This window comes from Methylobacterium sp. Leaf91 (genome assembly GCF_001422815.1).
In the GTDB taxonomy this organism is placed as follows: domain Bacteria; phylum Pseudomonadota; class Alphaproteobacteria; order Rhizobiales; family Beijerinckiaceae; genus Methylobacterium.
Genome location: NZ_LMMP01000006.1, coordinates 1 through 54,391, shown reverse-complemented (window position 1 = coordinate 54,391; position 54,391 = coordinate 1). Strand labels below are relative to the sequence as shown.

58 protein-coding genes and 2 pseudogenes (1 of these 60 cut by a window edge) are annotated in these 54,391 nt (G+C 68.4%); 32 read left to right on the top strand and 28 right to left on the bottom strand.

The features are described 5' to 3' along the window. The 7 genes from ASF32_RS07350 to ASF32_RS07320 all read left to right on the top strand — a co-directional run. Window positions 1–222, top strand: partial view of an ABC transporter permease subunit gene (locus ASF32_RS07350; protein WP_056425918.1) — the end only. 939 nt of this gene lie to the left of the window's left edge; only the last 222 of its 1,161 coding nucleotides appear in the window; its start codon lies off the left edge, out of view; it ends in the stop codon at window positions 220–222. Between the two features lie 2 nt (window positions 223–224). Next, window positions 225–1,358 carry an amino acid ABC transporter permease gene (locus tag ASF32_RS07345; protein ID WP_056425697.1) on the top strand — a complete coding sequence of 378 codons (1,134 nt, stop codon included), beginning with the start codon at window positions 225–227 and terminating at the stop codon, window positions 1,356–1,358. 25 nt (window positions 1,359–1,383) lie between these two features. Next, window positions 1,384–2,124, top strand: a complete 741-nt coding sequence (locus ASF32_RS07340) for an amino acid ABC transporter ATP-binding protein (RefSeq protein WP_056425694.1) — start codon at window positions 1,384–1,386, stop codon at window positions 2,122–2,124. A gap of 134 nt (window positions 2,125–2,258) precedes the next feature. Further along, window positions 2,259–2,654: a hypothetical protein gene (locus ASF32_RS07335; RefSeq protein ID WP_056425689.1), complete on the top strand. Its 396-nt coding sequence runs from the start codon at window positions 2,259–2,261 to the stop codon at window positions 2,652–2,654. A gap of 176 nt (window positions 2,655–2,830) precedes the next feature. After that, complete coding sequence (locus ASF32_RS07330) at window positions 2,831–4,870, top strand: YgiQ family radical SAM protein (protein WP_056425686.1); 2,040 nt, start codon at window positions 2,831–2,833, stop codon at window positions 4,868–4,870. A 280-nt stretch (window positions 4,871–5,150) separates the two neighbouring features. Further along, window positions 5,151–6,056: an EamA family transporter RarD gene (gene rarD, locus ASF32_RS07325; RefSeq protein WP_056425683.1), complete on the top strand. Its 906-nt coding sequence runs from the start codon at window positions 5,151–5,153 to the stop codon at window positions 6,054–6,056. 20 nt (window positions 6,057–6,076) lie between these two features. Then, entirely contained in the window at window positions 6,077–7,069 is a 993-nt protein-coding gene (locus tag ASF32_RS07320) for a P1 family peptidase (protein ID WP_056425680.1), read from the top strand. A gap of 129 nt (window positions 7,070–7,198) precedes the next feature. Here the strand turns inward: ASF32_RS07320 and ASF32_RS07315 are convergent, their stop codons facing one another. Both ASF32_RS07315 and ASF32_RS07310 read right to left on the bottom strand, forming a co-directional pair. Continuing rightward, a complete protein-coding gene (locus ASF32_RS07315; RefSeq protein WP_056425677.1) occupies window positions 7,199–7,474 on the bottom strand; it encodes a hypothetical protein in 276 nt (91 codons plus the stop codon). A gap of 20 nt (window positions 7,475–7,494) precedes the next feature. After that, on the bottom strand, window positions 7,495–7,701 hold the full coding sequence (locus ASF32_RS07310; protein ID WP_056425674.1) for a hypothetical protein: 207 nt from the start codon (window positions 7,699–7,701) through the stop codon (window positions 7,495–7,497). Between the two features lie 268 nt (window positions 7,702–7,969). On the opposite strand from ASF32_RS07310, the gene ASF32_RS07305 reads away from it, so the two are divergent. Both ASF32_RS07305 and ASF32_RS07300 read left to right on the top strand, forming a co-directional pair. Next, a complete protein-coding gene (locus tag ASF32_RS07305; protein ID WP_056425670.1) occupies window positions 7,970–9,508 on the top strand; it encodes an ATP-binding protein in 1,539 nt (512 codons plus the stop codon). Between the two features lie 202 nt (window positions 9,509–9,710). Then, a complete protein-coding gene (locus ASF32_RS07300; protein WP_056425667.1) occupies window positions 9,711–9,950 on the top strand; it encodes a hypothetical protein in 240 nt (79 codons plus the stop codon). A gap of 47 nt (window positions 9,951–9,997) precedes the next feature. On the opposite strand, the gene ASF32_RS07295 is transcribed toward ASF32_RS07300, so the two are convergent. The 6 genes from ASF32_RS07295 to rutA all read right to left on the bottom strand — a co-directional run bounded on the left by ASF32_RS07295 (window position 9,998) and on the right by rutA (window position 15,282). Further along, window positions 9,998–11,329 (bottom strand): solute carrier family 23 protein, encoded by a 1,332-nt coding sequence (locus ASF32_RS07295; protein WP_056425664.1) that lies wholly within the window; start codon window positions 11,327–11,329, stop codon window positions 9,998–10,000. Between the two features lie 74 nt (window positions 11,330–11,403). Then, window positions 11,404–11,934, bottom strand: coding sequence for a flavin reductase (locus ASF32_RS07290; RefSeq protein WP_056425661.1), 531 nt, complete (start codon window positions 11,932–11,934; stop codon window positions 11,404–11,406). Between the two features lie 147 nt (window positions 11,935–12,081). Continuing rightward, window positions 12,082–12,861, bottom strand: coding sequence for a pyrimidine utilization protein D (rutD, locus tag ASF32_RS07285; protein ID WP_056425658.1), 780 nt, complete (start codon window positions 12,859–12,861; stop codon window positions 12,082–12,084). Next, the gene (rutC, locus tag ASF32_RS07280) at window positions 12,858–13,247 is read right to left on the bottom strand and encodes a pyrimidine utilization protein C (RefSeq protein ID WP_056425656.1); all 390 of its coding nucleotides are present in this window, start codon (window positions 13,245–13,247) and stop codon (window positions 12,858–12,860) included. Before rutC ends, rutD begins: the two co-directional genes overlap by 4 nt. Window positions 13,248–13,453: 206 nt before the next feature. After that, on the bottom strand, window positions 13,454–14,182 hold the full coding sequence (gene rutB / locus ASF32_RS07275; RefSeq protein ID WP_056425653.1) for a pyrimidine utilization protein B: 729 nt from the start codon (window positions 14,180–14,182) through the stop codon (window positions 13,454–13,456). Next, the gene (gene rutA, locus ASF32_RS07270; RefSeq protein WP_056425650.1) at window positions 14,182–15,282 is read right to left on the bottom strand and encodes a pyrimidine utilization protein A; all 1,101 of its coding nucleotides are present in this window, start codon (window positions 15,280–15,282) and stop codon (window positions 14,182–14,184) included. Before rutA ends, rutB begins: the two co-directional genes overlap by 1 nt. A 343-nt stretch (window positions 15,283–15,625) precedes the next feature. Here rutA and ASF32_RS07265 point away from each other — a divergent pair, with 343 nt between their 5' ends. Then, window positions 15,626–15,985, top strand: coding sequence for a cytochrome c family protein (locus ASF32_RS07265; protein ID WP_026175908.1), 360 nt, complete (start codon window positions 15,626–15,628; stop codon window positions 15,983–15,985). 70 nt (window positions 15,986–16,055) lie between these two features. On the opposite strand, the gene rutR is transcribed toward ASF32_RS07265, so the two are convergent. Both rutR and puuE read right to left on the bottom strand, forming a co-directional pair. After that, window positions 16,056–16,697 (bottom strand): HTH-type transcriptional regulator RutR, encoded by a 642-nt coding sequence (gene rutR / locus ASF32_RS07260; protein WP_056425648.1) that lies wholly within the window; start codon window positions 16,695–16,697, stop codon window positions 16,056–16,058. A 152-nt stretch (window positions 16,698–16,849) separates the two neighbouring features. Continuing rightward, window positions 16,850–17,728, bottom strand: a pseudogene (gene puuE, locus ASF32_RS07255) (allantoinase PuuE); the annotation flags it as partial. A 351-nt stretch (window positions 17,729–18,079) separates the two neighbouring features. Between puuE and ASF32_RS07250 the strand changes: the two are divergent. The 7 genes from ASF32_RS07250 (at window position 18,080) to chrA (ending at window position 24,319) form a co-directional block, all read left to right on the top strand. Further along, window positions 18,080–18,700: an urease subunit gamma gene (locus ASF32_RS07250; protein WP_056425642.1), complete on the top strand. Its 621-nt coding sequence runs from the start codon at window positions 18,080–18,082 to the stop codon at window positions 18,698–18,700. Then, the gene (locus ASF32_RS07245) at window positions 18,697–19,257 is read left to right on the top strand and encodes an HD domain-containing protein (RefSeq protein WP_056425637.1); all 561 of its coding nucleotides are present in this window, start codon (window positions 18,697–18,699) and stop codon (window positions 19,255–19,257) included. The genes ASF32_RS07250 and ASF32_RS07245 overlap by 4 nt, the downstream gene beginning before the upstream one ends. Beyond that, complete coding sequence (ureC, locus tag ASF32_RS07240; RefSeq protein ID WP_056425635.1) at window positions 19,257–20,984, top strand: urease subunit alpha; 1,728 nt, start codon at window positions 19,257–19,259, stop codon at window positions 20,982–20,984. The genes ASF32_RS07245 and ureC overlap by 1 nt, the downstream gene beginning before the upstream one ends. 8 nt (window positions 20,985–20,992) lie before the next feature. After that, on the top strand, window positions 20,993–21,502 hold the full coding sequence (locus tag ASF32_RS07235; RefSeq protein WP_056425915.1) for an urease accessory protein UreE: 510 nt from the start codon (window positions 20,993–20,995) through the stop codon (window positions 21,500–21,502). A gap of 94 nt (window positions 21,503–21,596) precedes the next feature. Beyond that, a complete protein-coding gene (locus tag ASF32_RS07230; RefSeq protein ID WP_056425626.1) occupies window positions 21,597–22,271 on the top strand; it encodes an urease accessory protein UreF in 675 nt (224 codons plus the stop codon). Window positions 22,272–22,282: 11 nt separating this feature from the next. Next, window positions 22,283–22,912 (top strand): urease accessory protein UreG, encoded by a 630-nt coding sequence (ureG, locus tag ASF32_RS07225; protein ID WP_056256188.1) that lies wholly within the window; start codon window positions 22,283–22,285, stop codon window positions 22,910–22,912. Window positions 22,913–23,083: 171 nt separating this feature from the next. Beyond that, entirely contained in the window at window positions 23,084–24,319 is a 1,236-nt protein-coding gene (chrA, locus tag ASF32_RS07220; RefSeq protein ID WP_056425623.1) for a chromate efflux transporter, read from the top strand. 61 nt (window positions 24,320–24,380) lie between these two features. On the opposite strand, the gene ASF32_RS07215 is transcribed toward chrA, so the two are convergent. Then, window positions 24,381–24,764, bottom strand: coding sequence for a hypothetical protein (locus ASF32_RS07215; protein ID WP_056425620.1), 384 nt, complete (start codon window positions 24,762–24,764; stop codon window positions 24,381–24,383). Further along, window positions 24,761–25,639 carry a hypothetical protein gene (locus ASF32_RS07210; RefSeq protein ID WP_244483605.1) on the bottom strand — a complete coding sequence of 293 codons (879 nt, stop codon included), beginning with the start codon at window positions 25,637–25,639 and terminating at the stop codon, window positions 24,761–24,763. Before ASF32_RS07210 ends, ASF32_RS07215 begins: the two co-directional genes overlap by 4 nt. A gap of 283 nt (window positions 25,640–25,922) precedes the next feature. Here ASF32_RS07210 and ASF32_RS07205 point away from each other — a divergent pair, with 283 nt between their 5' ends. From ASF32_RS07205 to ASF32_RS07195, 3 genes are all read left to right on the top strand, one after another. Next, window positions 25,923–26,510 carry a nitroreductase gene (locus ASF32_RS07205; protein ID WP_056425610.1) on the top strand — a complete coding sequence of 196 codons (588 nt, stop codon included), beginning with the start codon at window positions 25,923–25,925 and terminating at the stop codon, window positions 26,508–26,510. A gap of 8 nt (window positions 26,511–26,518) precedes the next feature. After that, window positions 26,519–27,130: a flavin reductase family protein gene (locus ASF32_RS07200; RefSeq protein ID WP_056425609.1), complete on the top strand. Its 612-nt coding sequence runs from the start codon at window positions 26,519–26,521 to the stop codon at window positions 27,128–27,130. 180 nt (window positions 27,131–27,310) lie between these two features. Beyond that, window positions 27,311–27,769, top strand: coding sequence for a hypothetical protein (locus ASF32_RS07195; RefSeq protein ID WP_056425606.1), 459 nt, complete (start codon window positions 27,311–27,313; stop codon window positions 27,767–27,769). Between the two features lie 48 nt (window positions 27,770–27,817). Here the strand turns inward: ASF32_RS07195 and ASF32_RS07190 are convergent, their stop codons facing one another. Together ASF32_RS07190 and ASF32_RS07185 are read right to left on the bottom strand one after the other, a co-directional pair. Then, on the bottom strand, window positions 27,818–28,498 hold the full coding sequence (locus tag ASF32_RS07190) for an aldolase/citrate lyase family protein (protein ID WP_056425603.1): 681 nt from the start codon (window positions 28,496–28,498) through the stop codon (window positions 27,818–27,820). A gap of 52 nt (window positions 28,499–28,550) precedes the next feature. Further along, on the bottom strand, window positions 28,551–29,468 hold the full coding sequence (locus ASF32_RS07185; protein ID WP_056425599.1) for a LysR family transcriptional regulator: 918 nt from the start codon (window positions 29,466–29,468) through the stop codon (window positions 28,551–28,553). 99 nt (window positions 29,469–29,567) lie between these two features. Between ASF32_RS07185 and ASF32_RS07180 the strand changes: the two genes are divergently transcribed. From ASF32_RS07180 to ASF32_RS07165, 4 genes are all read left to right on the top strand, one after another. Continuing rightward, entirely contained in the window at window positions 29,568–30,737 is a 1,170-nt protein-coding gene (locus tag ASF32_RS07180) for an MFS transporter (protein WP_056425596.1), read from the top strand. Window positions 30,738–30,853: 116 nt separating this feature from the next. Further along, window positions 30,854–31,993 (top strand): lytic transglycosylase, encoded by a 1,140-nt coding sequence (locus ASF32_RS07175; RefSeq protein ID WP_056425593.1) that lies wholly within the window; start codon window positions 30,854–30,856, stop codon window positions 31,991–31,993. Beyond that, a complete protein-coding gene (locus ASF32_RS07170) occupies window positions 31,990–33,600 on the top strand; it encodes a DUF2336 domain-containing protein (RefSeq protein ID WP_056425590.1) in 1,611 nt (536 codons plus the stop codon). The genes ASF32_RS07175 and ASF32_RS07170 overlap by 4 nt, the downstream gene beginning before the upstream one ends. A 67-nt stretch (window positions 33,601–33,667) precedes the next feature. Beyond that, the gene (locus ASF32_RS07165; RefSeq protein ID WP_056425588.1) at window positions 33,668–34,561 is read left to right on the top strand and encodes a DMT family transporter; all 894 of its coding nucleotides are present in this window, start codon (window positions 33,668–33,670) and stop codon (window positions 34,559–34,561) included. A 201-nt stretch (window positions 34,562–34,762) separates the two neighbouring features. Here ASF32_RS07165 and ASF32_RS07160 read toward each other — a convergent pair whose 3' ends face one another. After that, window positions 34,763–35,533, bottom strand: a complete 771-nt coding sequence (locus ASF32_RS07160) for an NAD kinase (protein WP_056425585.1) — start codon at window positions 35,531–35,533, stop codon at window positions 34,763–34,765. Window positions 35,534–35,619: 86 nt separating this feature from the next. Between ASF32_RS07160 and cutA the strand changes: the two genes are divergently transcribed. After that, window positions 35,620–35,940, top strand: a complete 321-nt coding sequence (gene cutA, locus ASF32_RS07155; RefSeq protein ID WP_056425582.1) for a divalent-cation tolerance protein CutA — start codon at window positions 35,620–35,622, stop codon at window positions 35,938–35,940. Between the two features lie 103 nt (window positions 35,941–36,043). On the opposite strand, the gene ASF32_RS25190 is transcribed toward cutA, so the two are convergent. The 12 genes from ASF32_RS25190 to croR all read right to left on the bottom strand — a co-directional run bounded on the left by ASF32_RS25190 (window position 36,044) and on the right by croR (window position 48,207). Then, the gene (locus ASF32_RS25190) at window positions 36,044–36,211 is read right to left on the bottom strand and encodes a hypothetical protein (RefSeq protein WP_156467719.1); all 168 of its coding nucleotides are present in this window, start codon (window positions 36,209–36,211) and stop codon (window positions 36,044–36,046) included. A 222-nt stretch (window positions 36,212–36,433) separates the two neighbouring features. Further along, a complete protein-coding gene (locus tag ASF32_RS07150) occupies window positions 36,434–36,631 on the bottom strand; it encodes a hypothetical protein (RefSeq protein ID WP_056425576.1) in 198 nt (65 codons plus the stop codon). A gap of 210 nt (window positions 36,632–36,841) precedes the next feature. Then, the gene (gene oxlT, locus ASF32_RS07145) at window positions 36,842–38,137 is read right to left on the bottom strand and encodes an oxalate/formate MFS antiporter (RefSeq protein ID WP_056425573.1); all 1,296 of its coding nucleotides are present in this window, start codon (window positions 38,135–38,137) and stop codon (window positions 36,842–36,844) included. Between the two features lie 624 nt (window positions 38,138–38,761). After that, window positions 38,762–39,916, bottom strand: a complete 1,155-nt coding sequence (locus ASF32_RS07140) for a glycosyltransferase family 2 protein (RefSeq protein WP_056425571.1) — start codon at window positions 39,914–39,916, stop codon at window positions 38,762–38,764. After that, window positions 39,913–40,665, bottom strand: a complete 753-nt coding sequence (locus ASF32_RS07135) for a lysophospholipid acyltransferase family protein (RefSeq protein WP_056425568.1) — start codon at window positions 40,663–40,665, stop codon at window positions 39,913–39,915. The genes ASF32_RS07140 and ASF32_RS07135 overlap by 4 nt, the downstream gene beginning before the upstream one ends. 59 nt (window positions 40,666–40,724) lie before the next feature. After that, on the bottom strand, window positions 40,725–42,269 hold the full coding sequence (gene crtI / locus ASF32_RS07130) for a phytoene desaturase family protein (protein WP_056425563.1): 1,545 nt from the start codon (window positions 42,267–42,269) through the stop codon (window positions 40,725–40,727). Between the two features lie 181 nt (window positions 42,270–42,450). Then, on the bottom strand, window positions 42,451–43,656 hold the full coding sequence (locus ASF32_RS07125) for an ABC transporter permease (RefSeq protein ID WP_056425560.1): 1,206 nt from the start codon (window positions 43,654–43,656) through the stop codon (window positions 42,451–42,453). Continuing rightward, window positions 43,653–44,630 carry an ABC transporter ATP-binding protein gene (locus ASF32_RS07120; RefSeq protein WP_056425557.1) on the bottom strand — a complete coding sequence of 326 codons (978 nt, stop codon included), beginning with the start codon at window positions 44,628–44,630 and terminating at the stop codon, window positions 43,653–43,655. The genes ASF32_RS07125 and ASF32_RS07120 overlap by 4 nt, the downstream gene beginning before the upstream one ends. 11 nt (window positions 44,631–44,641) lie before the next feature. After that, window positions 44,642–45,028 carry a DUF2141 domain-containing protein gene (locus ASF32_RS07115; RefSeq protein ID WP_156467725.1) on the bottom strand — a complete coding sequence of 129 codons (387 nt, stop codon included), beginning with the start codon at window positions 45,026–45,028 and terminating at the stop codon, window positions 44,642–44,644. Window positions 45,029–45,066: 38 nt separating this feature from the next. Further along, window positions 45,067–46,674 carry a phytoene desaturase family protein gene (crtI, locus tag ASF32_RS07110; RefSeq protein WP_056425549.1) on the bottom strand — a complete coding sequence of 536 codons (1,608 nt, stop codon included), beginning with the start codon at window positions 46,672–46,674 and terminating at the stop codon, window positions 45,067–45,069. Between the two features lie 143 nt (window positions 46,675–46,817). Further along, entirely contained in the window at window positions 46,818–47,654 is an 837-nt protein-coding gene (locus tag ASF32_RS07105) for an RNA methyltransferase (RefSeq protein ID WP_056425546.1), read from the bottom strand. Between the two features lie 73 nt (window positions 47,655–47,727). Next, window positions 47,728–48,207, bottom strand: coding sequence for a 3-hydroxybutyryl-CoA dehydratase (gene croR / locus ASF32_RS07100; protein ID WP_056425543.1), 480 nt, complete (start codon window positions 48,205–48,207; stop codon window positions 47,728–47,730). A 179-nt stretch (window positions 48,208–48,386) separates the two neighbouring features. On the opposite strand from croR, the gene ASF32_RS07095 reads away from it, so the two are divergent. The 3 genes from ASF32_RS07095 (at window position 48,387) to ASF32_RS07085 (ending at window position 50,253) form a co-directional block, all read left to right on the top strand. Beyond that, window positions 48,387–48,998: a cation transporter gene (locus ASF32_RS07095; protein WP_056425538.1), complete on the top strand. Its 612-nt coding sequence runs from the start codon at window positions 48,387–48,389 to the stop codon at window positions 48,996–48,998. Window positions 48,999–49,062: 64 nt separating this feature from the next. Beyond that, a complete protein-coding gene (locus tag ASF32_RS07090; RefSeq protein WP_056425535.1) occupies window positions 49,063–49,914 on the top strand; it encodes a metallophosphoesterase in 852 nt (283 codons plus the stop codon). Between the two features lie 117 nt (window positions 49,915–50,031). After that, window positions 50,032–50,253: a hypothetical protein gene (locus ASF32_RS07085; RefSeq protein ID WP_056425532.1), complete on the top strand. Its 222-nt coding sequence runs from the start codon at window positions 50,032–50,034 to the stop codon at window positions 50,251–50,253. A 3-nt stretch (window positions 50,254–50,256) separates the two neighbouring features. Here the strand turns inward: ASF32_RS07085 and ASF32_RS07080 are convergent, their stop codons facing one another. Beyond that, a complete protein-coding gene (locus tag ASF32_RS07080; RefSeq protein WP_056425912.1) occupies window positions 50,257–50,634 on the bottom strand; it encodes a 4a-hydroxytetrahydrobiopterin dehydratase in 378 nt (125 codons plus the stop codon). A 315-nt stretch (window positions 50,635–50,949) separates the two neighbouring features. Between ASF32_RS07080 and ASF32_RS07075 the strand changes: the two genes are divergently transcribed. The 4 genes and pseudogenes from ASF32_RS07075 to ASF32_RS07060 all read left to right on the top strand — a co-directional run. Continuing rightward, entirely contained in the window at window positions 50,950–51,930 is a 981-nt protein-coding gene (locus ASF32_RS07075) for an ABC transporter substrate-binding protein (protein WP_056425909.1), read from the top strand. A 58-nt stretch (window positions 51,931–51,988) separates the two neighbouring features. Further along, a complete protein-coding gene (locus ASF32_RS07070; protein ID WP_056425907.1) occupies window positions 51,989–52,726 on the top strand; it encodes an ABC transporter permease subunit in 738 nt (245 codons plus the stop codon). Further along, window positions 52,707–53,456, top strand: coding sequence for an ATP-binding cassette domain-containing protein (locus ASF32_RS07065; RefSeq protein ID WP_056425529.1), 750 nt, complete (start codon window positions 52,707–52,709; stop codon window positions 53,454–53,456). The genes ASF32_RS07070 and ASF32_RS07065 overlap by 20 nt, the downstream gene beginning before the upstream one ends. Window positions 53,457–54,160: 704 nt before the next feature. Then, a pseudogene (locus ASF32_RS07060) lies at window positions 54,161–54,391 on the top strand (PQQ-dependent dehydrogenase, methanol/ethanol family); the annotation flags it as partial.

The window sequence follows — 54,391 nt, the reverse complement described above, 5'->3', positions numbered from 1 at the left end:
CCGCTCACCAGCCAGTATCTCAACGTCACCAAGAACTCGTCGCTGGCGGTGCTGATCGGCTATCCCGACCTCGTCCACGTCTTCATGGGCACCGTGCTCAACCAGACCAACCAGGCGGTGGAGGTGGTGGCGATCACCATGGCGGTCTACCTCACGCTCAGCCTCGCCACGGCCTTCCTGATGAACCTCTACAATCGCCGCGTGACCATGGTGGAGCGCTGAGGATGGAGGGATTCGTCCGCGCCGATCTCGTCGCCTCGCGCCCGCCGCCCGCCACCGTCGGCGGACCGCTGGGCTGGCTGCGCCGGAACCTGTTCTCGAGCTTCGCCAACGGGCTCACCACCCTGGTGATCCTGGGATTGCTCGCCTGGCTGCTGCCCATCGCGATCCGCTTCCTCGTCATCGATGCGGTCTGGACCGGCGCATCGGGCGATGCCTGTCGGCCGGAAGTGGCGGGGCGGCCAGTCGGGGCCTGCTGGGCCTTCATCGCCGACAAGATCAACTACCTCGCCTACGGCTCCTACCCCGCCGCCGAGCGCTGGCGCCCGAACTTCGCCGTCGCGCTGCTGGCCTTCGCCGCCGGATGGATGCTCTGGCTCGGGGCGCCCCGGCGCGATCTCGGCGCGCTCTTCGCCTTCCTGATCTTCCCGGTCCTGGCCTACCTGCTCCTCTCCGGCGTACCGTCCCTCGGGCTGAAGACCGTCGCGACGGGCCTGTGGGGCGGCCTCCTCGTCACCGTGGTGGTGGCGACGGTGGGCATCGTCGTCTCCCTGCCGCTCGGCATCCTGCTGGCGCTGGGGCGGCGCTCGACCATGCCGGTGGTGCGCGTGCTCTCCACCGCCTTCATCGAGTTCTGGCGTGGCGTGCCGCTGATCACGGTGCTGTTCATGGCCAACGTGATGCTGCCGCTGTTCTTGCCCGGCGACATCACCGTGGACCGCTTGCTGCGGCCGCTCGTCGGCATCGCGCTCTTCGCCTCCGCCTACATGGCCGAGGTGGTGCGCGGCGGGCTGCAGACCGTGCCGAAGGGGCAGGCCGAAGCGGCGGCGGCGCTCGGCCTCGGCCGAAGCCAGGCGCTGCGCCTCGTCATCCTGCCCCAGGCGCTGAAGGTGGCTCTGCCCGGCATCGTCAACACGATGATCGGCCTGTTCAAGGACACCACCCTGGTCTCCATCGTCGGCATCAGCGATTTCATCCGCGTGCTGGAAGCCTCCCGCGCCGATCCGCGCTGGTCGGCCGCCACCATCCCGGCCACCGCCTACATCTTCGCCGCCCTCGTCTATTTCGCCGTCTGCTTCGGCATGGCGCGCTATGCCGGATTCATCGAGCGTCGCCTCGCGGCGGGGGACAGGCGATGACGGTGAAAGCCAGGGATGAGACCCGATGACAGAGACCTCCCCCGCCGTCGCGCTCTCCGGCGTCAACAAGTGGTTCGGCGCCCACCACGTCCTGCGCGACGTCGACCTCACGGTGGCGAAGGCCGAGAAGATCGTGATCTGCGGCCCCTCGGGCTCGGGCAAATCGACCCTGATCCGCTGCGTCAACGGCCTCGAGGCGCACCAGCAGGGCACGATCCGGGTGGGCGGCATCGAACTCACCGGGGCGCAGGCCAGCGTGGACGCCGTGCGCCGCGAGGTCGGCATGGTATTCCAGCACTTCAACCTGTTCGCCCATCTCACCGTGCTAGAGAACTGCACCCTGGCCCCCATCCACGTGAAGCGGATGGGCCGGGCGGCGGCCGAGAAACTGGCGATGGGCTATCTCGAACGCGTCCGCATCCCGCAGCTGGCGGGGAAGTTTCCCGGCCAGCTCTCGGGCGGGCAGCAGCAGCGGGTGGCGATCGCCCGCGCTTTGTGCATGAGCCCGAAGGTGATGCTGTTCGACGAGCCGACCTCGGCCCTCGACCCGGAAATGGTGAAGGAGGTCCTCGACACCATGGCCGAGCTGGCGCGCGGCGGCATGACCATGCTCTGCGTCACCCACGAGATGGGCTTCGCCCGCGAGATCGCCGACCGCGTGGTGTTCATGGACGAGGGCCAGATCATCGAGACCGCTCCGCCGGCCGATTTCTTCGACAGGCCCCGGCATTCCCGGACACAAGCCTTCCTCAGCCAGATCCTGTGACCGCCTTCCGCCAGCGACATGAGAAAGGGTCAGAAAATGGCACGGTCCGGCCGCCCGCCGATGCTCGGGTTCGTTAACGGCCTTGGTTTAAAACCGGTGATCAAGGTGTTGAGTATTTGTAGAAAGCGTATCGCGTGCGTATCTTGCGCTTCCTCGTCATCGGCAGCGTCTTTGGGCTGAGCATCCTGGCGATCGGATTCGTCAGCGCCGACCGGCTGGCCCATCTTCCGGCGGCGCCCGCGCCACAGATGGTGCAGGCTCCGATCGTGAGCGAGCCTCAGGATACCGGCTCGATCCCGACCCTGCTCCAGCCGGGCGTCCTCTCCACCACAGGCCCGGTGGCCCCCCGTCCGACGGGCGCGAAGCCCGCCTCGGCGAAGCCCTCCGCCTCCTCGGCGGGCAAGCCCCCGGTGACCAAGACCGCTTCCGCGAAACCCGTCCCGGCCAAGCCGAAGGCCACGGACGGCTTCGACACCGAACGCCTCAACGCCCTCCTGCGCGGCGACCCGATCACCCCGCCACGGCGGTGATCGGGTCGCCGCGCGTTCCTCGGGAGGCGGAGCGAGGTGTGAAGCGGCCGGCAGCAATTCGGGTCGGCCAAGCGGCTCGCCACCCATCTCGAGCCGCCGATGGTTTTTGGAAGGCCTCTTATTCGAATTCGACCTTTCGTTGAGCTTGCGGTCCGGGCGGTCTATGCACGGACCCCATGGACCTTCAAGTTTCCCCGAGTCGATCCGTGGCTCCCCTCGCCTGCAACCTGCAGCCTCTCCGGAAGGCGGCGCCGTTCCTGCCCATGAGCCGCGCCGAGATGGACGCGCTCGGGTGGGATGCCTGCGACATCGTCCTGGTGACGGGGGACGCCTATGTCGATCATCCGAGCTTCGGTATGGCGATCATCGGCCGGCTCCTCGAATCGCAAGGGTTCCGGGTCGGCATCATCGCGCAGCCCGACTGGCAATCGGCGGAGCCGTTCAAGGCGCTCGGCCGGCCGAATGTGTTCTTCGGCGTCACCGGCGGCAATCTCGATTCGATGGTGAACCGCTACACGGCGGACCGTCGCCTGCGAAGCGACGACGCCTACACGGCGGGCGGACAAGGCGGCGCCCGCCCGGACCGCTGCACAATCGTCTACACGCAGCGCTGCCGCGAGGCCTACAAGGATGTGCCGATCGTCCTCGGCGGCATCGAGGCGTCCCTGCGCCGCATCGCCCATTACGATTACTGGTCCGACAAGGTGCGCCGCTCGATCCTGGCGGACGCGAAGGCCGACCTTCTGCTCTACGGCAATGCCGAGCGCGCTGTGGTCGAGGTGGCGAACCGCCTCGCGGCCGGCGCGGCGCCGCACGAGCTCGACTCCGTCCGGGGCGTCGCCCTGTTCCGCCGCGTGCCCGAGCATTACACCGAGCTGCCCGCCGACGATCTCGATTCGGCCGACGAGGCCGCCTCCCGCCGCCCCGGCGAGACCGTGATCCGGCTCCCCGCCTACGACGAGGTCAAGGACGACAAGGAAGCCTATGCCCGCGCCTCGCGGGTGCTGCACCGGGAGGCCAATCCCGGCAACGCCCGCCCCCTCGTCCAGCGCCACGGCGACCGTGACCTGTGGCTGAACCCGCCGCCGATCCCGCTCTCCAGCGAGGAGATGGATGCGGTCTACGACCTGCCCTACGCCCGCGCCCCCCATCCCTCCTACGGCGACGCGAAGATCCCCGCCTGGGACATGATCAAGTTCTCGGTGACGATCATGCGCGGCTGCTTTGGCGGCTGCACCTTCTGCTCCATCACCGAGCACGAGGGCCGCGTCATCCAGAACCGCTCGGAAGACTCGATCCTGCGCGAGATCGAGCTGATCCGCGACAAGACACCGGGCTTCACGGGCGTGATCTCCGACGTTGGTGGCCCCACGGCCAACATGTACCGGATGGCGTGCAAGGACCCGAAGATCGAGGCGGCGTGCCGCCTGCCGTCCTGCGTCTTCCCGGACATCTGCCCGAACCTCAACACCTCGCACGACGACCTGATCCGCCTCTATCGCAAGGTCCGCGAAGTGGAAGGCGTGAAGAAGGTGATGGTCGCTTCCGGCGTGCGCTACGATCTGGCGGTGCGAAGCCCCGAATACGTCGAGGAGCTCGTGACCCATCACGTCGGCGGCCGTCTCAAGATCGCGCCCGAGCACACCGAGCGCGGCCCCCTCGACCTGATGATGAAGCCGGGAATCGGCACCTACGACCGCTTCAAGGAGATGTTCGACGCCGCCGCCAAGAAAGCCGGCAAGAAATACTACCTGATCCCGTATTTCATCGCGGCGCATCCGGGCACGACCGACGAGGACATGATGAACCTCGCCGTCTGGCTCAAGAAGAACGACTATCGTGCCGATCAGGTCCAGACGTTCCTGCCCTCGCCCATGGCGACGGCCACGACCATGTATCACACCGAGATCAACCCGTTGCAGGGCGTGCGGCGCGGCGGCAGCGAGCCCGTCGACGCGATCAAGGGGATGCGGCAGCGCCGGCTGCACAAGGCGTTCCTGCGCTATCACGACCCCGAGAACTGGCCCATCTTGCGCGAGGCGCTGCGGGCCATGGGCCGCGCCGATCTCATCGGGCCGAGGCCGGACCAGCTGATTCCGTCCTCGCAGCCGCCGGGAACGGGGCTCGGTGCCGGCAAGGGACAGGGCCAGCCGCGCCCCATGCGCCATCCGGGCGCGCCGCGTTTCACCACGAAGGGCGTGCCGCTGAGGAAGTGACGGTCTCGTGCGTTCGGCAACTGAAGGCTTCAACGGCGGCTTTCAGGGGGCTTTGCCCCGAAGCTGACCTTCCCCGGGGCCGCTAAGGGGCAAAGCGGTCGATGACAGGCGACAGATTTCGAGCAAGAAACCGCCGCTCTGCCGCTCCCGATCACGGTCATCCCGTCGCGGAACCGAACGGCCTCTCCATCTAGATCGGCTCCCCGATCCCCCACCGGAGCCGTCCCGCGAGACTTGGTGTAACCCCCGTCCCAACCTCGCAAGGGAGGGGAGGAACGTCGTGGGTCTGATCTACGCGCTCGGTGCCTATCTGAGCTGGGGCCTCGTCGTCCCGGTGCATTTCCGGCTGCTCGATGCCGTGCCGGCCGGCAGCATCCTGGCTCATCGCATCGTCTGGTCGAGCGTGCTCGTGGTCGCCCTGCTGGCGATCCTGCGCCGGCGGGTGCGCAACCCGTTTCCCCTGAGGCGGCGCCATCTCCTCCTCGTCGTCTCGGCGGGGCTCATCGCCGTCAACTGGCTGCTCTACCTCGTGGCGGTCCAGTCCGGGCACATGCTCGATGCGAGTCTGGGCTATTTCATCAACCCGCTGATGAGCGTGGCGCTGGGCGCCCTCGTCCTCGGCGAGCGGCTGCGGCCGGTCCAGGCCGTGGCAGTGGGGCTCGCCGCCGCCGGGGTCGTGCTCGCAGTGGTGCTGGCCGGGCACCTGCCCTGGTTGTCCCTGTGCCTCGCCGCCAGCTTCTCGCTCTACGGGCTGGTGCGCAAGGTCGTGGGGGTCGACGCCATGGTGGGCTTTGCCGCCGAGACCTTCCTGCTCCTGCCCCTCGCGGGAATCTACCTTGTCGGCCTCGCCGAGCCTGTGGTGAAGGGCGATCCCGTCCGGCTCGCGCTGCTGCTCCTCACCGGCGTCACCACCGCCCTGCCGCTGATCTGGTTCGCCGCCGCCGCCCAGCGCCTCACCCTCTCCACCCTCGGGCTGATGCAATACCTCGCCCCTTCCTGCCTGCTGGGCCTCAGCGTCCTCGTTTACGGCGAACGTCTGGAGCCGCATCGACTGGTCCTGTTCGTCCTGATCTGGCTGGCGCTGGCGCTCTATGCCGCCGATTCCTTCCGCGCGGCGCGGCGGGCCAAGGAGCCGCCCGAGCCCGCCGCCGCTGGCCCTGACCGCCCGGGCATGCGATCGTTCTGAGCGAGATTCGGAGTCTCTGGATGCGCAACCTGATCACCGATATCGTCGGCATCACCGTGGGCCACGCCCAGGATGCGCGCGTGGCGAGCGGCACCACCGCGATCCTGTTCGACCCGGCCGTGGTGGCGGGTGTCGACGTGCGCGGTGGTGGGCCGGGCACCCGGGAGACCGACCTCCTCGACCCCGAGCGTACGGTGGAGCGCATCGACGCCCTGGTCCTCTCCGGCGGCTCCACCTTCGGCCTCGACGCGGGGGCGGGCGTCGTGGCCTGGCTCGCCGAGACGGGGAGGGGGTTTCCCATCGGCGACATCCGCGTCCCCATCGTGCCCGGCGCGATCCTGTTCGATCTCCTCAACGGCGGCGACAAGAACTGGGGCCGCTTCTCGCCCTATCGCGACCTCGGCTACGAGGCCGCCGACGCGGCGTCACAGGATTTCACCCTCGGTACCGTGGGGGCGGGCTACGGCGCGCGCACGGCCAATCTCAAGGGCGGCCTCGGCTCGGCTTCCTCCCCGGTGGGCGGCACGCCCGCGCGGGTCGGCGCGCTGGTGGCGGTGAACGCCTTCGGCCGGGTCACGGTGGGGGAGGGGCGGCATTTCTGGGCGGCGCCGTTCGAGCGGGAGGGGGAGTTCGGCGGCCTCGGCTTTCCCCATCCGATGCCGGCGGACGCCTTTACCTGGCCGCGCGAGGTCCCGCCCGGCGCCAGCACCACCTTGGCCCTCGTCGCCACCGACGCGATCCTCACCAAGGCTCAGTGCCGCCGCCTCGCGGTGATGGCGCAGGACGGCCTGTCGCGGGCGATCCATCCGGTCCACACGCCGCTCGACGGGGACGTGGTCTTCGCGGTCTCCACCGGACGGATTCCCCTCTCAGACCCCATCACCGATCTCGCCCGTCTCGGCGCGGCGGCGGCCGATACCCTCGCTCGTGCGGTGGCGATCGGAATTCACGCAGCGACGAGCCTGCCGGGGCTGGCGATACCGCCCGCCTGGCAGAACCTGTGGGGCGGGTAGGCGTCGCGACGGCTCCCCCGGAGCCCGCTTGCCCAAACGTCTGCTGCGCGGTGACCTTCGATGGCCCCCGGACGGCGTTCCGTGGCCGCTTCGCTCGGCCGGCGGAGGATGGCGAGGTACCCGTGAGGCTCACGCCTCCTTGGCGTCCTCCACCAGCTGCGCCAGCCCGGCATCGACCTCGGCGCCGAGCATCGCCCGCTCGGCATCGCTGAGGTCGCGTGCCCATTTCGGCCCGGCGAAGCCGGCAGCGCATTTGGCGCGCTCGGCCGCGATATAGGCCTCGGTCTCCTCCGGCTGCCGGCGCATCGCCTCGGCGAAGCCGAACCACGCTGCCCGCTCCACCACCGCAAGGCGGGCGCGCAGGCGGATCATCACCGCCCGGTCCGGGCTGACGTCGTCGCTCATGAGGGTCGCGCTCCCGGATGTCAGCGCCGCTGGTCGCAGCGGGTCTTCACGTAGCTGTCCTTGTCGGCGCCGTGGCCGGCATTGGCCGCGAGGACCGGCCCCTGCATCAGGCATTCCTGCAGGGTGTGAGCCTGCCCGGTGATCACGTCGAGGGCGGTTTCCCGCGTGCAATCCGGGGCCTGGACGGTGGAGGCGCAGACGAGGGCGACGACGAGGATGGTGTTCATCACAAGCGAACTAGATGCCCCGGGCGAGCCGGCAAGGGAGTCCGGCAGGAAAATGCAACGCATCCGCCCCATTGCTCATTCGAGGCTTTCCTCTCGGGAAGGGCTATGCTCATAGGACAAAAGGCCTGAGTTAGTTGTCCTAGGATGATGGGCCTATTCTTCTCCTGGAGCGTCCCTGTGGATGTGGGAAGGGCAGGGGAGGTCGCCTGAGCCCATCCGTGCTAGGGTCGCCATCGTCGCGGACGGGTTGCGGGACAGCGGAGCGGGAATGACGGTCGGGATCGAGATGGGGCTGAGCATGGGCCCGGGCGAAGAGCCCGCCCGGCTCGATCTCGAGGAGCTGCTGGCCACCCGTCTCCTGGTCCAGGGCAATTCCGGCTCGGGCAAGTCGCATCTGCTGCGGCGACTGCTCGAACAGAGCGCCGGCTCGGTCCAGCAGGTCATCATCGATCCCGAAGGCGATTTCGTCACCCTGGCAGAGGCTTACGGCCACGTGGTGGTGGATGGTGCCCATGGCGAGGGTGATCTCCAGGCCATCGCGGCGCGGGTGCGCGCCCACCGGGTCTCCGTGGTGCTCACCCTGGAGAGCCTCGACATGGAGGCACAGATGCGCGCGGCCGCCGCCTTCCTCGGCGGTTTGTTCGAGGCCGAGCGCAGCCATTGGCACCCCGTTCTCGTCGTCGTCGACGAGGCGCAGATCTTCGCACCGGCCGCGGCCGGCGACGTCTCCGACGAGGCGCGCAAGGCCTCCCTCGGCGCCATGACCAACCTGATGTGCCGCGGCCGCAAGCGCGGGCTCGCGGGCATCATCGCGACGCAGCGCCTCGCCAAGCTCGCGAAAAACGTGGCGGCGGAAGCCACCAACTTCCTGATGGGCCGCACCTTCCTCGATATCGACATGGCCCGCGCCGCCGACCTGCTGGGCCTCGACCGCCGCGGCGCCGAGCGGTTCCGCGACCTCTCGCGCGGCGAATTCGTGGCCCTCGGGCCCGCGTTGAGCCGTCGGCCGTTGGCCCTGCGCATCGGTCCGGTCTCGACCTCGGCGCGCTCGGGCTCCCCGAAGCTCGTGCCGCTCCCCGCCCCCGCCGATGCGGATCTGCGCGCCCTGATCCTCACCCGCTCGGCCGAGGACGGCCCTGCCTCCTGGGCCCCAGCTCCGCGCACCCCTCCGACACCGCGCGCCAGCCCGGCCGATCTGCTGCGTGAGCTCAGTGCCTACCGGCCCGAACCCGCCGAGGCGCCCGAGCCCTTGAGCGAGGAAGATCTGCGGGCCGGGCTCGACGAGATCCTGCGGGGCATCGCCACCGACCCGGATGCCGGGCGTCAGCCGGTGGCGGTGATCTATCAGGACTTCCTCGTCCGCTGCCGCATGCGTGGGCTCGACGGTGAGTCCCTCACTCTCGCCGCCTTCCGCCGCCGCCTCGGCGTCGCCCGCGCGGGAATCGACGGGCAGGGCGCCCCGGCCGACAGCGACGGGCGCTGGGAGGAGGCGCAAAGCGCCGCCGCCGCCCTGCCCGACGAGGTCCAGGGCCTGTTCCTGCTGCTCGCTCGCGCCGCTCTGGCGGGAGAGCCCTGCCCCGGCGACGAGGCCCTGGCCCGCGCCATCGGCAGCCGCTCGCCGGGCCGGGCACGGCGTCTGCTCGCCTATGTCGAGACCCGTGGCACCATCGTCTGCCGCATGGATTTTCGCGGCAACCGCGTCATCGCTTTGCCGTCGCTCGGCTGTGAGACCGGCCCCGGCGACCCGAAGGCGAGCCTGCCGGGCAGGGTCGAGCCCGAGATGCCGGGGCTGTTCGCGGCCGAATGAGCCGCGCTCCCGGCACCGAACCACGCTTGGCCCGCTCGATTCCTGCCGGATAGGGGCCGATCGTCCTCTGCCTGTCGGCAGCATGCTGCACAGTGCGGCGGCAATTTCTGTTGCTTGGTTGGGCAGTCCTGCTCAAGGATTGGGACCTCGAATCGATGATGCCGGTGGGTCGGCATCGGAATCGACGATGAGGACGACACCCATGACGGCACGTTTGTCCACCGGTCTTCTCGCCCTTGCCTCGGTCCTGGCAGCCTCCGCTGCCTCGGCCCAGAGCTATACCGCGCCGGCCGGCCTCCCGGCGGTCGTGGCACCCGGCGGCCTCGTAGGCCAGGCCGCCTTTGATGCTCGCGGCAGATACGCCGCCTCCGCGCCCCGCCGCGGGGATGAGCGCGACATCGCCACCGGCTCCGCCCGTCGCGGCGGGTACAGATCCCGCTGAGGCCCGAGTGAGGCTCGGATCCGCGGGCGTCCTGAGACGGGGTCCGTTCAGGCCCGCACGCTGGCCGGATCGGCCGGTGCGCGTCCGAGCCGCGTCAGCCCGAGCAGATGATAGATGAGGATCGCCCCGAACGTGGCGGTGCCGATGCCGCCGAAGGCGAAGGAGCCGAATTTCAGGGTCAGGTCGCCGGCGCCGAGGACCACCGCGATCCCGACGGTGAGGAGATTGCGGGCATTGGCGAAATCGACCCTGTTCTCCACCCAGATCCGCCCGGCGGTGGCCGCGATCAGCCCGAACACCACCACCGACAATCCGCCGATCACCGGCACCGGCAGGGTCAGGATCAGCGCTCCGAATTTCGGGCACAGGCCGAACAGGATCGCGGTGAAGCCGGCCACCACGAAGACCAGGGTCGAGTAGATTCGGGTCATGGCCATGACGCCCATATTCTCCGCATAGGTCGTCACCCCGGTGCCGCCGAGCCCGCCCGACAGCATGGTGGCGAGGCCGTCGCCGAGGAAGGCGCGGGCGATGTAGGGGTCGAGGTTGCGGCTCGTCATCGCGCCGATGGCTTTGATATGGCCGAGATTCTCGGCGATCAGCACCACGAAGACCGGGGCGATGAGGGCGATCGCCTTGGTGTCGAACACCGGCGCGACGAAGCCCGGCACGCCGATCCAGGGGGCGGCCATGACGGCCGAGAAATCGATGGGCTTGGCGAGATCGAACCCGTTGGCGAGGAGGAGATAGAGCAGGTAGGCGAGGGCCGCCCCGATCAGGATCGGCAGGCGCCGGGCGAGGCCGGGCGCGTAGATGGTGATGACGCTGACGATGACCACCGTCAGGAGGCCGAACCAGGTGTCGAAGGCGGAGGCCGAGATGATCCGCGTCGCGATCGGCGCGAGGTTGAGGCCGATGGCGGCCACCACCGCTCCGGTCACCACCGGTGGCATCACCCGCTCCACCCAGGCATAGCCGACGAGGCCGATGACGGCGCCGACGAGGCCGTAGAGCAGGCCCGCCGCGATGATGCCGCCGAGCGCCACGGCAATGTTGGGGTTCGGCCCCGCCCCGGCATAGCCCGTGGCTGCGATCACCACCCCGACGAAGGCCGCCGACGAGCCGAGATAGCTCGGCACCCGGCCGCCGGTGGCGAGAAAGAAGATGAGTGTGCCGATGCCGGAGAAGAAGATCGCCAGGTTGGGGTCGAACCCCATCAGGATCGGCATCAAGGCCGTGGCGCCGAACATCGCCACCACGTGTTGGAAGCCGAGGAGCACGGTCTGGCCCGCCGGCAGGCGCTCGTCGGGCATGACGTCCGCGGCCTCGGTCGTCGCATCTCTGGCGCGCCAGACGGGGAAATAGGGTTCGGCTGCCATGGTCTCGTGGTCTCCGGGCGGTGGATCGCGTGAGGCGAGGAGCGTGACGGGATGCTCGGGGCGAGGCCGGACGTTTAGACGGCGGCGGGGTGCGGCGGAGCGACCGCCACGGGCAGGGTGTGGTAGCGCCGGCCGGCATAGACGAGACCCTGTTGGCCGGCGGGCTCCGAGAGATCCACCACCTCGCAGAACAGCACGTCGTGGCTGCCGACGGCGTGGCGCGCCACGATGCGGCAATCGAAGGCGGTCAACGCCCCCTCCAGCACCGGTGCCCCGGTGGTGAGCACTCCCCAGGCCCCCGCCGCGAAGCGCTCGTCCATGGGGGTGCGGCCGCCGAAGGCGCCGGCGATGGCGGCCTGCTCGCCCGACAGCGTGTTCACGCACAGGGCCGCATTGGCGCTCACTGCGGCATAGGCGGAGGAGGTTCGGTTGATGCAGACGAGGAGCGTCGGCGGCGCGTCGCTGACGCTGCAGACGGAAGAGGCCGTGAAACCGGCCCGTCCGCCCGGCCCGTCGGTGGTGACGAGATGGACCGAACTGGCCAGATGGGCCATCGCCTCGCGAAAAGCTCCGGCCTCGACCGTGGGCAACGTCGTCTCGGTCATGGCGGAGCTTTCATCCTAAGCAGGTTCAGCAAAAGTGGTCACCGGTTTCGCGCCTGAACACCGGCAGCCCCTCGAGGATCCAAGCGAGATGGCGCGCTGGCTCGCCAAGACGAACCGGTCGAGCCGGATGAGCCATGACGAACTTCCTCAGGGCCGGTCGAGGAAGGTGACGAGGGTGCGGTTGAACGCCTCCGCCTGCGTCACGCTATGCGCGTGGCCGCCGCTCTTGGCCAGATCCAGCGTGGCGTTGGGCAACGCCGCCGCGAGTTCCTCCGAGCGCAGATAGGGCACGAGCACGTCGTCGGCCGCTGCCATCACGAGGGTTTCGTGCGGGATACCGGACAGATGCGCGGTGAGATCGAAGGCTTCCAGCGCCGCGATCCGCCGCAGCGTGTTCTCAGGTCCGGGAAAATGCGCCAGGGCATGGGCCTCGTCCGCCGCGACGCGCTCCGCGTTGAGCGAAAGCCAGGGCGCCGGATAGAGGAAGATCGCCTGCGCGGCCACGTAGGCTTCGGGGCCGGCATGGGCCAGCAGGGCCTTGCGGGCGGCAAAGCACCGCTTCGTCGCGGAATCGGCCCTGGCCCATCCGTTGATGACCACGAGCCGCCCCACCCGGGTGGGATGGGCACGCGCCAGTTCGAGGCCGATGAGCCCGCCGAGCGCATGCCCGACGATGTCGGCCGTGGCGATGCCGAGATCGTCCATCACCCGAAGGGCGTCGGCGGCCATGGCGGCGATGCTGTGGCCCTGTTCCAGCGTATCGGGCGAGCGCCCGGTGCCGCGATGATCGTAGCCGACTACCCGGAACCGCTCGGCCAGGGCTGGAATCTGCGGCGCGAAATAGCCGCACGATCCGCCGAGGCCCGGCGAGAGCAGGATGGTCCGTTCGCCGTCCCCGTGGATCTCGTGATGGATGGTCGCGCTCACGGTTTGCCCACATGCGCGACCGAGGCGATCTCCACCAGGGCGTCTGGTTTCACCAGGCCGCACTGGATGCAGTAGCGCGCCGGCTTCTCGCCGGGGAAGTAGCTGGCATAGACCGCGTTGATCGCGGCGTAATCGGCCCAGTCCTTCAGGAAGATGTGGTTGAAGGTGACGTCGTCCATGGTGCCGCCGGCGGCGGTCACGACGCCCTTGATCGTCTCCAGCACGTGTCTCGTCTGCGCGCCGGCATCGCCCACATGGACGACGTTGGCATCCGCATCCAGCGGCAGGGTGCCCGAGACGTAGAGCACGCCGTCGGCGAGGGTGCCCGGCACGTAGGGGGCCAACGGCTTGCCGGTGCCTGGGGGAATGATCACGGTCTTGGGCATGGTTCGCGGTGCTCCCGTTCCATCGTCGAAATGGCCGTCTTCGTCGTCTGTGTCGTCTTGCCCACCCGTGACCTCATCCTGAGGTGCCCGCGTCAGCGGGCCTCGAAGAAGGCCTCCAGGCCCCTGGGAGCGAACTGAAAGCCTCCTTCGAGGCCTCCGCTACGCTGCGGCACCTCAAGATGAGGTCGAGGGCGCGAGGGAGGATGTCACTCCGCCGCGGCGTCCCGCTCGCCCAGGGCCGCCTCGAAGCTCGCGACATCCGAGACCCAGCCGAAGAAGGTCTCGATATTGGTGAGCGCGCCGGCCTGCAGGCTGTCCGGCCCCGCCTGATGCGTCGCGTCGGCGAGGACGATGCCAAAGTATTCGAGAAAGAACCCGTCACGCAGGGTCGATTCCACGCAGACATTGGTGGCGATGCCGGTGAAGACCAGGGTGCGGATGCCGGCAGAGCGCAGCAGGCTGTCGAGTTGGGTATTGTAGAAGCCGCTGTAGCGCGGCTTGCCCAGCACGATGTCGCCGGGCTCGGGGCTCAGCGCATCCACCAGGGCGTAGTCCCAGGTGCCCTTGGCGAGCAGCCGCTCGTTCATGTCGGGGCGGCTGCGCATGGTCTTGAGGGCGTTCGACTTGTGCCAGTTCGGCGAGCCCGGCCCTCCGGCCTCGACATAGTCCGGGTCCCAGCCGTTCTGGAACCAGACGATCCTGATCCCGGCCTTGCGGGCGGCAGCGACGGCCGTCGCGATCCGTCCGATCACCGGCCCGGTCGCCGAGACGTCGAACCCGGCGAGATCGAGATAACCGCCCTTGGTGGCATAGGCGTTCTGCATGTCGATGACGATGAGGGCCGTGGCCTCGGCAGCGAAGGCGATGGGCTCCGGCCGCGCGGGGAGGGTGATGCCGCCATGGCGTCCGGCTGCGTCGTGATAGCCGGCGACCATCACGCCACCTTCGCCATCGGCACCGCATCGGCGGTGACATGCGCCCGCGAGCGCATCAGCGGCTGGATGCGGGTGCCGTAGGCATCGAGCCCTTCGAGGAAATCGTCGAAGACCAGGAGCACGCCTTCGGTGCCGGGCACGGTGGCGACCTCGTCGAGCATGCGCGCCACCTCCGCGTAGGAGCCCACGAGGGTGCCCATGTTGATGTTCACCGCCGAGGTCGGGTCGGCCATCTGGCGCACGTTGGTGTCGGCGCCGGATTTTGTATCGGCCGCGCCCTGGACCCCGAGCCAGGCGATGGCCTCCTGATCCGCTCCCGCCTTGTAATGCTCCCAGGTGGCGCGGGCCTCCTCGTCGGTCTCGGCGGCGATGATCATGAACAGCACGTAGGACGACACGTCCCGGCCCGTCTCGGCCTTGGCGAGTTCCAGTCGCTCCACCGTGGGGGCGAAGGCTTTGGGCGTGTTCACGCCCTTGCCGAAGCAGAAATTGTAGTCGGCATATTTCGCCGTGAACGCCATGCCGGCGGCCGATTGGCCGGCGCAGATGATCTTCATCTCCGCCTGCGGCCGGGGCGAGAGCCGGCAATCGTCCATCTGGAAGAACTCGCCCTTGAGGTCGCAGGACCCCGTCTCCCACAAATCGCGCAGCACCTGGGCGTATTCGGAGAGGTATTCGTAGCGCCGCGAAAAGTACTCGTCGCCGGGCCACAGACCCATCTGCGAGTATTCAGGCCGCTGCCATCCCGTCACGAGGTTGAGGCCGAAGCGGCCGCCGGAGATGGAATCGATAGTGGAGGCCATCCGGGCTGTGATGGCGGGGGGCATGCACAGGGTGGCGGCGGTGGCGAAGAGCTTGATCCGGCTCGTCACGGCGGCGAGGCCCGCCATCAGCGTGAAGGATTCGAGGTTGTGGTCCCAGAACTCGGTCTTGCCGCCGAAGCCCCGCAGCTTGATCATCGACAGGGCGAAATCGAGCCCGTAGCCTTCGGCCTTGAGGACGACCTGCTTGTTCAGTTCGAAGCTCGGCTTGTATTGCGGCGCATTCTCCGAGAGGAGCCAGCCGTTGTTGCCGATGGGAATAAAGACGCCGACATTCATGACAACCTCGCTGAGCTGGCAGAGATTGGACGATGGGATCCAATGCCGGTCAAGGTTGCGAACGGAGTGTACCGTGGTCGCCCCGTCCGATGGTGAACGGTAGCTGTTTGGACCATATGATCAAACTCTAAATCCAACAGATATAGGTGTTTGCCCAAACTCTCTCCGATTTGCCCGGTGGGGAGGCGGCGTCTGCTGAATTGCGGGGCGGATACGCGAATCTTCTCTGGCCATCCTCGCGACGTGACACGTTCTCGTGAGTCTTCCCTCTCGGACATTGCCTTCGGGAAGCATGCGGTCAGTAATCTGGAGGTATTCAAAACAACCACGGAGAGGAAACCCCATGCGGTACCCGATGCTCGGTGCTCTCGTCGCGATGCTGCTTCCGATGGCGGCCCACGCCGAGGGCGATGCCGCCGCCGGCGAGAAGGCGTTCGCGCCCTGCAAGGCCTGCCATGCCTTCGGCAAGAACGGCGTCGGCCCGGATCTGACGGGGGTTGTCGGACGCAAGGCGGCCTCCCTCGACGGGTATTCCTACTCGGCCCCGCTCAAGGCGTCCGGCCTCACCTGGGACGAGGCGAACCTGCACGAATGGCTGAAGAACCCGAAGGCCAAGGTGCCGGGGACGAAGATGGTGTTCGCCGGCTATCCCGACGACAAGAAGATCGATGACGTGATCGCGTATCTCGCCTCGAAGAAATAGGTTTTTCGGGGATCTCGCCGATGGGGCTCGCTTCCAGAGCGGGCTCCTGGACGCGAAATCCGCCGAGTGCCTATCGCAGGCCCAGCCCGGTGAGGATCAGGGCCTGCGTGCTTATCACGGTGCTCTCGAAGAAGTCGGATTCGTCGAGGCTCCGGCCGGTGACCGCATCCACCTGGACCGCGAAATCGGCGTAGTGCTGGGTGATCGCCCAGATCGAAAAGATGAGGTGGTGCGGGTCGTGGGCACCGATGCGGCCCTGGTCGATCCAGCCGCGCAGGATCGCCGCTTTGCTTTCCACCAGCCCGCGCAGGGGGCCTTCGAGCTCGGCCCGCAGGAGCGGTGCGCCCTGGACGATCTCCAGGCAGAAAAGCCGCGAGGCCTGCGGCGCATCCCGCGACAGGGTCAGCTTGGCGCGGATATAGGCCCGGATCGCGTCGGCGGGCTCGCTGTCCGCGTCGAAGGATTGCAGGGGATCGAGCCAGACGTCGAGGACGCGGCGCAGCACCGCCACGTAGAGCTCTTCCTTGGAGGGGAAGTAGTAGAGGAGGTTGGCCTTCGACAGGCCGGCCCGCTCGGCGAGCCGGTCGACGCTCGCCCCGTGCAGGCCGAGCCCTGAGAACACCTCTAGTCCGGCATCGAGGATCGCCTCGCGCCGCGCCGCGCCGTCCTTGCGGCGACGGCGTTCGGGGGGCTTCTCGACGGTCGTTGGCACGGAGATGCGGTCCTGTCGGGTTTCGGAGAAGCGGCCGGGAACTCCCTGGCCTCACGCGTTCCCCTCGTCCCGGCGGGGCCACCGCTTCGAGGATGGAGTAGGAACGCCCGTTCCGTCCAGCGGGCGGGGGATCAGCCCGGCGGATGAGTGTTCATCCAATGCTCGGCGATATCGATCCGCCGCGCGACCCAGACGTCCTCATGGGCGGCGATATGGTCGAGGAAGCGGGCCAGCGCCGCGATCCGTCCCGGCCGCCCGACGAGGCGGCAATGCAGGCCCACCGACATCATTTTCGGCGCGGTCTCGCCCTCCGCGTAGAGCGCGTCGAACGTGTCGCGCAGGTAGGTGAAGAAGTGGTCGCCGGTGTTGAACCCCTGGAGGGCGACGCATTTCATGTCGTTGGCGTCCAGCGTGTAGGGCACCACGAGGCCGCGTCCGCTCCGCCCCTCGATCCAGTAGGGCAGGTCGTCGGCGTAGGAATCGGCGAGCCAGGTGAAGCCGGCCTCGACCCCGAGATCGAGGGTGTGGACCGAGGAGCGGCCCGTGTACCAGCCCAGCGGCCGCTCGCCGGTGATCTCCGTGTGAATGCGGATCGCCTCGTCCATATGCGCCTTCTCCTCCTCGCGGGTGAAGTCGCGGTAGTCGATCCATTTCAGGCCGTGGCAGGCGATCTCCCAATCGGCCTCCTTCATGGCCGCGGCGATATCGGGATGGCGGGCGAGCGCCGTGGCGACGCTGAACACGGTGACGGGAACGTTCCGCGCCTGCAACAGCCGCCAGATCCGCCAGAAGCCGGCACGTGAGCCGTATTCGAACATCGATTCCATATTCATGTGCCGCTGGCCCGGCCAGGGTTGGGCGCCGACGATCTCCGACAGGAACGCCTCCGAAGCAGCATCGCCATGCAGGATGCAGTTCTCGCCACCCTCCTCGTAGTTGAGCACGATCTGCACCGCGATCCGCGCGCCGTTCGGCCAGCGCGGATGGGGCGGGTTGCGGCCGTAGCCGACGAGGTCGCGGGGATAGGTCACGGGGCCTGCCGATAAGGTTCGGGAATGATCTGGAGCGCGAAGAGCCGCCCGCCGCATTCGAACCCGGAGCCCACCCCTTGCGCAAGCCCCGGGCAATCCGGCCTGGAGACATGGGGGCAGCGGTGCTGAATCGGAGGACGGTGCAGCTTGGGTGATAGAGCTTTTCCAACAGGAGGTCGCTACGTCCGGCCATGGGGGAAGCGAGTCCACGCGTCTCATCGAGAGCGTCTTCCGGATATGACGGTGTCGCCGCTTGCACCTCGACACTCTCGATGTATCGATGCGCTCCGGCCTGCGCATGGTCCTTGCCTGCCGACCGTCGCACCCCGCGACCAACACCCGAGGTTTCCCGTGCTCCTGACCCCGCGCGAAAAGGACAAGCTCCTGGTCGCCATGGCCGCCCAGGTCGCCCGTAACCGGCTCGCCCGCGGCGTCAAGCTGAACTATCCCGAAGCGATCGCGCTCATCACCGATGCGGTGGTGGAGGGCGCGCGGGATGGCCGCTCGGTCTCCGAATTGATGCAGGCGGGCGCCCATGTCCTCACCGCCGACCAGGTGATGGAGGGCATCGCGGAGATGATCCACGACATCCAAGTGGAGGCGACCTTTCCCGACGGCACCAAGCTCGTCACCGTCCACCACCCGATCCGCGGCGCGCCCTCGTCGGACGTGCCGGGCATTGTGACGACGCTTCCGGGCGAGATCGTCTTCAACGACGGCGCCCCGCGCACCCTGCTCACCGTGGCCAATGTGGGGGACCGTCCGATCCAGGTGGGCTCGCATTACCATTTCTACGAGGTGAATCCGGGCCTGACCTTCGAGCGCGAGAAGGCGAGGGGCCAGCGCCTCGACATCGCGCCGGGCACGGCGGTGCGGTTCGAGCCAGGCGCCACCCGGGAGGTCTCCCTGGTGCCGCTGCTCGGCGCGCGGACGGTCTACGGGTTCCGCGGTGACGTGATGGGGTCCCTATGACCGACGAGACGTTCCGCCTGCGCGATGGCATCCTCCTCGTCACCCGTGCCGCCGAGTTCGCCGCGCGGCGTCACGTGGGGCAGACCCGGAAGGGCGCGGCGCGCGAGCCTTACGTGAACCACCTCGCCGAGGTGGCCTCGCTCCTGGCCGCGACGGCCGAAGCGCCCGATGCCGATCTGGTGGCGGCGGGCTGGCTCCACGACACGGTGGAGGATACCGGGACGAGCCGCGAGGAGATCGAGCAATTGTTCGGTCGGCGCGTCGCCGAACTCGTGGCCGAGGTCACGGACGACAAATCGCTGCCCAAGGCCGAGCGCAAGCGGCTCCAGGTCGAGCAGGCGCCGCACAAGTCGCCCGGCGCCCGCGCCCTCAAAATCGCGGACAAGATCAGCAACCTGCATTCGCTCGTGGCGAGCCCTCCGGACGATTGGAGCTCGGAGCGCGTGGCGAACTACATCGATTGGGCGAAAGAAGTCGTTGCCGGCTGTCGCGGCGTCAACGCGGCGCTGGACGCTCTGTTCGACCGCGCCGTCGCAGAGGCACGAGAGGCCGCCTGATGTCCAACACACCCCGCCCCGCCTCCCTCGCCCGCTCGGCCTATGCCGACATGTTCGGCCCCACCACGGGCGATCGCATCCGCCTCGCCGATACCTCCCTCGTCATCGAGGTGGAGCGCGACCACACCACCTATGGCGAGGAGGTGAAGTTCGGCGGCGGCAAGGTCATCCGCGACGGGATGGGGCAGTCGCAGGTGACGAATGCCGATGGCGCGGTGGACACCGTCATCACCAATGCCGTGGTCCTCGACCATTGGGGCGTGGTGAAATGCGATGTCGGCATCGTGAAGGGGCGGATCTTCAAGCTCGGCAAGGCCGGCAACCCGGACATCCAGCCCGGCGTCGACATCATCGTCGGCCCCGGCACCGAAGTGATCGCCGGCGAAGGCAAGATCCTCACGGCCGGCGGGTTCGACAGCCATATCCACTACATCTGCCCGCAGCAGATCGAGGAGGCCCTGTGCTCGGGCGTCACCACCATGCTCGGCGGCGGCACCGGCCCGGCGCACGGCACCTTCGCCACCACCTGCACCCCCGGCCCCTGGCATCTCGCCCGGATGATCGAGGCGGCGGACAGCTTCCCGATGAACCTCGCCTTCGCCGGCAAGGGCAACGCCTCGCGGCCCGAGAGCCTCGTCGAGATGGTCCGCGCCGGCGCCTGCGCCCTGAAACTCCACGAGGATTGGGGCACCACGCCCCAGGCCATCGACACCTGCCTCACGGTGGCCGACCTGCATGACGTGCAGGTGATGATCCATTCCGACACGCTCAACGAATCCGGCTTCGTCGAGGACACGATCCGCGCCTTCGCGGGGCGGACCATCCACGCCTTCCACACGGAAGGGGCGGGGGGCGGCCACGCGCCGGACATCATGAAGGTGGCGGGGCTGATGAACGTGCTCCCGTCCTCCACCAACCCGACGCGCCCGTATACGAAAAACACCATCGACGAGCATCTCGACATGCTCATGGTCTGCCACCACCTCGATCCGGCGATTCCCGAGGATCTCGCCTTCGCCGAGAGCCGCATCCGCAAGGAGACCATCGCGGCCGAGGACATCCTGCACGATATCGGTGCGCTCTCGATGATGTCGTCGGACAGCCAGGCCATGGGCCGGGTCGGCGAGGTCGTCATCCGGACCTGGCAGACGGCGGACAAGATGAAGCGCCAGCGCGGGAGCCTGCCGGGCGACGCTTCCGGCAACGACAACCTGCGTGCCCGCCGCTACATTGCGAAATACACGATCAATCCGGCCATCGCGCATGGCGTCTCGGCCCATGTCGGCTCGGTGGAGGCGGGCAAGCTCGCCGATCTCGTGCTGTGGACGCCGGCCTTCTTCGGGGTGAAGCCCGACCTCGTCATCAAGGGCGGCATGATCGCCACCGCGCCGATGGGCGACCCCAACGCCTCGATCCCCACGCCCCAGCCGGTGCATTACCGCCCGATGTTCGGAGCGATCGGCCGGTCGCCCTTCGCCACCGCGCTCACCTTCGTCTCGAAGGCCGCCATCGAGGACGGTCTTCGCGAACGGCTCGGCGCGCAGAAGCTCTTCGTCGCCGTGGAGAACGTGCGCGGCGGCATTTCGAAGAAGAGCATGATCCTCAACGACGCCACGCCGAACATCGAGATCGACGCGGAGACCTATGACGTGCGCGCCGATGGCGAGCTCCTGGTCTGCGAACCGGCCGAGGTGCTGCCGATGGCCCAGCGGTATTTCCTGTTTTGAGCTCTTCCCTGATCCGCGCCACGAAAGTGATCCGCCGAGACGCGCTCTCGGGCGAGATCGTCGACCGCATCGTCCTCGACCATGGCGACCGGCATCGCCGCCGCATGGCCATGCGCGGGGTCGGCGGACTGTCCTTCCTGCTCGACCTGCCCGAGCCGACGGTCCTCGACGACGGTGACGCCCTGGTGCTGCAGGATGGCCGCCTCGTCTGGGTCGAGGCCGCGCCCGAGCGCCTGCTCGAGATCCGGGCCGCCGACGACCTCGCCCTCAAGCGCCTGATCTGGCACATCGGCAACCGGCACATCCCGGCCGAGATCGGCGCGGACGCGGTCCATATCGCCTACGACCACGTGCTGGCCGAGATGGTGCGGGGTTTAGGGGGAACGGCCGAGCCGGTGGAGCGTCCGTTCCGGCCCGAGGGCGGGGCCTATGCCGGCGAGGCTGCCGGGCACCACCACGGGCATGGCCATGCGCACGATCATCCTCATCCGCACAGCCACGATGCGGTGCCCGGTTGAGCCTCGCCCTCTGCCCCCATCCTCTGCCCCATGGGCCGCTGGCGGTCCGGGCTTCCAGGGAAGGGCGCCCGGCGCGATGAGGGGCGACCCCTCGATGATCGACACCGTTCGGCTCATGGCCTGGCTCTCGCCGGGCTATCCGGTCGGGGCCTATGCGTATTCGCATGGGCTCGAATGGGCCGTGGAATGCGGCGATGTCGGCGGCGAGGCCTCGCTGCTGGCATGGCTCGGCGACGTGCTCGAACGGGGCGCTGTGCGAAACGACCTGATTCTTCTGGCCCATGCCCATGCCGCCGCCGAGGCGGGGGACGTCCCGGCGCTGATGGAGGTCAACGACCTCGCCGTCGCCCTGGCGCCCACGCGCGAGCTCCACCTCGAGACGACCCAGCAGGGGCGCAGCTTCCTCGACGCCACCCGCGCCGCCTGGGGGCTGCCGGAACTCGATCGGTTGAGCGAGGCGCTGCCCGGCGAGGTGGCATACCCGGTGGCGGTCGGGCTCTCGGCCGGCGCCCATCGCATGGCGCTCGCCCCGGTGCTCGCCGGGTTCGGCCTCGCCTTCCTGCAGAACCTCGTCTCGGCGGCGCTGCGCTGCGCGCCCATCGGCCAGAGCGCCGGCACGCGGGTGATCGCGTCCCTCACCCCTCGGGTGGCGGGTTTGGCCGCAACCATCCCGCCCCTGAGCCTGGACGACATTGGCACCGCGACCTTGCGCCTCGATCTCGGCTCGGCCCGGCACGAGACCCAGTATTCTCGGATCTTCCGCTCGTGAAAGACCCCGTCATGACCTCACTGAACGGCCACTCACCGAACGGCCCCTTGCGCGTCGGCATCGGCGGCCCTGTCGGCTCCGGCAAGACCGCCCTGATGGAACAGCTCTGCAAGCGCTTCCGCGATCGCTTCGAGATCTGCGCCATCACCAACGACATCTACACCAAGGAGGATGCCCGTATCCTCACCGTGGCTGGCGCCTTGCCCGAGGAGCGGATCATGGGCGTCGAGACCGGCGGCTGCCCGCATACGGCGATCCGCGAGGACGCCTCGATCAACCTCGCGGCCGTGGCCGAGATGCGCCGACGCTTCCCGAAGCTCGACCTGATCCTGATCGAATCCGGCGGCGACAACCTCGCGGCGACCTTCTCGCCGGAACTCGCCGACCTCACCCTCTACGTCATCGATGTCGCCGGCGGCGAGAAGATCCCACGCAAGGGCGGCCCCGGCATCACCCGGTCCGATCTCCTCATCGTCAACAAGACCGACCTCGCCCCCATGGTCGGTGCCGATCTCGGGGTGATGGAGGCCGATACCCGGCGCATGCGGGGCACACGGCCCTACGTGTTCTCCTCCCTGCGCGAGGGACACGGCGCCGACACGGTCGCCCGCTTCATCGTCGAGGCCGGCGGGCTGGGATAGGTTTCCGGGAGCCATCCCACCCACGACCTCATCCTGAGGCGGCGCAGCGCAGCGGAGCCCTCGAAGGAGGCGTCCAGGGATCGCCAGTCAGGCCGGAGCCCTCCTTCGAGGCCGCTTCGCGGCACCTCAGGATGAGGGGATTAGGGTAGGAGGGTGGTCAGGACCCGAGCCATGACGCCAAGGTCAACCACTGTGACGACACCACTGCCTTCCCGCGAGGGTTCCGTGCGGGAAGTCTTCCTCGCCTTCCTCAAGCTCGGGCTCACCGCCTTCGGCGGCCCGATCGCCCATCTCGGCTACTTTCGCGAGGAGTTCGTGCACCGCCGGCGCTGGCTCGACGAGGCGGCCTATGCGGATCTCGTGGCCCTGTGCCAGTTCCTGCCCGGCCCGGCATCGAGCCAGGTCGGGTTTTCCCTCGGCCTGATGCGGGGAGGGGGATTGGCCGGTGGGTTGGCGGCCTGGACCGCCTTCACCCTGCCCTCGGCGCTCCTTCTCGTGGCCTTCGCCTATGGCGCCGGTGCCCTCGGCGGCCCGGTCGGATCGGGCCTCGTCCATGGGCTGAAGCTCGTCGCCGTGGCGGTGGTGGCGCAGGCGGTCTGGGGCATGGGCCGCAGCCTCGCGCCCGATGTCACCCGCGCGTCCATCGCTTTCGCCGCCCTCTGCCTCGTCACGGCACTCGCTGGATCGGCGGGGCAGGTCGTTGCCATCGCGGCGGGAGCCATGGCCGGCCTCGTCCTGTGCCGGCAGGCGGCCGGAGTGCCGGGCCAGCCGCTCCGCTTCCCGGTCTCGCGCCGGGCCGGCGCGGTGGCCCTCCTTCTGTTCGGCCTGTTCCTCGTTCTACCTTCGCTCCTGGCCGAAGTTCTGGCCTCGCAGGGGCTCGCCCTGTTCGATGCGTTCTACCGCGCGGGCGCCCTCGTCTTCGGCGGAGGCCATGTGGTGCTGCCGCTCCTGCGCACGGCTCTGGTCGAGACCGGCTGGATCGGCCCGGACGCGTTCCTGGCCGGCTACGGCGCGGCCCAGGCCGTGCCGGGGCCGCTTTTCACCGTCGCGGCCTATCTCGGCGCTGTCCTCGGGCCTGAGCCGAACGGTCTGGCCGGGGCCGTCATCGCCCTGGTCGCGGTCTTCCTGCCGGGCCTGCTCCTGGTCTACGGCGCGCTGCCGTTCTGGGATGCGTTCCGCGCGAAGCCTTTGGCGCAGGCGGCCATGCGGGGCGCCAACGCGGCAGTGGTCGGGATCCTCGCCGCTGCCCTCTACGATCCGCTCTGGACAGGCGCCGTCCTCGGCCCGCGCGATTTCGCCCTCGCCGCCGGCGCGTTCCTGCTCCTGACGATCGGCGCGGCCCCGCCTTGGATCGTCGTCGTGCTGACAGCCGCCTCGGGGGCCGGCTTCGCGGTTCTCGGAGGCTGAGGCCCCCTCAGTCCCATCCGATCGATTCAGGATGAGGCCGCAGGAAGGATCCTAGAAAAAGTCATCCCTCGCAATTCGCGGCGAGCAGCGCCAGAATGCGCTGGAAACCCTGATACTGCGCCATGCTGGACGGGTGCCGGATTTCAGCCGCGTCCGGGAGAATGCCGGCAAATCCCGATCCGGTATCGGCGACGAAGGGGCGCGGGCCGACATGGACGCCCATCCGGTTGGTCACGTCGACCTCGCCGCAGACGGCGCCCGCCTTGCCCGGTCGCAGCCGGGAATAGCGTGCCTCGGCCGGGCTCTTGAGCCCCTTGCCCAGCAGCGCCGTCGTAGCGGCGGCGACCTCCGCTCCCACGGTCGCGTCGGATCCGTCGGTGATGGTCTGCGCCGTGGCGGGCACGGCGGCGAGAAGGACGACGGACACGCAGACGGTCCGGATCATGACGCCTTCGCCACCACTTCGATGTCACGGTCCATCCCGCTCTCGACCTTGAACTCGCGGGTGTAGACCTGCCCGTCATGGCGGGCGATGAGGACGTAGTCCCCCTCGGCCAGGGTCACCTGCGGGAAGGCGCCGATCGCTTCGCGGATCGTGTCGCCGCCCGGCGTCAGGACGCTGAAGGCGGTGCCGGCGAAGGCCTCTGCCCCGGGCGCGGCCACGAGCTTGAGGGTCACCGTGGCGGCCCGGTGGTTGAGGGTGGCGTCGGTGACCTTGCCGTTCTCCACCTTGAGGTCGGCGCGCTGGATCGCGTTCGATTCCCCATAGTTCGAGACCACGTGGTAGGTCCCCTCCGGCAGGCGGATCAACTCGCCCGCCTTGACGCCGCTGCGCACGAGGCGCCCTTCCGAATTGGTGCCGATGGGCACGAAGACCGAAAAGGCGAGTTCGGCGGGGGCGATCTTCATGTCACCGATGGCACCAGAGAGCTTGAGCGCCCCCGCGGTGATCGTCAGGCGGTCGCTGAGTGCCGCGCCCGCCATGGTGATGCGCTTCGAGGCGCTGGCGAAGCCGTAGGTGACGGTGGCGACGTAGGTGCCGGGTGCCAGGGTGAAGCTCGGATCCGCCGCCTCGGACCGCGCGACGATGTTCGGCCGCACCCCATCGGACCGGTCCTCGTAGATGCGCCAGGCGAGGCCGGACCGTACAGGCTGGTTGCTGCCCGCGAACAGGGCGGTGAGGGCGAGCGGTGCCTCGCCCTCGACAGTTGGGCTCGGCAATTGCGGTCCCGTGATCGAGGGGGAGGGCAGGGCTGGACCGTTGCGACCGCCGAACGGGTCGCGCTCCTGCGCCTGCGTCGGAAACGCCGCCATCGCCATGGCTCCCGTCACCGCGAGCGCGCGCATTACCGGTCCCATCCGCTATCTCCTTCACGGCGCCACCATGCACGGGGCCGCCATGCATGTCGGCGATTGCCAAGCTGCGGACCGCACGGCATGTTTTCGCTTGTCGACCGTCACCGTGCCGAATGCGACATCCCGCTTTGTATCCGGACCGTGGCGGCTCCAAGGCCGAAGCTTCCTATCGATCGCCGAAGCGGCTCGCCTCAGACCAGCCGCCCGGCGGTGCCCCCACGTCCCTCATTCGCGCCGAACAGGTTCCATGGACACCATATCCGACATTCCGCGGAACGACACGATCGACCTCCTTCGCGTCCGCCGTTCGGTTCCGCCGGTCAATCTCGAGGGCCCGGGTCCGAACACCGAGGAGCTCGATGCGATTCTCACCATCGCGTCCCGCGTACCGGACCACGGCAAGCTCAGCCCCTGGCGCTTCCTGGTGATCGAGGGCGATGCCCGCCTGCGCGTGGGTGAGACCATCGCGGACGCCTATGCGGCGGACCACCCGGAGGCCGATCCGAAGCGCCTCGATCTGGAGCGCCACCGCCTCGCCCACGCCCCCCTCGTGGTCGCGGTCGTCTCCAGCGCCGCCCCCCATGTGAAGATCCCGGAATGGGAGCAGGTGCTGTCGGCCGGTGCCGTGTGCATGAACCTCGTCGTCGCGGCCAATGCCGCGGGCTTCGCCACTGCCTGGCTGACCGAGTGGTTCGCCTATGACCGCCGCATTCTCGACGTCCTCGGCCTCGATCCGCGCGAGAAACTCGCGGGCTTCATCCATCTCGGCCGTGCCCGCGAGGTTCCGGGCGATCGCCCGAGACCGGCCCTGGCCGACATCGTCACCCGGATCTGAGCCGCGCCATGCATTACGATTCCGAGAACCGCACCCTGCCGCACAACCCGCTGAAGGCCCTGGTCGCCCCCCGCCCCATCGGCTGGATCAGCGCGATGAACAAGCAGGGCCACGTCAATCTCTCCCCCTATTCCTACTTCAACGCCGTCGCCACCGGCCCCGATATGGTGATGTTCTCGTCCTCAGGCCGAAAGGATGCGATGACCTTCGCGGAGGAGGGCGGGGAGTTCGTCTGCAACTTCGCCACCTACGATCTGCGCGACGCCATGAATGCCACCTCGGCCCCCCTCGCCCGGGGCGACAGCGAGTTCGTGGCGGCCGGGCTGACTCCGGTGCCATCGCGCAAGGTGCGTCCGCCACGGGTCGCCGAGTCCCCCGCCGCCTTGGAATGCCGGTGGCTCCAGACCGTGCCCCTGACACCTCTCGACGGCAGCGAAGCCAACCACTTCCTGGTGATCGGGCAGGTTGTGTCGATCTATGTCGACGATGCCTTCATCAAGGACGGCCGGGTCGATACCGGCGCCATGCATCCTCTCATGCGGGGAGGATATTTCGATTATTTCAGTGTTACCGACGACGCGCGTTTCGAGTTGAAGCGTCCGCCCGGAGCAGGTCAGTAGCCTCGGTTCGGCCAGTCTCTCACCAACGGCGCAAGCTGAGCCATGACGAGAGTGGCCGGGGTCTGCTTCGTGTCAAAGTGGGAACCAAGATGAGGGGCAAAGCCTTAATGGGCCGAGCCGTCGTTCGGCGACTCCTTTCCGCGAAACGCCTGAGGGGGCGCTCGCACAGGTAGTCATATCATGTTCCTCAAGTTCACCGCACCGCTTCTGCTGGCCGCTACTCTCGCGACGCCGGCTCTGGCGCAAACGACGACCCGGCCGCCGACCATGCTGATCCATGGCAATTACTGCGGGCCCGGCAACAATGCCCCCCTCCCGCCCATCGACGCCCTCGATGCGGCCTGTGCCCGGCACGACGCCTGCACGCCGGATGGCGGGCTGCCCAGCAAGGCCTGCAACCTGCGCCTTCAGCGCGAGGCCGAAGTCATCTCCCGAAGCCCGCGCCAGCCGGACGACATCCGCTCCCTCGCCGGTCTGATCTCGGTGGGCGCTTCGATGATGCTGGCGGATACGGGCTCACGCTCCACCCCCGACGTAACGGCCGTCCCCGTCAGCCACAACATCGTCTCGCCCGAAGCGCAGCGTGATCCGACCGCTCGGACCCTGCCGGCGGATGAGGACGGCGAAGCCGCCGAATAGGCTGGCCCCGACGCTCTCGAACAATGAAGCGCCTCCTTCCCGGCACCGTCAGCCATCCGTGGACGGTGCCGGGAAGCGACCGTCGAAAGTCGTGACGAATCCAGCCTGATCCGGTTCGAGAACGAGTTTCGCTTCGAATCCATCGCTCCACGCAGCATCGACCTCGTCTGCGAAGTCGCCCCCTGGCGGGCATGCCGCGTCGATCGCGGCAACCCTCGCTGCGGTGGCGGCGAGACGAATGAGGGAGCGGACCTGAGCGAGGGGGTGTCTCAGCGCGCCGCCGCGATCACGGGTGGTGAGCGCCCCGATCTCGGCCCTGATGGCGTCGGCGTCCCAGGCGATGCCGGCGAGACGCCCACTCGAATCCGCGAGGGTATGCGAGGCCAGGGCGCCTCGCGCCGTCTCGATGAGAGGCAGGATCTGCGTCGACCCGTCGGCCAACCCATGTATCGCTTCCTCGACGGCGAGCTGCGCACCGAGGCGCATGACGTCGCGGACGCCTTCGCAGCGGGACAGCACGATGCCGTCCGGTGCCACGGCCATCATCGCCGAGAGATCGCGTTCCAGTTCGCCCGAGCGTAGGTAGATCAGCGGTCCGCTCTGCTTGCGATCGAGGAAGTAATCCGGCGATGAGAGACCGGTGACATCCACGATCAGCGCATGCGCGCCGCTCGCTATCGCCGTCGCGATGGCCCCTGAATCCCCAGGAACGATCAGGAATGCGCGCATGACGGCCTCTCCCGTATTCCGGCGCGGGACGTCCGATCGCTGCCGATCACCTTCATGAAACCGGTCCCTGGCTGCGGCCCATGCGCTCGGCGAGGAAATCCACCAGGACCCGGATGCGGGCGGGCATGGCCGGGCCGCCAACGAACACCGCATGGATCGCCTCGCGATCCTGAGGATTGTATGCCTCCAGAAGCGGCACGAGGCGGCCCACCGCAAGATCCTCCGAAATATGGAAGGTGCCGACACGGGTGATGCCGATGCCCTGCAGGGCGAGCTGCACCAGGGTCTCGCCGTTATTCGCCGCGATGTTGCCGCGCACCGCCAGGAGGTGGTCGCGCCCGTCTTCGCGGAACGGCCAGCCCGGCTCGATCCGGCGAAAGTTGAAGTCGAGGCAATTATGGCCGGCTAGATCCCCCGGAACCCGTGGCGTGCCGGCCCGGGCGAGATAGGCGGGTGAGGCCACGACCATTCGCCCGGTCTCGCCGAGGCGCCGGGCGGTAAGGGGGCTGTCGGCCAGCGGCCCGAACCGGATCGCGAGATCGGTCCGCCCGCCGCTCACATCGGCGATCTCGTCGCTGAGGTCGATCTCCACCACGATCCCCGGATGGCGGGCGACGAAATCGCCGATGAGGGGAACCACCACACGCCTGCCATGGGCCATCGAAGCGCTGACGCGGACCCGGCCGCGCGGGCAGCCCTGGTCGGCGATCTGTGCTTCGGTCTCGTCGAGATCGGCGAGGATCCGCCGCGCCGCCCGGGCATAGGTCTCGCCCTCGGCGGTGAGGTGCAGGGAGCGCGTGGTACGCACGAGGAGCCGGACGCCGAGCCGGGATTCGATGCGTGCCACCACCCGGCTCACGGCCGAGGGGGTGAGGCCGAACCGGCGCGCGGCCGCCGACAGGCTACCCTCCTGAGCTACGGCGAGGAAGACCGCCATGTCTCCGGCCCGGTCGACCTTGTCGCGCAGCATTGATGCCTCCGGCGCACGGATGTTGGTCCCAGCACGATACTACCAGGGAGAGGTGGTATCCGCCATGTGCTGTTCCGGAACAGACGGAAAGTACGAATCATGAGACTCAACCTTCCCCTGCTGGCGCTGTCGGCCGGTGCCTTCGGCATCGGCGTCACCGAATTCACGCCGATGGGCATGCTGCCGCTGATAGCGAACGACCTGCAGGTCTCGATCCCGGCGGCGGGTCTCGTCGTCAGCGCTTATGCGATGGGCGTGCTCATCGGCGCACCGTTGATGACGTTGGCCTTCGCCCGAATGCAGCGCCGCCGCCTGCTCGTCGGATTGATGGGCATCTTCACCCTCGGCAACCTCCTCTCGGCGGTGGCCGACAGCTATACGATGTTGATCGTCGCCCGCCTCGTCACGTCCCTGAACCATGGCGCGTTCTTCGGGGTCGGGGCGGTGGTGGCGGCGGGCATCGTGCCGCCCGAGCGCCGCGCCGCTGCCGTCGCCGCGATGTTCTCGGGGCTCACCATCGCCACCATCGGCGGCGTGCCGCTGGCGGCCTGGGTCGGGGAGATGCTGGGCTGGCGCGCGGCTTTCTGGGGTATCGCCGCGGTGGGGGCCGTGGCCATGCTGTCGCTGCGCCTGGCTCTGCCGCCTCTCGAGGCCGAGGCCGGTGGCGACATGCGGGCCGAACTCCGCGTCCTGATGCGGGGGCCGGTGCTCGCTGCCCTCGCCCTCACCGTGCTCGGTGCGAGCGCGATGTTCACGGTGTTCACCTACATCGTGCCGATCCTGCGGATCGAGACGGGAGCCGCGACGCCGTTCGTGACGGCGATGCTGGTGCTCTACGGAATCGGCCTCACCGTGGGCAACTGGGCCGGCGGGCGCTTCGCCGACCGCTCGGTGGACGGCACACTCGTGGCCTCCCTGGCCGGCTTGGTGGCAGTGTTGGTCCTTTTCGCCTGGGGCATGCGCTGGGAGATCCCGGCCGCCATCCTGATCTTCCTCTGGGGCGTCGCCAGCTTCGCCCTGGTGCCGCCGCTGCAGATGCGGGTGATGGAGAGGGCACAGGACGCGCCCAACCTCGCCTCGGCCATGAATGTCGGCGCATTCAACCTCGGCAACGCCATCGGTGCCGCCCTCGGCGGAGGCGTGATCGATGCGGGCCTCGGCTATCCGGCCGTCCCCCTCGCCGGGGCTGCCATGGCCGCTGCCGGCCTCGCGATGCTGGTGGCCCTGCGCCGGGGGCGGCGCGGGTTGGCGGAACCCGTATCGTCCTGAAACTTATACAGGTTCGGGACGGCGCGAGTGGCGGTTCCTTTAACCTTTATTTACCATAACCGGAACAGATTAAGGCTTAGGCCGACATCGTCAGGTCCGCCTGCAGCCGGACGGTCATGTTCCTCTTCACGACGCCCCCCGCCAGCACTCGCGAGACCGGCCTCGGCCGGGACGCGGGCACACGGAACGGGGCGACCACGGGAACGGCCGCCGGATCGGCTTCGGCGGGCGTGGTCGATGCGATCCGCAGCGGCGCGCGCAGCACCGGCACCGAATTCGACTACCTTCTCGCCACGGCCAAGCGCGAATCCTCCCTCGACCCGTCGGCCAAGGCCGCCACGTCCTCGGCCACCGGGCTGTTCCAATTCATCGAACAGACCTGGCTCGGGACGATGAAGAATGCGGGGCCAAAGCTCGGCCTCTCGGCCTATGCCGACGCCATCACCGCCCGGCCCAACGGCACCTATGCGGTCGAGGACGCCACCACTCGCCAGACCATCCTGGATCTGCGCCGTGACCCTGCGGTGGCCGCCACCATGGCGGGCGCCCTGACCCAGCGCAACGGCGAGGCGCTCACCGCCGCCCTCGGGCGCGAGCCGACCGGCGGCGATCTCTACGCCGCCCATGTTCTCGGCGCACGGGGGGCGGCGACGCTGATCGGCACCGCCCAGGCGAGTCCGGCGCGCGCCGCCGCCCTCGACATGCCGGAGGCGGCCGCCGCCAACCGGAGCCTGTTCTACGACAAGACCGGCCGGCCCCGCGGCGCCGCCGAACTCTACGCGCTCCTGTCCGCCAGCCAATCCGCGTCGCGGCCCGCCCCCACGGCCCTGACGGGTGCAGCTGTCGAGCCGGCCTCCACCACCGATCCCGTCTCCGCCTATGCGGCCATCGATGGCGGCGGATTGCGGGCCCTGTTCCAGACCGACAAGCGCCAGGGGGCGATGTCCGAGGGGGTCGCCCGCCTCTGGCAGGGCAGGGCCACGTCACCATCGCCGGAGCCGGTGCGCAGCGCGCCGACCTATTTCCCGCGCTCGGACGGGACGGGAGAGACGGCCTCCGTGACGGCCGCAATCCCCGCGGAGCCGGCGAAGGTCGTGGCGACGGCCTCGCCCACCGCCGCCACGGCCACCGCCCTCGTCGGCGCACCGCTGCCCCCGCGCCGACCCGCCGAGTTCACGGCCGCCGCCCGGTCGGCCGGACACTTCGCCTCCAAACCTCTCGATCTCTCACTCTTCGCGACCCGGAGCGGTCAATGATCATCCGCCAATTCCTGTCCTGGACCCGTGACGCTTCCATCGACCGTCGCGCGGAGGCCGCGGCGGCGCTGACCCGGGCCTATCTCTATGGCGGGCTCGATGCCGGGGCGGCGCGCGACGCGCAATCGGCGATCCTGGCGCTTCTCGACGACCCGGCCCTCGCCGTGCGTCGGGCCCTGGCGCAAGCCTGCGCCGGTTGCGCGACTGCACCCCGCTCGCTGGTCGTGGCTTTGGCGGGCGACCATCCCGACATCGCCGCCCTTGTGCTGCGGCGCTCGTCCGTCCTGACCGATGCGGATCTCGTCGACGGCATCGCCGTCGGCTGCGAGACCACCCGCACCGCCATCGCCGGCCGGCTCGGCCTCTCCCACGCGGTGGCCGGCGCCATGGCCGAGATCGGCGGCGTCCCTTCGCTCACCACCCTGGTGCGCAACCGCAGCGCCCGCATCACCACCGGCAGTCTGCTGCGCATGGTGGAGCGGCACGGCGACGATGCCGGCCTCAGGAACGCCCTGACGCTACGGGCCGACCTGCCCCTCGAAGTGCGGCAGGCCGTCACCGCCCGTGTGGCGGCATCGCTCTCGGCCTTCGCCATCGCCTCGGGCTGGCTCACCCCTGCTCGTGGGGAGCGGGCGAGCCGCGAGGCCCTGGAGCGCAGCACCCTGGAGGTGAGCGCCGGTGCCGACGGGGCGGATCTCGCGCGCCTCGTGAGCCATCTCCGCATCCGGGGACAGCTCAATGCCGGCCTGATCCTGCGGGCGATCCTGTCGGGCCGCATGGCCTTCGCGGAGGCGGCGCTGTCCGACCTCACCGGCCTGAAGGCCGACCGCGTGGCTGGGCTGATGCACGACCCTTCCGCCTCGGGTTTCGCCGCCCTCCACCGCCGCGCCGGATTGCCGCCCGTCCTGCTGCCCGCCTTCGCCGCCGCGCTCTCGGCCTGGCGCGAGGCCGGTTTCCAGGCCGAGCCGGGCCAAGCCAAAACCAGCCAAGCCAAGCCCGGCAATGCCACCCTGTCGCGCCGGATGATCGAGCGCGCGCTCACCGCCTGCGAGACCATGCCGCTTGCGGAGACGCAGAGCGTCATGGCTCTTCTCGCCCGCTACGAAGCCGAGGCCGCCCGCGAGGAGGTTCGCGTCACTGCCAAGGCCATGGAAGAGAAGGAGAGCCGGGAGACCCGGACACGGATGCAGATCCTCGACGCCGAATGGCGCCTGGCGCAGCAGCTCGTCTCTCCCCGGCCGGCCCAACCCGTGCCGCTGGTTCTCCAGCCCGTCCGCATCGACGCCGTCACCATCGAGCAGGGGCAGGCGATGGAATCCGTGCTCGATGCCCTGTCCGACGGGCTCAGGGCGAGTGTGCGCGAGGCGAGGGCGCAGGTCCGCCCGCTCGCCGCCGCGCCGATCGATCTGACTGGCCACGACCTCGTGACGATCGACGTGCCTTCCATCGTCGTGTCCCAGCCGGAATTCGACATCGTACCCGACGCCGTGCGGATCGAAATCGGCGTATCGCCGACCCACGAGGCCGATGCGATCCTGGATGCGATTCCCGGCGCCCTGATCGCCAGCTACCGCGCCGACCGCGACCGAATGCGTCTGGCAGCCTGACCTGACGGGGTGCGACCGGCCTTCACCGGCCGTCGCTCCTTCGCCCTCATCCGGCTATGAGGGCGGCATGACAGGCACCGACACCAGAGCCCTTCTTTCCGGCCTCGCCCCCGTGGCTGCCCTGGTGGGCTCGATCCTCTCCCTCGTGATCGGCACCTCCTTCGCCAAACAGCTGTTCCCGGTCATCGGCGCAGAGGGCACCTCGGCCTACCGCGTAACCCTGGCGGCGGTGCTGCTGCTCGCCGTATGGCGGCCCTGGCGCCGGTCGCTCAGCCGTCGCGATGCCGGTGTGGTGGTGCTCTACGGGTTCGTGCTCGGCTGCATGAACCTGCTGTTCTACCTCTCCCTGCGGACGATCCCGCTGGGGCTCGCCATCGCCATCGAGTTCGTCGGGCCTCTCACGGTGGCGGTGGCCTCGTCACGGCGCGCCGTCGATCTGGTCTGGGTGGCGCTTGCTCTGCTCGGCCTGTGCCTGTTGCTGCCCCTGGATCGGGCGAGCGCCGGCCTCGATCCCCTCGGCGTCGCCTTTGCGCTGGGCGCCGCCCTGTGCTGGGCGCTCTACATCCTCGTCGGCCAGAGGGCGGGGCACCTGCCCGGCGGGCAGGCGGTCGCCCTCGGCATGAGCGTGGCGGCCCTGGTCATCCTGCCCTTCGGCATTGCCGGCGCGGGTACGGCGCTGCTTTCGCCCTCCATCGTCGTGGCCGGACTCGCCGTGGCGATCCTGTCGAGCGCGATCCCGTATTCCCTGGAGATGGTGGCGCTGCGGGGCCTGCCGCGCCAGACCTTCGGCATCCTGCTCAGTCTCGAGCCGGTCTGCGGCGCGCTCGCCGGTTACCTCATCCTCGGGGAGCGTCTCACGTCCCTGCAGGGAGCGGCCATCGCCTGCATCATGACGGCGTCGGTGGGCAGTACGATTGGCGCCTACCGGGCGAAGCGGGCGGATCCCAACCGATCGGCATGAACGAGAAAACGTATGTGATACGGAGATTTGCGAGCGGTTGTTCTTGCGGCTGATGATGAGATGAGCCGCTGACATTCCAGGCGACCGGAAAAGCTGCTGGTCGTGACAGGTACGCTCACGCGAGACGCACCGATCGCGGCAGAAAAGGCCGTGTCCCGTCCCCGAGCTCTTGCGGGCGTTCCTGTATATGCCGCCGGCGTATCAGCCGAACTGTTCGCGAAGAATCCGCTCGTCCAGGCTGTGGCCGGGATCGTGGAGGAGGGTAAGGTCGGTCTTGAGGTCGAGCCAGGTCTCCACGGTGCAGACCCGGCGGAATTCGGTGTGGTCGGCCACCGCCGCCACCGGGCGATGCGCCGCGTCGAGCACTTCCACATGGATGCGGGCGTGATCCGGTAGCAGGGCTCCGTGCCAGCGCCGGGGGCGGAAGGCCGAGATCGGGGTCAGCGCCAGAAGCCGCGAATTCAGGGGCAGGATCGGGCCGCCCACCGAGAGGTTGTAGGCGGTGGAGCCGGCGGGCGTCGCGCAGAGCACGCCATCGGCGATGAGCTCGGGCAGGCGCACATGTCCGTCCACCGAGATCTTGAGCTTGGCGGTCTGGTGCGTCTGGCGCAGCATGTAGACTTCGTTGATGGCGCGCGCCGTGTGTCGGCGCCCTTCCACGTCCACCGCCTCCATCATGAGCGGGTGGATGGTGCTGCGCTTGGTGCTCTCCAGCCGTTCGAGGAGGTTGTCCTCACGGTACTCGTTCATCAGGAAGCCCACGGTGCCGCGGTTCATGCCGTAGATCGGTATGCCGGCCAGCATGAAGCGGTGCAGCGCCTGCAGCATCAGCCCGTCGCCGCCGAGCGCCACGATCACGTCGGCTTCTTCGGGGGCGACGCTGTCGTAGCGCCGCATCAGCGTATCCGCCGCACCGCGCGCATCGGCGGTGGGGCTCGCGATGAAGGCGATCCTCTGGAAGCGCCGCGCCATGGGTGATCGTCCGCTCGTGTTGACGCCGGGCTCGACCGCGCGCCTCATTCCCCTCGGAACAGGCCGCAGACCGGGAGACCCATAGCATGGAGCGTCCGCTTCTCGTCTACACCACCTTTCCCGATGCCGAGACGGCGCTCGCCATCGGTGAGGAACTGGTGCGCGCGCGGCTCGCCGCCTGCGTCAACGTCCTGCCGGGAATGCGGTCGGTCTATGCCTGGAAGGGCGCGGTGGAGCGGGGCGACGAGGTCGTCGCCATCCTCAAGACCCGGGAGGGCCTCGCAGACGACCTCGCGACTGCGCTGAAACAGCGCCACCCGTACGAGACGCCGATCATCCTGCATCTGGCGACGAGCGGGGCGGATGCCGGCACTGCGGCGTGGATCCTGAGCGAGACCAGCGGTTGAGGCGCGTGCGGTCACCATCCCGCCGGGCTTGGAAAAACCCCGCCTCGGCTCAGCCTGGCGAGGGGAAACGGTACTGGACGGGTGCCGATCGATCGGCGTCGGCTCAGGCGGCCAGACGGTAGGAGGCCTGGGCGTTGTCGTTGATGGCGACGAACATGCCGGCCGACGTCGTGTTGGAGACCGGCTCAGCCGATTCGGGGCGGTCCGTGAGCAGCGCCAAAGCAGGGCCGACGGCGACGGCGGCGAGGCCGAGGATGAACAGAGCGATCATGAAAGGAGCCTCTCTTGCAGCTGCAATGAAGCCTATATCGCACCGCACAATGGTGTTTGGTATATCACATTCCGTATGACGGTTATGTTCCGGACGCGGATCTGCGGATGAAGTCCACTCTGCGGTCGCACGAGGGGCCAGCCGGTCATCGGAAGGGGGCGTGAGTGTCGGGATTGGGACGGGGGGCGCCGTTCCGGTGCCTGTAACCTGGCTGAGGGCGTCTCAGCGATGGTTGCCGCCGGACACGCCGGGCATCAGCGGAAGTGCATGATAGCCGTCGCCGAAGATGATGATCGATAAGGTCAGGCCTAAGGCCGCTACATACAGCACCGCGAAGAGGTCGCGGTTGGCACCGGCCGTGGCGAGCACCAGGGCCGCGAACGGAATGCTCTGCAGGGCGAGGATGGCGGCGATGTTCATCTCGGGCACTCCGGCGATAGCCGAGCAGAGTTGGACATGACGGCGCATGGGGCAGCACGGGGGCGGCGGACAGGATGGCGCACCGTGTGCCGGGCCGGAGATGGCGCTCCTCGGAGGGGCGCCATCGGGGCCGGTCGCTGAAGGAGCCGGTCATCGGCTCCTTCGGTCGTGCCGGGCTCGCCCCGCCGGTCGGGCGGGACGAGCCGGGGATCAGGCGTGGGCCAGGGCGCCCGCCGGAGTGACCGAGCCGTTGGCGACGTGGTGGCGCTTGAGCATCGGCCGGAGGACGGCCACGGCCAGGAAGGCGGCGAAGAGATCCATGACCGCCACGGTGTACAGCACCGTTGCCCAGGTGCCGGTGGCCTGCATCAGCAGGTTGCCCACCGGGACGAACAGGGCGGCGAAACCCTTGGCGCAGTAGAGCACGCCGTAGATCTTGCCGATATGCTTGGAGCCGAACGTGTCGGCGGCCGTGGCGCTGAACAGCGAGTAGACCTCGCCCCAGGCCAGGAACACGATGCCCGACAGGATCACGAAGGCCCAGGGGTTCGAGCCGAAGTAACCCAGGGCGACGATGCCGATGCCCTCCATGGTGAAGGCGATGAACATCGTCTTCTCACGCCCGATCCGGTCGGAGATGTAGCCGAAGAGCGGCCGCGAGATGCCGTTCATGATCCGGTCGAGCATCAGTGCGAAGGGCAGGGCCGCCATGGCGAAGAAGTACAGGTTGACCTGGAACTCCTTCACGCCGAGATCCTGCGCGATGACGCCGAGCTGGGCCACGGCCATCAGGCCGCCGGTGACCGTGCAGGTGAACATGAGCAGCATCACGTAGAAGACCGGCGTGCGCAGGGCTTCCCCGAGGGTGTAGTCGCGCCGGGTCTGCAGGACCTTGGTCGAGAAGATGACCTGGTCCTTGGCCGGGGAGCGCAGGCCGATGGCGGCCAGCATGATGACCGCGCCCTGGATCAGGCCGAAGATGAAGAAGGCCTGGGCGTAGCTGCCGTGCGAGATCATGCTGGCGATCGGCAGGATGGTGAGGGCCGAGCCGGCGCCGTAGCCGCCCGCCGTCAGGCCGACCGCGAGGCCGCGCTTGTCCGGGAACCATTTCAGGGCGTTGTTGATGCAGGTGGCGTAGACACAGCCCACACCGATACCGCCCGCCACGGAGCCGAGATAGAAGCCGGTGAGCGAGGTGGCGTAGGAGTTGATGACCCAGGCGAGGCCGGTCATCAGACCACCGAACATCACGACCCGGCTCGGGCCGTACTTGTCGATGAAATAGCCTTCAATCGGGGTCAGCCATGTCTGCACCACGACGAAGATCGTGAACGCGACCTGGATCGCGGCGCGGTCCCAGCCGAACGTCTTCTGAATTTCCGGGACGAACAGAGTCCAGGCGTACTGGATGTTCGCCGCGGCGACCATACAGGCAACGCCGAGAATAAGTTGGAGCCACCGCTTTGAAGGTTGCACCGCTATGGGCGCGGTCACGGACGTCGCCATGAGCTTTCTCCCTGATCATGGACATGGATACTTGAAGGCTTGGTGGTCGAGGCACCCCAGCGCATCGGCTTCCTTGGCCGCGGCAAGTGATCGTCGAGATCAGAGGTCGCTGGCTGGTATTCAGTATTTGGCATATCAGATTGGCTTGCAAGCACCATAATGCATAAGCCGAAGGGGATTCATCCAGAATTCGCGAAATCTTGCTCCGAAACGCCTCACGGATGAGCAGGATTTTTCATCCACCACAGTCTGGAAAAATAATTTCACCGGCTTGGCTGCGACGATGACGGGAAGGCAGAAGATCGAAGCCATCGCATTCCGAGCTGTTTGACCGGCACGGGCAGGCTATGATCGGATCCCTGTCGGGGTAGACAATGTCGTGCCGCGTAGATCCGAGTATTCGATCTGCATAAATTATAAAACCAAGAGTTTTTTGATATTTACGTCAAAAAAAACAAACACTTGGTATACTTCGTTCCACGCTCCGGTGGTCTCCGGTTCAGCCGACGCGTCGTCGTGATGCCGGGCCGATCCTTGTGCTCGCCGGGATAGAAATCCTGTGCGCGGCCGGCCAGCCGGGGAACAGCCGGCAGGCGACGGTACCGCTTGAAAACCCGGCCTCGCCTACGGCTGGGAATGGGGCGTCTTCGTCCCCTTCACCGGATAGCTCCGCCCCTTCCACACCGCCGCTCCGGCGCGCTTGGGGTGCAGCAGCACGTTCCACTGGATCGCCAGGGCCACCACCACCCCGAGCGGGTGGAGGAGGATGGTCGCGGCCGGCTCGTGGGTGATGAGGGTGATCGCCGCGCGGGTGGCGAGCGAGACGACGAGGGCAGCGAGCGCGACGAGCCCGGCCGTCGGAGTCGCGAGGCCGAAGGCGGCGGCGAGAACGAGCAGCAGCGGCAAGACATGACCCGCGAGCAGGAGCAGCGTCCAGACGGGGAGGGCGCGGGGGGTCGCCATGCCCTCATGGGCGTTCTTCGAGAAGCCGGCCCAGGATTCGGCGAGGTTCCGGTACATCCGGCAGGTGGCGAGCGCGTGCCCGGCCACGAGGTCGGTCCGATGCCCGGCATGGCGCAGAATCCGGGGCAGGAACACGCCGTCATGCAGGAGTCCGCGGATGGCGCCGTGGCCGCCGGTCTCACCGTAGACGGAGCGGTCGATGAGGACGAGCTGGCCGCAGGCGGCGCCGAGTGCCGGACGGAGCGAGGCGCGCATCATCGGCACGGGGAGGTAGCCGACGAGGAGGAAATTGATCATCGGCACGGTGAGCCGCTCGCCCAGGCTGCGCATGATCTGACGCGGCACGGCGCTTACCAGGGCGGCCCCGGAGGCGCGGGCATGGGCGACGAGCCCCGCCGCGGCACTGGGCGCGAGGGAGACGTCCGCGTCGATGAAGAGGAGGTGCGCGCCCTTCGCCTCGGCCGCGAGGGCGGCGCAGGCGTGGTTCTTCCCCGTCCAGCCCTCGGGCAGGGCGGGAACCGGGACCAGCCGGAGCCGGGGATCGGTCTGCGCCAGGGCGCGGACGAGGCCCGCCGTGCCATCGGTGGAATGGTCGTCCCCCACCAGCACTTCCACGGCGATGCCGGTGCTCGCCAGGGCGGCCCGCACCGTGTCGACGATGGTGCCTTCCTCGTCGCGGGCGGGGATCAGGATCGAGACCAGCCCGTCCTGCGCCGCTTCCGGCTCCGGCGTGCGCAGGGCGACGAGGTTCGCGCAGGCCAGGATGGCGGGGAGGAGGGCGAAGGCGAGGGCGACGAGCGCCAGGACGAGGGTCACGGGGCTCTGTCTCCCTCGGGGCGATGGGCGGGGTCGAAGCGGCGACCGGTGAGGATAGCCCGCATCCGGCGCCAGCCGTCATAGATTCCGCCGATACCCTTGCCGCCGGAGGTCAGGGTCGTGAAGCGGTCGGGCTCGCGGGCGACGACGTCCGCGGAGAGCCGGTCGAGGGTGGCGGTCAGGTCGGCCTCCATCCGGGCCAGCCGCTCCGGCCGGGGCAGGGCGAGGAGGTCGGCACCCCGCACCGGCGTGCCGAAGGCCGCGAAGGCTTCAGCGCCTCGCTCTTCCCAGAAGGCGTAGTCCAGGGCCAGGGGCACGAACAGCGCGTCCGGGGCGATCTCGGGGAGTCTCGCCACACCCGCGCGCAGGTCGAGCGGGCGGGCGCGTACATCGACGAAGCGTCCCTGCGCCGTGATCCAGAGCATCTGTCCGGGCGCGCCGAGGATCGCGCGGGAATGGGCAAGGAACTGCGCCGCTCCACGCAGTGACTCGAGATCCACCGGAAACGCGCCGATTCGCCCGAAGACCGCGTATTTCTCCAGCGCCGCCGCATCGAACGGGGCGTGGCTCGTCCGCTCGGGAAACAGGCGGCCGGCCAGGAGGATCACCACGGCCGCGTCCCACCAGGACGGATGGTTGAGGACGACGACGATGGGGCCGGCATTACCGGCACAATCCGGCGTGCCCCAGCGGGCGAGCCGGAGCGCGTTCATGTGCCGGCGCAGGAAGCGGTCGAAATACCCGACCATGAACCGCCAGATCAGCGGCGAATGACGGGGAGCCGGTCGGGCTGGGGACGCCGGCGGCCTCACGCGCTCTGCCGTACCTCGCTACCGGCCGCCCCACCCTGCCGAGCGTCGGAATCGAGCGCGTCGGCGGCGATCCAACCCGACATCATCACCATGGGCATGCCGGGGCCGGGATGGGCCGCGCCACCGGCGAGATACAGGCCGCGCACCTGTCGCGAGCGGTTGCCCGGCTTGAACGCGCCCATGAACTTGCCGTGCGAAGCGAGGCCGTAGATCGCCCCGTTGAGCACCTTGTAGCGCTCGTGGATGTCCTGCGGCGTCAGATGGCGCTCGACGACGATGCGCTCTTCGAGATCCGGCATGTTGCCCGTGCGCTTGAGCTTGTCGAGGATGACCTGGCGGTAGGCCGGGAACATCTTGGACCAGTCGTGGTGCGGCCGAAGATAGGGCGTGTGGACGAGGACGTAGAGCGCCTCGCCGCCTTCGGGGGCCACCGACGGGTCGGTGGAGGAGGGGGCAGCGAGATAGGCGGTCGGGTCCGGAGCCGGCTCGCCCTTGCGGTAGATGTAGTCGAACTCCTCCTCCGGATCGCGGGAGAAGACGAAATCGTGGTGGTTCAGGTGCTCGTAGCGCTTGTTCAGGCCGAGATAGAGCACCACGCCGGAGCAGGCCGGCTCGAAGCTCTTCTTCTCGTAGGCCTTGCCGACATCGCCGCCGACGAGCTCGCGGTAGGTCCGCACCGAATCCATATTGGAGATCACCGCGTCGAACGGGGTGATGCCGGCGGCGGTCTTCACGCCCTTCACCGTGCCCTTCTCGATGGCGAGCCCGGTGACTTCGTCGCCCGGCCGCAGGGTGGCACCGAGTTCGGAGGCGAGCTTCGTCAGCGCCTCGGCCACCGCGCGGGTGCCGCCCATCGGGTACCAGACGCCCTCGGCGGTCTGCATGTGGGCGATGGCGCAGAGCACGGCCGGCGCGCCATAGGGGGACGAGCCGACATATTGCACGAAATGGTCGAGCATCTGCGCGAGGCGCGCATCCTTGACCTTCGACCGGATGGTGCCGGCAACCGACGAGCCCATGCGGAGGGAAAGCACGTCCCGCAGGGTGCCGGGATTCATGTTGGCGCGGATGTTGATCGTGTCGAACAGATCTTCCACCGGCTTCCAGAAGAAGAACTTGTTCGAGACGTCGTGCAGGTGCTCGGAGATTTCGAGGAACTTCTTGTAGCCCTCACCGGCGCCGGTATTGGGCGCGAAACGCTCCATGTCGGCGGCCATGGTGGGCACGTCGGCCATGAGGTCGAGATGGGTGTTGTCGTCGAAGAAGCAGCGCCATTGCGGATCGAGCCGGCGCAGGTCGAGATAGTCGTGGATGTTGCGGCCGGCCTCCTGGAAGATGCGCTCCAGCACCTTCGGCACCGTGAGGATGGTCGGGCCCATGTCGAAGCGGAATCCGCCTTCGTGCAGCACCGCTGCCTTGCCGCCGAGCCAATCGTTCTTGTCGTAGAGAGTGACCGTGTGGCCGCGCGCCGCGCTGACGCAGGCCGCCGCGAGGCCGCCCAACCCTGCGCCGACCACGGCGACCGAAGACCCGACCCGCATGTTCATCGTCACTCCCTGGGCCCGGCCGATGCCATGCCTCACGGATGAAGCTAGACCGGATCGCCGCACGGTCAACGCGCTAACCGGTCGCGCCGCCGGAGTTATCGCCCATTTCAGGGCCGTGAGCGGGGATTGGAGGTCCGAGGCGGCCAGTTTCGGGTTCGAGGTGACGCCCGCAGGCTCACACCACCCGGCGCGCCACCAACCCCACCGCGGCCACCAGGCCCAAGGCCGCCACGGTGATCATCACCCCCCAGGCCGGCATGGCCGCGGCCATGCCTTCGCCGAGCGCCGTCTGATAGGCTTCGATCGCCCAGGCGTTCGGGGTGAGCCAGCCGACCTGCTGCAGCCAGGGCGGCATCAGGAAGCGTGGGACCATGCTGCCGCCCACCGCCGAGAGCAGTAGAACGCCGAAGGTGGAGGCGAGATGTGCCTGCTGGCGGGTATTGGCCGCCGCGCAGGCGGCGAGCGCCAACCCCGCCGCCATGGCCGAGACGAGGAACGAGGTGACGATCCAGGCCGGCCAGTGCGGGCCGATCTCGACCCCGTAGACCAGGGCGGCGGCGGCGAAGATCAGCCCGGCCTGGACCACGCCCTGGATCACCAGGAACAGGAACTTCCCCACCACCACCACGGCGAGCCCTCCGGGCCCGGCCATGAGCCTGTCGGCGAGGCCCGATTGCCGCTCCTCCACCAGGGACATCGCTCCCTGCATGGCCGCAAACAGCAGGAATACGGCGGTGATGGCGCCGGCATAATAGCTCACCCGCTCGTTGGTGCTGCCCGAGGCGGTGCTCTGGCGTTCCACCAGGGAGGCGAAGGAGAACGGCTCCTTGCGGGCGCGCTGCTCGGCAAAGGCCGAGTTGAGGAAGGCGCGTTCGTCCGGCCCGATCTTGCCCGACCGTTCCACGTCGGCGACGATCCGGGCGAGGACCACGTCGGGCAGGGCCTCGTTGAGGATGCGCTGCAACTGGCCGAGCGCGATCGGCGTGGCCAGGGCCCGGGCGGGGTTCTCGATGAGGATCACCGGCTGGGCGGCCTCGGGCGGGGCTCCGGCCACGGGCGCGTCGAGGTCGCCCCGAAGGACCAGGGCGGCGTCCACGTCCCCGCGCCGGACCGCGCTCGTCGCACCGGCGAGATCGGTGACCTTCAGACGCTCGATGCGCAGGGAGGTGTCGGCCTCCAGGGCCGTCATCAGCCGCTCGGTGGTCGCCGTGCGGGCGAGGTCGACGAGACCGAGATGGATGCGGATCCGGTCGCCGATGGCGCCCGAGAAGATCGCCGCGAAGATCATGAAGATCACGGTCGGCAGGACGAAGGCCATGACCAGGGCGGCGCGGTCGCGCCGCAGGCTGATCAGCATCACCCGGAAGGCGGCGGTGATCATGCCTCGTGTCCCGCGTGGAGGGGCATGGCCCGGCCCGGCCCGGCCCGGTCGAGGGCCTCGCGATAGATCGCGTCCAGGCCCGGTGCGCGGATGCGGATTTCCCCCACCGGCACGCCTTCCGCCCGCAGGCTGCCGAGGAGCGCGGTCCCGTCGAGCCCGGCCCTGTGGCTCGCCCTCCAGGTCAGTCCGGTATCGATAGGGGTGAATCCCGCCCGGCGCAGAGCGGCCACGGCGTCCGGGCCGGCGGGATTGGTGAGCGCCACCTCGTGCTCGGGCACTTCCGCGCGGATGCGTTCGAGGAGGAGGGCGAGCCGGCCTTCATGGATGAGCCGCCCGTCAGCCAGGATGGCGACCCGGTCGGCGAGGCGTTCGGCCTCGGCGAAATCATGGGTGGCGATGAGGATCGCGGCGCCCTGCTCCCGCAGGCGCGCGAGCACCGCATGAATCGCTGCGCGCGCGTGCAGGTCCACTCCCTGGGTCGGCTCGTCGAGGAGGACGAGGCGCGGCCGCGCCATCAGGCTCGCGGCGATATTGGCCCGGCGCTGGTAGCCGCCGGACAGGTGGCCCACCGGACGCCGCGCCACCTCGCCGAGATCGGCCAGATCGATGGCGGCCTGGACCGCCGCCTTGCGCTCGCGCCGGCCGATCCCCGAGAGCTGCGCGAAGACGGAAAGGTTCTCCGCCACGGTGAGGCGTGGATAGAGGGCGATTTCCTGAGGAACCCAGCCGATGGCGCGCCGTGCCTCGCGCTCACGGAACGGATCGGCACCGGCGATCCGCACGGTGCCGCTCTCCGGCGGCAATCGTCCGGCCACGATGCGCATGAGCGAGCTCTTGCCGGCGCCGTTCGGGCCGAGCAGGGCGAGGGTCTCGCCGGCCTCGATCCGGCAATCGACGCCCCGCAGGACCCGATGCCCGCGATAGGCGAGGACGGCGCCCCGAACCACGACCAGGGGCTCCTGTCCCGGATTCATGAGTGGCGGGGTCAGCGGGGTGGCAGGGCGCGGACGAGGCGTACCCGCAGGGCAAGACCCGGTTCGCGCACGACGACGCGCGCACGGGCGAAATCCGGTCGCGCGCGCGCCGCCTCGCCGGAAAAGCCATAGGGTTCGAGGGGAAGGCCAAGGCCCGTCCGGTCGAGGCGACGATTGCCGTTGAGATCCTGATAGGCCGCCACCGCGTAGGCGCCGGGTTCGATCCCCGTGAGGATCACCCGCTGGCTCCTGCCGTCGGCGGGAACGTCCTGCCCATTGCGACACTCGGTCTCCGACAGGCCGCCCTGGCACAGAGCGACGTAGACCGCCCCCGCCCCCGGCTCGATCCCCTCCACCACGACCTCGACGGTAGCCGCCCGCGCGGGATCGAGGATCATGACGAGGGCCAGCGCCAGGCCGGTCGCGAAGAAACGCCTCACGAAGCTTCGCCCGACGTGGCGAGCGGCTGGGTGGTGGGGATGCCGGCGGCCTCCGCGCCGACGCGCCCGGCTGAGAGCTCCTCGATGAGGAGACGGGCGGTGATGCGCGCGCCCTCGTAGATCACCGGCAGGCCCGAACCCGGATGAGTGCCGCCGCCCACGAGGTAGAGCCCTGGCCCGAAGCGGTTGTGAGGGCGGAAATACAACATCTGCATCAGGTCGTGGGCGAGGTTGAAGGTGGCGCCCTCATACACGAAGAAATCGTCCCGCCATTGCGACGGGTCGACGATACGCTCGTAGCGGATGCGATCCTCGATATCGTCGAGGCCGAGCAGCTTCAACCGGTCGAGGACGAGGCGGCGGTAGCTCTCACGGGTGGAGGGCCAGTCGATCCCCGACTTCAGGTTCGGCACCGGCACGAGGACGTAGAGGCTGGTATGGCCGGCCGGCGCCATGCCGCCATCGGTGTAGCCCGCGTGCTGGACGTAGAGGGAGGGCTGCATCGGCAGGGTGCCCTCGGTGATTTCCCGGATGTTGCGGGCGTATTCCTCCGACAGGAAGATCGTGTGGTGGCCCAGCGCCGCCGGCACTTTTCCCTCGATCCCGAGATACATCATGAAGGTCGAGCAGGAGAGGCGGGCCTTGCCGATCTTGGCGTCGCGCCAGCGTGGGCGATGCGTCTGCGGCACCAAATCCTTGATGACCTTGGCGAAATCGCCGTTGATGACCACCGCGTCGGCCTTCAGGGTCTCTGTCCCGCAGACCACCCCGGTGGCCTTCTTGCCATCGAAGATCACCCGGTCGACCGAAGTGTCGAGGCGGATGTCCACGCCCATGCGGCGGGCGAGCCCGGCCATCGCCTCCGACACCGCGCCGCAGCCGCCGACGGGATGGTAGACCCCGTGTTCGTATTCGAGGAACGACAGGATCGTGAACAGGCTCGGGCAACGGAACGGCGACATCCCGAGATATTTGGTCTGGAACGCGAAGGCGAGGCGGACCCGCGGGTCCTTGAAGTAGCGCTGCAGGTCCTTGTCGACGCTGCGGCCGGGATGGAGGTGGGGGAGAGCGGCGATCATGGCCGGCGAGGCCATGGCACGCAGGGTGTGGAAGGCCTGTTCCAGCACGGGCTTGAAGAATTTCAGCTTCACCCGGTTGTCGGCGAAGAACTTGCGGACGTTCTTGGCGTCGTCCGGGGCGATGCGGGCGATTTCCGCCTCGAGGCGCTCCATGTCACCGGTGGCACGGATCTCGCCCGAGACCCCGTTCCTGCCCTCCGCATCCTTGCCCTCGAACACGAGGTGATATTGCGGATCGAGCCGCTCCAGCTTGACGTGGTCCTCGAGACGCTCGCCGCATGTCTCGAAGATGTCGGCGAGGATCTGTGGATAGAGGAAGAAGGTCGGGCCGATATCGAAGCGGTAGCCGCCGGGCGCCTCCACCGTCTTGGTCCGGCCGCCGACGGCAGGGTCCTTCTCGACCACCGTGACGTGGATGCCCGCTCGTGCGAGGAGCAGCGCCGTTGCCAATCCCCCGGGGCCGGCGCCGACGATGATGACGCGGCGTCCGGACAAGGTCCGCATGCCATCCCGAGACTGAAGCAACGCGTTGAACTCCTTCGGCGACAGGCCCCCTACGGCGGATCGTTCCTCCCGTAAGGGGTATCGAGATTCATTCCAAGCTCAAGGTCGCGGCGTCCGGAATCTCCGACGCACCGGCCTAGCTTGCCGCCTAATCTCGACCGGCATCACCAGCGGGACAATGGGTGCGGATTGTCGCGTGCCTGCATCGCCAGATGGTGGAGCGCCAATGCTCCCGCTGTCGCCACGTTCAGCGAGTCGAATCCTGGTGCCATGGGAATGCGCACGGTTTGGGCGCGCGCCATCAGGCCGTGCGACAACCCCGGCCCCTCGGTGCCGAGGAGCAGAAGCGTGCGCGGCGAGGGCGGCAGGTCCGCGAGCACCGCTTCCCCGCGCGGGCTGAATGCCAGGGGGACGAGGTCGTTGGCCTGCGCGAAGTGCAGCATGGCCTCCGCCTCCAGCCGCGCGAACGGCACGATCAGCGCCGCGCCTGCCGAAACACGGATCGCCTTGCGATAGAGCGGGTCGCAGGTAGCGGAATCGAGAAGGATGCCGGTGGCTCCAAACGCGGCGGCGTTGCGGAACAGGCCGCCGACATTGTCATGGTTGGTCAAGCCGACGAGCCCGACCATCGTGACGGGCGCCGGGGACGGAGGCAGGACGAGAGGTGGGGGCGCTCCGCACGAGGCCACCGCCATCACGCCCCGGTGGATCGGGAAGCCGGCGATGGCGCTCATCACCGCCTTCGAGGCCGTATAGACCGGCACCGAAGCGGACAGGGCGGCGAGCGCATCGGAGAGGGGCGCCAAGCGCTCGTGGCTGAGGAGCAGTGATTCGGCCGGGAAACGCGCGGCACCCGAGAGCAGGACCCGCAGGGTCACCTCCCCCTCCACGATAAAGCGGCCCTCGCGGCCGATCAGGTCGCGCTCCCGCATGGCGGCATAGGCCGCGATGCGGGGGTCGGAGGGGTCGTCGATGGGGATGGGTGTCACCGCTGGCCGCATCCTATGCCCTGGCAGATGATGCGCATGGCCGGAGCTGCCCCTCTTCCCGCATGCGGAAAGAGGGGTATGCGCGCTACGCGTTCGCGGGGCGGCCGCCCATGCGGATGGCGAGCGGGTCGGCCTCCTCCTTGGTCGGGACCTTCACCAGGGCCTCTCCGTCGAGGACGACTTCACCCGCCACCGAGCAGGTGCATTTGAGCCGGGCGCGGCGGCGCTCGGGGACGAGCTCAGCCACTTCCACCGTCACCTGGACGGTGTCGCCGATGCGGACCGGCGCGCGAAAGTTCAGGGTCTGGCTGATGTAGATGGCGCCGGGGCCGGGCAGGCGGGTGCCGAGCACGGCCGAGATCAGCCCGGCCGTATACAGGCCGTGGGCGATGCGGGTGCCGAAAGGCGTGCGGGCCGCGAAGTGCTCGGACAGGTGGATCGGGTTGCGATCGCCGGTGATCTCGGCGAAGCCCACCACGTCGGAGGAGGCGATGACCTTGTTCAAGGTTTCGGACAATCCGACCTCGAGATCCTCGAAATACAGGACGCGCAGCTCTGGCATCATCGGTCGGTCTCCCCCCGTCTCACGTCGTACTCACGGGACTTGGCCCCGCATCCGACGTGTCGCGTCGCACAAGCGCTGCTGCAAATCCAGCGCAAGCACGCCGAAAATCGCGGCTCGACAGGCCTGTCGTGGTCGGTCCAAGAGGCAAAGACTTTTTCGAGAGCCGATCCTGAGAGCCGATGACCGACGCATCCACCCCGGCAGGTCACGCCACCCTGCGCCCAGTCGTCCTGCGGGTGGCGGGACTGAACATCGCCTATTTCAGCATCGAGATCGCCGTGGCTTTGGCGATCGGCTCCCTCGCGCTCATCGCCGACAGCCTGGATTTCCTGGAGGATGCGGCGCTCAACCTGCTGATCTTCGCCGGGATCGGCTGGAGCCTGCGAAACCGGGCGCGGCTCGGCATGGCGCTGGCCGGCATCCTGCTGCTGCCAGCACTCGCCACCGCCTATGCCGCCTGGGAGAAGGTCTCCGACATGGCGCCCCCCGCGCCGCTGCCGCTCACCCTTGCCGGCCTCGGCGCCCTCGGCGTGAACCTCGTCTGCGCCATGATGCTGGCGCGTCACCGCGAGGGCGGTGGAAGCCTGACCCGGGCAGCCTATCTCTCGGCCCGCAACGATGCCTTTGCCAATCTCGCCATCATCGGCGCAGGCCTCGTCACGGCGCTCACCCTCTCGCCCTGGCCCGATCTCGTGGTGGCGGCCGGCATCGCCGTGCTCAACGCGGATTCGGCCGTGGACATCCTCAAGGCCGCCCGTGCCGAATGGCGCGCGGCGCATCCCGTCGCGTGAGAGCGTGCCCCGCCGCCCGGCCGCGCTAATGCCCGGCATCGCCAAGACGATGAGGTTCTGAAAGATGCGCCTGTTCCCGATCTCCGACCTGCATCTCGAGCGCCGGCGTCCGGAGACGATCGCGCGGCCGGCAGAAGCGTTCGACGTGCTGGTCTGTCCCGGCGATCTTTACGAGGGCCGGCCCGAACTCGGCCTCGCCGCCCTGCGACAGATCGCGCAGGGCCGTCCCATCGTGCTCGTGCCGGGCAACCACGAACATTATGCGCCGACGGGTGACCCGCGCACCGCGCCCGAACTGATCGCCGCCCTGGAGGCCGAGGTGGCGCGGATCAACACGTCGGGGGAGGGCGGTCCGGTCCGCCTCCTCAACCACGGTGCCAGCGTCGTCCTCTATGGAATCCGCTTCGTCGGTACTACGCTCTGGAGTGACTGGTCGCTGGCCGGTCGCTGGCTCGACGAGACCGTCGCCGACCACCCGGCGGACCCCGTCGCCTTCGCCGCGGCGCGGATGACCGATCCGGTGACCGGTTCGCGAGAGTTTCGCGGTTCGATCCGCAAGGGTGACGGCACGGTCTGGTCGCCCGCCGACGCCATGGCGGCGCATCTGGCCCAGAAGGCCGAGCTGACCGCCGCCCTCGCCGTGCCGCATCCCGGCCCCACCGTGGTCGTCACCCACCATCCGGCCAGTCCACTGGCGGCCGACGCGTTCCGGACCACGCCCGGCGTGCCCTGGTGGGTGCCGGCCTTCTACGCCACCACCGCTCTCGACGATCTCCCCGAGGCGAGCCGGCCCGATCTCTGGGTCTCCGGCCATTTCCACTCCGGCCACGACCTGCGCGTCGGCCGCACCCGTTGGGTTGCCAACCCGGTGGAGGGGGCGACTTACTCGGCCGAGAGGTTCGTCGATCTGGGGTGAGGGGCAGGCCTCGACTCTCCGATCATCTTCGAGAGAGCGGGCTCACGCGAAACCGAAGCCCTTCGTCCGACGTAGAGGGCCGAGGGGGCACGGCCCCGCCTCGCACCGGAGCCTGTCATGAACACTTTCATCGCCGTCGTGCTCGTCTGCGCCAACGCGATCCCGATCGAGGCCTGTTCGGACGACAAGGCGAGCGAGGTGCGCAAGGTCCGCGTTTCCAACGAACTCGGCTGCACCAACGGCTGGCAGGAGATCATCTCCCGTACGGATCTCAACGAGGAGATCGGTAAGACCGCCTATCTCAAGACCGAGTGCCGGAGAGTGAAGGAGGCGCGGTGAGCCCTACTTGTCGTACTTGATATAAGCGAAGCGCGCGTCGCCGGGCGTGCCCTCCAGGCCTTGGCCTTCCGTTCCGGGCTGCCAGCCCACGACCTCCTCGATCTTCTTCGCCAGGGCAAAATCCTTGTCGGTGATGCCCTTGGCGGCATGGTTCATCAGCCGCACTTCGACCCAGGCATAGGAAGCGGTGAGATCCGGATGGTGCCAGGCGGCCTCGGCGAGGTGCCCCACCGTGTTGATGACCATCAGCGTGCTCTTCCAGCTCGCTGTCTTGTAGGTCCGCCGGATCCAGCCATCCTCGTAGGTCCAGGCGGGCAGCTCGGTGCTCAAACGCTCCGCGATGGTGGCGTCGTCGATAACGTCTTCGCGTGATCCGGCCATGGCCTGCATTCCTGTTGGGTGAGGTGGATGTCATCCAGCGACTGGATGTCGTGATTGGTACCGGAGGCATTCCAAGTCTGGACCCTGCCCCGAGCAGCGTAGTCCGGCAAGTTTTCCGGAGCTCGGGTTTTTCGGATTTCTCGCCCCCGGTCGTCCGAGCTCGTCACCTGCGGCCACTCGACCATGGCGCGCGTCGGTGGACGACGGAGATGTGAGACCCTATTAAATATAAGAACCGCCGGGCAGTCTCAGTGATGAGGCCGTCGAACGGCAAAATCCGGGCTTTCAAAATCCGGTCCCAGGGAGACGATGCTCATGCTGTCACGGCGCGGATTGCTCGCGACGGCGGCGCTCTGGCCCATGGCCGGTGCGGTGGCGGCCGCATCGGCGAGCGTGCGCGTCGGCAGCCTGCCCTTCGGCACCGTGTCCTGGGAGGCCGCCATCATCAAGGCGCGCGGCCTCGACACGGCCAACGGCTTCACCCTCGACGTGGTCAAGCTCGCCGGTAACGACGCCGCCCGCATCGCCTTTCTCGGCGGTCAGGTCGACACCATCGTGGGGGACCTGCTCTGGGCCGCCCGCCTCGGCAACGAGGGCAGGGCGATGCGCTTCATCCCCTATTCCACCACCGAGGGATCGCTGATGGTGCCGCCCGGCAGTTCCATCGCAGGACTCAAGGATCTCGTCGGGAAACGCCTCGGAATCGCCGGAGGCCCCCTCGACAAGAACTGGCTGCTGCTCAAGGCTCAGGCCAAGGATGCCGCCGGGATCGACCTCGAATCTCAGGCGCAGATCGCCTATGGCGCGCCGCCCCTCCTGGCCCTGAAGCTGGAACAGGGAGAACTCGACGCAGCCCTGCTCTACTGGACCTATTGCGCACGGCTCGAGCCCAAGGGGTTCCGTCGCATTATCGGCTCCGACGACATCATGCGCGCCTTCGGCGCCACCGGCTCCATCGCCCTCATCGGCTACCTGTTCGAAGGGAGCACGGTCTCGGGCAAGGCCGAGGCGATCGCCGGCTTCGCCCGCGCCTCGCGCACCGCCAAGGAGATGCTCGCCAACGACCCGTCCGCCTGGGAGGTGGTACGGCCGCTGATGTCGGCCGATGACGAGCCGACCTTCGAGGCCCTGAAGCGGGACTTCCTCGCCGGCATTCCGCGCCGGCCCATCGCCACCGAGCGCGGCGACGGCGAGCGCCTGTTCGGCGTTCTGTCCAAGCTCGGCGGCGAGCGCCTCGTCGGGGCGGGGACGACCCTGCCCCCCGGCCTGTATTTCGACGGGGCCGGAAACGGTTGAGCCGCTGCGGCCTCTCCGATCGGTACGGCGGACATTGATCCGGCCCGGCTCCAACGCCATGGGGGTGGCGACCCGGCTCGTCTCCGTCCTGCTGCTGCTGGCGGCTTGGCAGGTGGCGGCAAGCCTGGCGGGATCGCGGCTCCTGCCCGCACCGCTCGCGATCCTCGATTTCATCGTCAGTGAATCGGCCAGCGGCGACCTCTGGCGCAATGTCGGCATCACCCTCACGCGGGTGGGCGTCTCCTTCATGATCGCCATGGGGCTCGGCGTGCTCCTCGGGATCGCCCTCGGACGCCTCAAGGGCTTGAACCTCGCCCTCGACACACCGCTCCTCATCCTGCTCAACACGCCCGCCCTCGTCATCACCGTGCTGGCCTATATCTGGGTCGGCCTCAACGAAGGGGCCGCGGTGCTGGCCGTGGTGCTCAACAAGCTGCCCAACGTGGCGGTGATCGTGCGGGAGGGCGCGCGGGGCCTCGATCCGGGGCTCGAGGAAATGGCGCGGACCTACCGGTTCGATCGCCGCACCTGGATCGCCCACGTCCTGGTGCCGCAACTGCAGCCATTCGTCGTGGCCGCGGCCCGGTCCGGCCTGTCGCTAGCCTGGAAGATCGTGCTGGTGATCGAGCTGCTCGGGCGGCCGAACGGCGTCGGTTTTGCCATCAACTTCTACTTCGTTCAGAGCCTGAACGTGGCCGCCATCATCGGCTACAGCGTCGTCTTCATGAGTGTCATGATCGCCATCGACATCCTCATCCTCCAGCGCCTCGAAGCGTATGTCCGGCGCTGGCGCTGAGATGGCGGACGCTCTCTCCGTCTCCATCCTCCGCAAAGTCTACGGCGCCGGTGGGCCGGAGCCGGTGGAGGCGGTGCGCGACCTCTCCTTCACCATCCGCCGCTCGGAGATCGCCTGCCTCATCGGCCCCTCCGGGGCGGGCAAGACCACCACCCTGCGCATCCTGCTCGGCCTCGACGACGCATACGAGGGCGCTGTGACTCCCGATCCGCGCGAGGCGGGGATCGCCATGGTCTTCCAGGAGCCTCGCCTCCTCCCCTGGCGCAGCGTCGAGCAGAACGTCCGCCTCGGCCTGCCCCGCCCGGAGCGGGGGCGTGATCTCGACGGCCTGTTCGAATCCCTCGGGCTGACGCCGTGGCGCAGCCGCTATCCGGGAAAGCTCTCCCTAGGCATGGCGCGTCGCGTGGCCCTCGCCCGCGCCCTGGCCCTACGTCCCCGCATCCTGGTGCTCGACGAGCCCTTCGTGTCCCTGGATGACAGGGCCGCCGCGTCCCTTCGGGAGATCGTGGTGGAGACGGTGGGGCGCGAGGGGATGAGCGTGCTCATGGTCACCCATAACGTCGCGGAGGCGATCGAGATCGCCGACCGGCTCCTGCTCGTCTCCGCGCGCCCAGCGAGCCTGCTCGCCGACGTGACCCTCGACCGGCCACGCAACAGACGCGACCGGGCCTGGTCGGAGGCCATGCGAGAGGATTTGGCGAATCGCTTTCCGGGCGTCATCGCCGCTTGAGCGGCGTTTACCGTCCTGCCTGAAGCGCAAGATATCGCCGACGCAACATTATGCACATGCGCACAAGACGTAAGGCGCATGCGCGGCGCGCTACGTACTCATGCGGCGAGACAACGCAGCGTCCGATCAAATGGCGCCCAATCGATGTTTCCGCACATGCCGAGGGCACTCGATCTATTTTGCAGGCAGGCAAAATAATGCCTATTCCGAGTGGTGGAACTTGCCCTTTCGTGGGACGAAGCGGTCGTTTCCACCAGTGTTCTCTGCGTCGGCAGAGAGAATCTGGCATGCCAGACCGAATTCATGCATGGAGTGCATAAGAAGCGCCTGAGTCTTACAAATGCTTTTGTCTTTGAACTTGGCGATTTTGCAACGCAGCATTTCCTTGTGCAGGTGCATGGAATGCCTGCTGGAGAAGACATTCGTTCACCAGGACTTGATGCAGACCATGCTCAAGCTTGCTCAATCGAGTTGACGCCGCCGAGATTTTTCTTAGAGTTCATTCAAGCTTCGGTTCGGAGGGGCGCCGCAAAGGGGTAGCGGCGACCGGGAGAGCAGGCGGTGGTTGAGGCGAAAGTTTCGCTGAAACAACCGCTTAGGAGACTCTATCGAAGTGAACTATCCCTGTCGCAAATAACAGGTCGCGCAAACGGAAGCAGGTCGAACTGCTCTCCAGTTGTGTCAAAGACTTGTCGGAGGAATGCATGAGAGCGGTCCATCTTCTCGCACTCGGCGCTGGTCTGGTGGCTTCGGCCCCCGCCTTCGCCAACGACGACGTCCTGAAGCGCTCGGCCGATCCGGCCCAGCAGGTTCTGCAGACGGTCGATTACGCCAATACGCGCTATTCGAAGCTCGACCAGATCAATGCCAGCAACGTTAAGCAGCTGCAGGTGGCCTGGACGTTCTCGACCGGTGTCCTGCGCGGCCACGAAGGC

Bases quoted from the DNA above. Each gene is read 5' to 3' on its own strand.
- ASF32_RS07345 (WP_056425697.1), top strand. From the start codon at position 225: ATGGAGGGATTCGTCCGCGCCGATCTCGTCGCCTCGCGCCCGCCGCCC.
- ASF32_RS07340 (WP_056425694.1), top strand. From the start codon at position 1,384: ATGACAGAGACCTCCCCCGCCGTCGCGCTCTCCGGCGTCAACAAGTGG.
- ASF32_RS07330 (WP_056425686.1), top strand. From the start codon at position 2,831: ATGGACCTTCAAGTTTCCCCGAGTCGATCCGTGGCTCCCCTCGCCTGC.
- ASF32_RS07320 (WP_056425680.1), top strand. From the start codon at position 6,077: ATGCGCAACCTGATCACCGATATCGTCGGCATCACCGTGGGCCACGCC.
- ASF32_RS07315 (WP_056425677.1), bottom strand. From the start codon at position 7,474: ATGAGCGACGACGTCAGCCCGGACCGGGCGGTGATGATCCGCCTGCGC.
- ASF32_RS07310 (WP_056425674.1), bottom strand. From the start codon at position 7,701: ATGAACACCATCCTCGTCGTCGCCCTCGTCTGCGCCTCCACCGTCCAG.
- ASF32_RS07305 (WP_056425670.1), top strand. From the start codon at position 7,970: ATGACGGTCGGGATCGAGATGGGGCTGAGCATGGGCCCGGGCGAAGAG.
- ASF32_RS07300 (WP_056425667.1), top strand. From the start codon at position 9,711: ATGACGGCACGTTTGTCCACCGGTCTTCTCGCCCTTGCCTCGGTCCTG.
- ASF32_RS07295 (WP_056425664.1), bottom strand. From the start codon at position 11,329: ATGGCAGCCGAACCCTATTTCCCCGTCTGGCGCGCCAGAGATGCGACG.
- ASF32_RS07290 (WP_056425661.1), bottom strand. From the start codon at position 11,934: ATGACCGAGACGACGTTGCCCACGGTCGAGGCCGGAGCTTTTCGCGAG.
- rutC (WP_056425656.1), bottom strand. From the start codon at position 13,247: ATGCCCAAGACCGTGATCATTCCCCCAGGCACCGGCAAGCCGTTGGCC.
- rutB (WP_056425653.1), bottom strand. From the start codon at position 14,182: ATGGTCGCCGGCTATCACGACGCAGCCGGACGCCATGGCGGCATCACC.
- rutA (WP_056425650.1), bottom strand. From the start codon at position 15,282: ATGAATGTCGGCGTCTTTATTCCCATCGGCAACAACGGCTGGCTCCTC.
- ASF32_RS07265 (WP_026175908.1), top strand. From the start codon at position 15,626: ATGCGGTACCCGATGCTCGGTGCTCTCGTCGCGATGCTGCTTCCGATG.
- ASF32_RS07245 (WP_056425637.1), top strand. From the start codon at position 18,697: ATGACCGACGAGACGTTCCGCCTGCGCGATGGCATCCTCCTCGTCACC.
- ureC (WP_056425635.1), top strand. From the start codon at position 19,257: ATGTCCAACACACCCCGCCCCGCCTCCCTCGCCCGCTCGGCCTATGCC.
- ASF32_RS07230 (WP_056425626.1), top strand. From the start codon at position 21,597: ATGATCGACACCGTTCGGCTCATGGCCTGGCTCTCGCCGGGCTATCCG.
- ureG (WP_056256188.1), top strand. From the start codon at position 22,283: ATGACCTCACTGAACGGCCACTCACCGAACGGCCCCTTGCGCGTCGGC.
- chrA (WP_056425623.1), top strand. From the start codon at position 23,084: ATGACGCCAAGGTCAACCACTGTGACGACACCACTGCCTTCCCGCGAG.
- ASF32_RS07215 (WP_056425620.1), bottom strand. From the start codon at position 24,764: ATGATCCGGACCGTCTGCGTGTCCGTCGTCCTTCTCGCCGCCGTGCCC.
- ASF32_RS07210 (WP_244483605.1), bottom strand. From the start codon at position 25,639: ATGGCGATGGCGGCGTTTCCGACGCAGGCGCAGGAGCGCGACCCGTTC.
- ASF32_RS07205 (WP_056425610.1), top strand. From the start codon at position 25,923: ATGGACACCATATCCGACATTCCGCGGAACGACACGATCGACCTCCTT.
- ASF32_RS07200 (WP_056425609.1), top strand. From the start codon at position 26,519: ATGCATTACGATTCCGAGAACCGCACCCTGCCGCACAACCCGCTGAAG.
- ASF32_RS07195 (WP_056425606.1), top strand. From the start codon at position 27,311: ATGTTCCTCAAGTTCACCGCACCGCTTCTGCTGGCCGCTACTCTCGCG.
- ASF32_RS07190 (WP_056425603.1), bottom strand. From the start codon at position 28,498: ATGCGCGCATTCCTGATCGTTCCTGGGGATTCAGGGGCCATCGCGACG.
- ASF32_RS07185 (WP_056425599.1), bottom strand. From the start codon at position 29,468: ATGCTGCGCGACAAGGTCGACCGGGCCGGAGACATGGCGGTCTTCCTC.
- ASF32_RS07180 (WP_056425596.1), top strand. From the start codon at position 29,568: ATGAGACTCAACCTTCCCCTGCTGGCGCTGTCGGCCGGTGCCTTCGGC.
- ASF32_RS07175 (WP_056425593.1), top strand. From the start codon at position 30,854: ATGTTCCTCTTCACGACGCCCCCCGCCAGCACTCGCGAGACCGGCCTC.
- ASF32_RS07170 (WP_056425590.1), top strand. From the start codon at position 31,990: ATGATCATCCGCCAATTCCTGTCCTGGACCCGTGACGCTTCCATCGAC.
- ASF32_RS07165 (WP_056425588.1), top strand. From the start codon at position 33,668: ATGACAGGCACCGACACCAGAGCCCTTCTTTCCGGCCTCGCCCCCGTG.
- ASF32_RS07160 (WP_056425585.1), bottom strand. From the start codon at position 35,533: ATGGCGCGGCGCTTCCAGAGGATCGCCTTCATCGCGAGCCCCACCGCC.
- cutA (WP_056425582.1), top strand. From the start codon at position 35,620: ATGGAGCGTCCGCTTCTCGTCTACACCACCTTTCCCGATGCCGAGACG.
- ASF32_RS25190 (WP_156467719.1), bottom strand. From the start codon at position 36,211: ATGATCGCTCTGTTCATCCTCGGCCTCGCCGCCGTCGCCGTCGGCCCT.
- ASF32_RS07150 (WP_056425576.1), bottom strand. From the start codon at position 36,631: ATGAACATCGCCGCCATCCTCGCCCTGCAGAGCATTCCGTTCGCGGCC.
- oxlT (WP_056425573.1), bottom strand. From the start codon at position 38,137: ATGGCGACGTCCGTGACCGCGCCCATAGCGGTGCAACCTTCAAAGCGG.
- ASF32_RS07135 (WP_056425568.1), bottom strand. From the start codon at position 40,665: ATGGTCGGGTATTTCGACCGCTTCCTGCGCCGGCACATGAACGCGCTC.
- crtI (WP_056425563.1), bottom strand. From the start codon at position 42,269: ATGCGGGTCGGGTCTTCGGTCGCCGTGGTCGGCGCAGGGTTGGGCGGC.
- ASF32_RS07125 (WP_056425560.1), bottom strand. From the start codon at position 43,656: ATGATCACCGCCGCCTTCCGGGTGATGCTGATCAGCCTGCGGCGCGAC.
- ASF32_RS07120 (WP_056425557.1), bottom strand. From the start codon at position 44,630: ATGAATCCGGGACAGGAGCCCCTGGTCGTGGTTCGGGGCGCCGTCCTC.
- ASF32_RS07115 (WP_156467725.1), bottom strand. From the start codon at position 45,028: ATGATCCTCGATCCCGCGCGGGCGGCTACCGTCGAGGTCGTGGTGGAG.
- ASF32_RS07105 (WP_056425546.1), bottom strand. From the start codon at position 47,654: ATGCGGCCAGCGGTGACACCCATCCCCATCGACGACCCCTCCGACCCC.
- croR (WP_056425543.1), bottom strand. From the start codon at position 48,207: ATGATGCCAGAGCTGCGCGTCCTGTATTTCGAGGATCTCGAGGTCGGA.
- ASF32_RS07095 (WP_056425538.1), top strand. From the start codon at position 48,387: ATGACCGACGCATCCACCCCGGCAGGTCACGCCACCCTGCGCCCAGTC.
- ASF32_RS07090 (WP_056425535.1), top strand. From the start codon at position 49,063: ATGCGCCTGTTCCCGATCTCCGACCTGCATCTCGAGCGCCGGCGTCCG.
- ASF32_RS07085 (WP_056425532.1), top strand. From the start codon at position 50,032: ATGAACACTTTCATCGCCGTCGTGCTCGTCTGCGCCAACGCGATCCCG.
- ASF32_RS07080 (WP_056425912.1), bottom strand. From the start codon at position 50,634: ATGGCCGGATCACGCGAAGACGTTATCGACGACGCCACCATCGCGGAG.
- ASF32_RS07075 (WP_056425909.1), top strand. From the start codon at position 50,950: ATGCTGTCACGGCGCGGATTGCTCGCGACGGCGGCGCTCTGGCCCATG.
- ASF32_RS07070 (WP_056425907.1), top strand. From the start codon at position 51,989: ATGGGGGTGGCGACCCGGCTCGTCTCCGTCCTGCTGCTGCTGGCGGCT.
- ASF32_RS07065 (WP_056425529.1), top strand. From the start codon at position 52,707: ATGTCCGGCGCTGGCGCTGAGATGGCGGACGCTCTCTCCGTCTCCATC.